This window comes from Mesorhizobium sp. 1B3 (assembly GCF_050958605.1).
Taxonomy (GTDB): domain Bacteria; phylum Pseudomonadota; class Alphaproteobacteria; order Rhizobiales; family Rhizobiaceae.
On record NZ_JBJHDO010000010.1, the window covers coordinates 169129 to 226799 of the forward strand.

Annotated in this window: 46 protein-coding genes and 1 tRNA gene (2 of these 47 only partly in view); 22 read left to right on the forward strand and 25 right to left on the reverse strand. The window is 63.4% G+C overall.

What is annotated here, in order from left to right; translation table 11 throughout:
- Positions 1-330, forward strand: the final stretch of a protein-coding gene (gene gap, locus ACCO56_RS24385; RefSeq protein WP_433643477.1) for a type I glyceraldehyde-3-phosphate dehydrogenase. The gene continues 681 nt to the left of window position 1, outside the view; only the last 330 of its 1011 coding nucleotides appear in the window; its start codon lies beyond the left edge, outside the window; it ends in the stop codon at positions 328-330.
- A gap of 296 nt (positions 331-626) precedes the next feature.
- On the opposite strand, the gene ACCO56_RS24390 is transcribed toward gap, so the two are convergent.
- The 4 genes from ACCO56_RS24390 to argH form a co-directional block, all read right to left on the reverse strand.
- Positions 627-3188 (reverse strand): TIGR02302 family protein, encoded by a 2562-nt coding sequence (locus ACCO56_RS24390; protein ID WP_433643478.1) that lies wholly within the window; start codon positions 3186-3188, stop codon positions 627-629.
- A gap of 256 nt (positions 3189-3444) precedes the next feature.
- A complete protein-coding gene (gene lysA / locus ACCO56_RS24395; protein WP_433643479.1) occupies positions 3445-4716 on the reverse strand; it encodes a diaminopimelate decarboxylase in 1272 nt (423 codons plus the stop codon).
- A 62-nt stretch (positions 4717-4778) separates the two neighbouring features.
- Positions 4779-4982, reverse strand: a complete 204-nt coding sequence (locus tag ACCO56_RS24400) for a hypothetical protein (protein ID WP_433643480.1) — start codon at positions 4980-4982, stop codon at positions 4779-4781.
- A 112-nt stretch (positions 4983-5094) separates the two neighbouring features.
- Positions 5095-6495 (reverse strand): argininosuccinate lyase, encoded by a 1401-nt coding sequence (gene argH / locus ACCO56_RS24405; protein ID WP_433643481.1) that lies wholly within the window; start codon positions 6493-6495, stop codon positions 5095-5097.
- Between the two features lie 29 nt (positions 6496-6524).
- On the opposite strand from argH, the gene tlpA reads away from it, so the two are divergent.
- Positions 6525-7205 (forward strand): thiol:disulfide interchange protein TlpA, encoded by a 681-nt coding sequence (gene tlpA / locus ACCO56_RS24410; RefSeq protein WP_433643482.1) that lies wholly within the window; start codon positions 6525-6527, stop codon positions 7203-7205.
- Positions 7206-7220: 15 nt separating this feature from the next.
- Here the strand turns inward: tlpA and ACCO56_RS24415 are convergent, their stop codons facing one another.
- The 7 genes from ACCO56_RS24415 to ACCO56_RS24445 form a co-directional block, all read right to left on the reverse strand.
- Positions 7221-8102, reverse strand: a complete 882-nt coding sequence (locus ACCO56_RS24415) for a 3-hydroxybutyryl-CoA dehydrogenase (protein WP_433643483.1) — start codon at positions 8100-8102, stop codon at positions 7221-7223.
- Between the two features lie 131 nt (positions 8103-8233).
- On the reverse strand, positions 8234-9163 hold the full coding sequence (locus ACCO56_RS24420) for an electron transfer flavoprotein subunit alpha/FixB family protein (RefSeq protein ID WP_433643485.1): 930 nt from the start codon (positions 9161-9163) through the stop codon (positions 8234-8236).
- 22 nt (positions 9164-9185) lie between these two features.
- A complete protein-coding gene (locus ACCO56_RS24425; protein WP_433643486.1) occupies positions 9186-9935 on the reverse strand; it encodes an electron transfer flavoprotein subunit beta/FixA family protein in 750 nt (249 codons plus the stop codon).
- 374 nt (positions 9936-10309) lie between these two features.
- A complete protein-coding gene (locus ACCO56_RS24430) occupies positions 10310-11080 on the reverse strand; it encodes a rhomboid family intramembrane serine protease (RefSeq protein WP_433643487.1) in 771 nt (256 codons plus the stop codon).
- A 36-nt stretch (positions 11081-11116) separates the two neighbouring features.
- A complete protein-coding gene (locus tag ACCO56_RS24435) occupies positions 11117-11698 on the reverse strand; it encodes a cob(I)yrinic acid a,c-diamide adenosyltransferase (protein WP_433643488.1) in 582 nt (193 codons plus the stop codon).
- Positions 11699-11705: 7 nt separating this feature from the next.
- Positions 11706-11897, reverse strand: a complete 192-nt coding sequence (locus tag ACCO56_RS24440) for a twin transmembrane helix small protein (protein WP_433643489.1) — start codon at positions 11895-11897, stop codon at positions 11706-11708.
- A 124-nt stretch (positions 11898-12021) separates the two neighbouring features.
- On the reverse strand, positions 12022-12855 hold the full coding sequence (locus tag ACCO56_RS24445) for an SDR family oxidoreductase (protein ID WP_433643580.1): 834 nt from the start codon (positions 12853-12855) through the stop codon (positions 12022-12024).
- A gap of 98 nt (positions 12856-12953) precedes the next feature.
- Between ACCO56_RS24445 and ACCO56_RS24450 the strand changes: the two genes are divergently transcribed.
- The gene (locus tag ACCO56_RS24450; RefSeq protein WP_433643490.1) at positions 12954-13817 is read left to right on the forward strand and encodes a YihY/virulence factor BrkB family protein; all 864 of its coding nucleotides are present in this window, start codon (positions 12954-12956) and stop codon (positions 13815-13817) included.
- Positions 13818-13851: 34 nt separating this feature from the next.
- On the opposite strand, the gene ACCO56_RS24455 is transcribed toward ACCO56_RS24450, so the two are convergent.
- Complete coding sequence (locus ACCO56_RS24455; protein ID WP_433643491.1) at positions 13852-14715, reverse strand: DMT family transporter; 864 nt, start codon at positions 14713-14715, stop codon at positions 13852-13854.
- Positions 14716-15086: 371 nt separating this feature from the next.
- The gene (gene gluQRS / locus ACCO56_RS24460; RefSeq protein WP_433643492.1) at positions 15087-15965 is read right to left on the reverse strand and encodes a tRNA glutamyl-Q(34) synthetase GluQRS; all 879 of its coding nucleotides are present in this window, start codon (positions 15963-15965) and stop codon (positions 15087-15089) included.
- Positions 15966-16058: 93 nt separating this feature from the next.
- Here gluQRS and ACCO56_RS24465 point away from each other — a divergent pair, with 93 nt between their 5' ends.
- A complete protein-coding gene (locus ACCO56_RS24465) occupies positions 16059-16703 on the forward strand; it encodes a DNA-3-methyladenine glycosylase family protein (RefSeq protein ID WP_433643493.1) in 645 nt (214 codons plus the stop codon).
- 130 nt (positions 16704-16833) lie between these two features.
- Positions 16834-17391 (forward strand): HNH endonuclease, encoded by a 558-nt coding sequence (locus ACCO56_RS24470; protein WP_433643494.1) that lies wholly within the window; start codon positions 16834-16836, stop codon positions 17389-17391.
- A gap of 66 nt (positions 17392-17457) precedes the next feature.
- Here the strand turns inward: ACCO56_RS24470 and ACCO56_RS24475 are convergent, their stop codons facing one another.
- Both ACCO56_RS24475 and ACCO56_RS24480 read right to left on the reverse strand, forming a co-directional pair.
- Positions 17458-17976: a disulfide bond formation protein B gene (locus ACCO56_RS24475; RefSeq protein ID WP_433643495.1), complete on the reverse strand. Its 519-nt coding sequence runs from the start codon at positions 17974-17976 to the stop codon at positions 17458-17460.
- Between the two features lie 17 nt (positions 17977-17993).
- Positions 17994-18581, reverse strand: a complete 588-nt coding sequence (locus tag ACCO56_RS24480) for a YqaA family protein (RefSeq protein WP_433643496.1) — start codon at positions 18579-18581, stop codon at positions 17994-17996.
- Between the two features lie 534 nt (positions 18582-19115).
- On the opposite strand from ACCO56_RS24480, the gene ACCO56_RS24485 reads away from it, so the two are divergent.
- The 5 genes from ACCO56_RS24485 to ACCO56_RS24505 all read left to right on the forward strand — a co-directional run bounded on the left by ACCO56_RS24485 (position 19116) and on the right by ACCO56_RS24505 (position 36945).
- Positions 19116-27713, forward strand: coding sequence for a DUF7507 domain-containing protein (locus ACCO56_RS24485; RefSeq protein ID WP_433643497.1), 8598 nt, complete (start codon positions 19116-19118; stop codon positions 27711-27713).
- Positions 27710-31483, forward strand: coding sequence for a TonB-dependent receptor (locus ACCO56_RS24490; RefSeq protein ID WP_433643498.1), 3774 nt, complete (start codon positions 27710-27712; stop codon positions 31481-31483). Before ACCO56_RS24485 ends, ACCO56_RS24490 begins: the two co-directional genes overlap by 4 nt.
- 595 nt (positions 31484-32078) lie before the next feature.
- The gene (locus tag ACCO56_RS24495; protein WP_433643499.1) at positions 32079-32759 is read left to right on the forward strand and encodes a helix-turn-helix domain-containing protein; all 681 of its coding nucleotides are present in this window, start codon (positions 32079-32081) and stop codon (positions 32757-32759) included.
- 662 nt (positions 32760-33421) lie between these two features.
- A tRNA-Leu gene (locus ACCO56_RS24500) sits at positions 33422-33508 on the forward strand.
- A 203-nt stretch (positions 33509-33711) separates the two neighbouring features.
- On the forward strand, positions 33712-36945 hold the full coding sequence (locus tag ACCO56_RS24505) for an autotransporter outer membrane beta-barrel domain-containing protein (RefSeq protein WP_433643500.1): 3234 nt from the start codon (positions 33712-33714) through the stop codon (positions 36943-36945).
- 179 nt (positions 36946-37124) lie between these two features.
- Here ACCO56_RS24505 and ACCO56_RS24510 read toward each other — a convergent pair whose 3' ends face one another.
- From ACCO56_RS24510 to ACCO56_RS24520, 3 genes are all read right to left on the reverse strand, one after another.
- Positions 37125-38213, reverse strand: a complete 1089-nt coding sequence (locus ACCO56_RS24510) for a helix-turn-helix transcriptional regulator (protein ID WP_433643501.1) — start codon at positions 38211-38213, stop codon at positions 37125-37127.
- A gap of 259 nt (positions 38214-38472) precedes the next feature.
- Positions 38473-39105, reverse strand: coding sequence for a hypothetical protein (locus tag ACCO56_RS24515; RefSeq protein ID WP_433643502.1), 633 nt, complete (start codon positions 39103-39105; stop codon positions 38473-38475).
- Positions 39106-39294: 189 nt separating this feature from the next.
- Positions 39295-39690 carry a hypothetical protein gene (locus tag ACCO56_RS24520; protein WP_433643503.1) on the reverse strand — a complete coding sequence of 132 codons (396 nt, stop codon included), beginning with the start codon at positions 39688-39690 and terminating at the stop codon, positions 39295-39297.
- Between the two features lie 350 nt (positions 39691-40040).
- On the opposite strand from ACCO56_RS24520, the gene ACCO56_RS24525 reads away from it, so the two are divergent.
- Positions 40041-40211: an I78 family peptidase inhibitor gene (locus ACCO56_RS24525; protein WP_433643504.1), complete on the forward strand. Its 171-nt coding sequence runs from the start codon at positions 40041-40043 to the stop codon at positions 40209-40211.
- 260 nt (positions 40212-40471) lie between these two features.
- Here ACCO56_RS24525 and ACCO56_RS24530 read toward each other — a convergent pair whose 3' ends face one another.
- The 4 genes from ACCO56_RS24530 to ACCO56_RS24545 are packed head-to-tail and all read right to left on the reverse strand — an operon-like array spanning position 40472 to position 44567.
- Positions 40472-41719, reverse strand: a complete 1248-nt coding sequence (locus ACCO56_RS24530; protein ID WP_433643505.1) for a Zn-dependent hydrolase — start codon at positions 41717-41719, stop codon at positions 40472-40474.
- A 6-nt stretch (positions 41720-41725) separates the two neighbouring features.
- Entirely contained in the window at positions 41726-42607 is an 882-nt protein-coding gene (locus ACCO56_RS24535) for an alpha/beta fold hydrolase (RefSeq protein ID WP_433643506.1), read from the reverse strand.
- Between the two features lie 10 nt (positions 42608-42617).
- Entirely contained in the window at positions 42618-43400 is a 783-nt protein-coding gene (locus ACCO56_RS24540) for an SDR family oxidoreductase (protein WP_433643507.1), read from the reverse strand.
- A gap of 33 nt (positions 43401-43433) precedes the next feature.
- On the reverse strand, positions 43434-44567 hold the full coding sequence (locus tag ACCO56_RS24545) for a pyridoxal phosphate-dependent aminotransferase (protein WP_433643508.1): 1134 nt from the start codon (positions 44565-44567) through the stop codon (positions 43434-43436).
- A gap of 223 nt (positions 44568-44790) precedes the next feature.
- Between ACCO56_RS24545 and ACCO56_RS24550 the strand changes: the two genes are divergently transcribed.
- The 7 genes from ACCO56_RS24550 (at position 44791) to ACCO56_RS24580 (ending at position 49851) form a co-directional block, all read left to right on the forward strand.
- Complete coding sequence (locus ACCO56_RS24550) at positions 44791-45882, forward strand: ABC transporter substrate-binding protein (RefSeq protein ID WP_433643509.1); 1092 nt, start codon at positions 44791-44793, stop codon at positions 45880-45882.
- Between the two features lie 34 nt (positions 45883-45916).
- Positions 45917-46759, forward strand: coding sequence for an ABC transporter ATP-binding protein (locus ACCO56_RS24555; RefSeq protein ID WP_433643510.1), 843 nt, complete (start codon positions 45917-45919; stop codon positions 46757-46759).
- A 76-nt stretch (positions 46760-46835) separates the two neighbouring features.
- Positions 46836-47594: an ABC transporter permease gene (locus tag ACCO56_RS24560; protein ID WP_433643511.1), complete on the forward strand. Its 759-nt coding sequence runs from the start codon at positions 46836-46838 to the stop codon at positions 47592-47594.
- Complete coding sequence (locus ACCO56_RS24565) at positions 47591-48316, forward strand: GntR family transcriptional regulator (protein ID WP_433643512.1); 726 nt, start codon at positions 47591-47593, stop codon at positions 48314-48316. Before ACCO56_RS24560 ends, ACCO56_RS24565 begins: the two co-directional genes overlap by 4 nt.
- Before the next feature lie 181 nt (positions 48317-48497).
- Complete coding sequence (locus ACCO56_RS24570) at positions 48498-48941, forward strand: CopD family protein (RefSeq protein ID WP_433643513.1); 444 nt, start codon at positions 48498-48500, stop codon at positions 48939-48941.
- 8 nt (positions 48942-48949) lie between these two features.
- A complete protein-coding gene (locus ACCO56_RS24575; RefSeq protein ID WP_433643514.1) occupies positions 48950-49255 on the forward strand; it encodes a DUF3817 domain-containing protein in 306 nt (101 codons plus the stop codon).
- A 5-nt stretch (positions 49256-49260) separates the two neighbouring features.
- Positions 49261-49851 carry a TetR/AcrR family transcriptional regulator gene (locus ACCO56_RS24580; RefSeq protein WP_433643515.1) on the forward strand — a complete coding sequence of 197 codons (591 nt, stop codon included), beginning with the start codon at positions 49261-49263 and terminating at the stop codon, positions 49849-49851.
- Positions 49852-50016: 165 nt separating this feature from the next.
- Here ACCO56_RS24580 and pdxY read toward each other — a convergent pair whose 3' ends face one another.
- Together pdxY and ACCO56_RS24590 are read right to left on the reverse strand one after the other, a co-directional pair.
- Complete coding sequence (gene pdxY / locus ACCO56_RS24585) at positions 50017-50841, reverse strand: pyridoxal kinase (RefSeq protein WP_433643516.1); 825 nt, start codon at positions 50839-50841, stop codon at positions 50017-50019.
- 62 nt (positions 50842-50903) lie between these two features.
- Positions 50904-51665, reverse strand: a complete 762-nt coding sequence (locus ACCO56_RS24590; RefSeq protein WP_433643517.1) for a YggS family pyridoxal phosphate-dependent enzyme — start codon at positions 51663-51665, stop codon at positions 50904-50906.
- Between the two features lie 130 nt (positions 51666-51795).
- Between ACCO56_RS24590 and ACCO56_RS24595 the strand changes: the two genes are divergently transcribed.
- Positions 51796-53277: a PLP-dependent aminotransferase family protein gene (locus tag ACCO56_RS24595; protein ID WP_433643518.1), complete on the forward strand. Its 1482-nt coding sequence runs from the start codon at positions 51796-51798 to the stop codon at positions 53275-53277.
- A gap of 24 nt (positions 53278-53301) precedes the next feature.
- Complete coding sequence (locus tag ACCO56_RS24600; protein ID WP_433643519.1) at positions 53302-53790, forward strand: L-2-amino-thiazoline-4-carboxylic acid hydrolase; 489 nt, start codon at positions 53302-53304, stop codon at positions 53788-53790.
- Positions 53791-53812: 22 nt separating this feature from the next.
- Here the strand turns inward: ACCO56_RS24600 and ACCO56_RS24605 are convergent, their stop codons facing one another.
- Positions 53813-54400 (reverse strand): TetR/AcrR family transcriptional regulator, encoded by a 588-nt coding sequence (locus ACCO56_RS24605; RefSeq protein ID WP_433643520.1) that lies wholly within the window; start codon positions 54398-54400, stop codon positions 53813-53815.
- A gap of 72 nt (positions 54401-54472) precedes the next feature.
- On the opposite strand from ACCO56_RS24605, the gene ACCO56_RS24610 reads away from it, so the two are divergent.
- Positions 54473-55978, forward strand: coding sequence for an MFS transporter (locus tag ACCO56_RS24610; RefSeq protein ID WP_433643521.1), 1506 nt, complete (start codon positions 54473-54475; stop codon positions 55976-55978).
- Between the two features lie 172 nt (positions 55979-56150).
- On the forward strand, positions 56151-57671 hold the 5' portion of the coding sequence (locus ACCO56_RS24615; protein ID WP_433643522.1) for a glycosyl hydrolase 108 family protein. Its footprint extends 168 nt past the window's final position; only the first 1521 of its 1689 coding nucleotides appear in the window; it begins with the start codon at positions 56151-56153; its stop codon lies beyond the right edge, outside the window.

Consider the following 57671-nt stretch of genomic DNA (forward strand, 5'->3'; position numbering starts at 1 on the left):
CTCGACGGCGTTTCGATCCGCGTGCCGACGCCGAACGTCTCCTGCGTCGACCTGAAGTTCGTGGCGAGCCGCAACACGAGCGCCCAGGAGATCAACGAAGCGCTGATCGCCGCCTCCAAGGGCAAGCTCAAGGGTGTTCTCGCCGTCACCCATCACCCGAACGTCTCGATCGACTTCAACCACGATCCGCATTCCTCGACCGTGGCGCTCGACCAGACCAAGGTGATGGACGGCAATTTCGTCTCGGTGCTGGCCTGGTACGACAACGAGTGGGGCTTCTCCAATCGTATGGGCGACACCGCCGTCGCTTTCGGCAAGACGTTCGCCTGATACGGTCCAGCGACCGAAGCGTCGTGCGTCTGTTTGCACGGACGAAGCCGCGCCAAGAATAAACCTCGGTCGCCGGCCTGCGGCCGAGGTTTGTTTTTCAGTCGGGATATAGCGAGCCAAAGCTTGCCTTTTCGACTTGAAGGCCCTCCTTCTCATGCACTGATGTGGGGGGACCATGAATCGTCGCAGCAGGGACAAGGGCGGCAGCCGTCGGATGTTTCGATCCGCTTGAGTCGCCCTCTTCGCCCGAGCTGCAAGGCGTTCCGCGCCCGAACGGAGGCGCGGATTTCAGTTGTCTACTGCATGTTCAGAAGCCGCTCGAGATAGCTGCGCTCAAGTTCGGGGCTCAGCGCATCGCCGAGCCGCTCGCGAATGGCATCGAGGATGCGGCGGGCGCGCTGTACGTCGATTTCGTCGGGGACCTGGACGGAGTCGCCGAGATCGGGCCCTGTCGTGGCGCGCGGCCGGCCGAGTGGATCGCGGTCGGAACTTTGCTGGCGGCCGCCCTCCTGCCCATCGCCCTGGTCGCCCTGCATGGCCTGCTGCATCTGCTGCATCATGTCCTGGGCGCCGCGGCGCAATGCTTCGAGCGCGCGGCCCTGCTCGCCCGTGGCGCGCTCGCTTTCGCCCTCTCCCAAGGCGCCCTCGGCTTCGCCCATGGCCTCTCCGGCGTCGCCGAATCCTTCGTTAGGCTGGATACCCAGGCCTTCCAGGCCTTTCATCAGGGACTCGAGGTCGCCTTTCAGCTTGCCTTGGCCTTCCTGGAGCTGCTTCAGAGCCTCGGCGAACTCCTCCGGTGTCATGCCGCCCCGGCCTTGCTGGCCCTCTTGCCCGCGCTCGCCCTCCTGTCCAGGCTGGCGCTGGCCGTCCTGGCCACGCTGCTGCTGGCCCCTCTGCATCTGGTCCATGCGGAAGGTCTCGTTCATCATCTCCTGCTGGCGACGCATGATCTGGCCGAGCTCGTCCATGCGCTGGCGCATCTCGCTGTTCTGCTGGCCGTTCTGGCCACGCTGCTGGCGTCCGGCCTGGAGATTGTTCATCATGTTCTGGAGCTGCGACAGGAGTTCCTGCGCCTTGTCGCGGCTGCCCGACTTGGCAAAATCCTCGATCTGGTCGAGCATGCGATCGATGTCGCTCTGGCGCAGTTCCTGGCCGGGCTGCGGCATTTGCTCGGCGAGGTTCGGATCACGCTGGGCGCGCTCGGCGAATTCGCGCAGGAATTCGTTCATCGCCTCGCGCAGCTCCTTCATGAGCTTGTCGATCTCCTCCTCGCTGGCCCCGTTCTCCAGCGCCTGCTTCAAGGCTTCCTGGGCCTGCTGCAGCCGCTTTTCCGCAGCGGACAGATCGCCGTCTTCGATGCCGAGCGCGATCTCCCACAGATAGTCGGCCACGCCCCGCAGATCGTCGTCGGTCGAGGCCATTTTCAGCCGCGTCATGGCGCTCACGAGCGCCAGATAATGCGACATGTTCTTGATCGTGTCTTCCGGGCGCAGCGTGATGGCATCCAGGAGCTGCAGCACCTGAGGCTTCTGGTTGGCGTCGAGCGCAAGAATACGGCGCTGCTCGACGACGGCTCGGGCGAGCGGGTTGGTGAAAGGCCGTTCCGGCAGAACGAAGCTCTTGGTTTCGCTCGACCCTTCCTGCCCGGCGGCGTCGGTGGCTTTCAGCGTGACGTTAACGGAGCCGCCGGACCAGACATGCTCGGTCAGATCGCGCGCGCTCTTTGCGGCCGGACCCTTGGCGCCCCGGCGCGGCAGAGAGAGCGGCATTTCGGGCGCCTTGTAAAGCGGCCGGGCGCCTGGCGCCTGCGGCTCGGCCAGCGCGAACTCGGCCTTGGCGGAAGCCGGGCCATAGTCGTCCTCGACCTCGTAGTTCAGCTCGAGCGCTCCGTTGACCGCGCGCTTCGGCTCACCGGCAAAGCGGATCACGGGCGGCTTGTCGGGAAGGACCGAGAAGGTCCAGCTGTCGAGCTCGCCCCCGCCCGATTTCAGGCTGAGCACGCCATCGGTATCGAGCTTCCCTGCGAATTGCTTGGCACCCCCAGTGGCGGGCTGGCTGGCGCCGGCCACAGTCTTCTCCGCGATCTCACGGCTGTTGCCGGCCGCGTCGGTGAAATCGAGAGTTTCCTCGCCGCCGCCACCGGTGACGCGAAGGACGACCTCGCTGTGTTCCGGAACGGTGAAGAGGGCGGATTTCTCGCCTGCGTCGGCAGTGAGCAGGATCGGCGCCCTGCCGGTGTAGGCCGGCGGCGTGACCCAAGCGTCGATACGCGGCGGCACCACGTCCAGCGCGGCATGCGCCCGGAATGCGTCGCCCAGCCTGCCGCCGGCCGGCCCGAAGGAAAAAGCGAAGGCGGTGACGAGCAGCAGCGCCGCCACGGCGCGCAGTCCCCACGGGTCGCGCTCGGGGACGCGGGTCCTCGGCAAATCGCCGCCGACGCCGCCCAGTCGCTCCGCCATGCGTTTCTGGTGTTCGCGCCATAGGGCATCGGCGAAGGGGCCGCCCTTGCCGCTCAACCGGTCACTTTGAGCGGAGACGGGATTATGGATAAGCGCATTCGCCTGCTCGATGCGCCGGTCGATCTCCGCCGCCGTCGGCGCCCGGAAATGACGAAGGAGATAAAGCGCGCCGAGCGCGGCCGCCCCGAAGGCGATCGTAACCGCCAGCCTGAGCGTGTCCGGCATCAGCCGGAAGAGGCCAAGCCAGGAAAGGCTGAGGAACAGGCTGGCGACGACGACGAGGGGCAGGACAAGGGGCCACAGGCGCTCCAGCACGACCGCGGCCCGCGTGACCGTTCTGGTGCGGGCGAGCCGCCCACTGAAGCTGCTGACGTCGCTGAGGCTTCTTCTTTCCGCCATCGACCCTTCCGACGGGCGGCGCGAGCATCGCGCAACCCTATCTCACAAAGCATAGCATCGATCGCGGCGAAGACGAGGCAGCCTAGCAAAAACGTGATCGAAGCTATGTTCGCGACGATATCCGCTCATAGGAGTGAACGGCTCGCCCGTTGCCCGCCAGAAGCTTGGGGGCCTGTTCCTCGAAACCGCGTCGGTTGAGAACCCCGGTCAGGCCATCCCGTCACGCAGGAGCGGATGGGATGGCCGGCTGGCGCAATCAGTCATTTAACCAGTCCGGCAGCGAATCGAGCCCGATCAGATCGTCGTAGCTCGGGCGCGGGCGGACGACATGGAAGCGGTCGCCGTCGACCAGTACCTCCGGAACCAGCAGCCTCGTGTTGTAGGTTCCCGACTGGACCGCGCCGTAGGCGCCGGCGGTGCCGACGGCAATGAGGTCGCCGGGCGAAAGCCGCGGCAGGTCGCGATCGTGGGCGAGATAGTCGCCGGTTTCGCAGACCGGGCCGACGACATCGACTGCCATGCGCGGCGCGTTCGGCACCGGCAGCGTCACCGGCTTCACCTCGTGGAAGGCGTCGTAGAGCGTCGGCCGGATCAGGTCGTTCATGGCCGCGTCGACGACGAGGAAGTTCTTCGCGTCGCCTTCCTTCAGATAGATGACCTCGGATACCAGGATACCGGCATTGCCGACGATCAGGCGGCCGGGCTCGAAGATCACCTTCAGGCCGAGCGGAGTGACGTGCTTCCTCACGATATCGGCATAGGCGTCGGGCAGGGGCGGCGGGTTGTTGTCGGAACGATAGGGGATGCCGAGCCCGCCGCCGAGATCGACATGGCGGATGTCGTGCCCGTCGGCCTTCAGAGTGCCCACCAGTTCGACGAGCAGCGCGAAGGCGTCGTCGAATGGCTGCAGCTCGGTGATCTGGCTGCCGATATGCGTGTCGATGCCGGTCACGCGCAGGCCCGGCAATTCCGCGGCGCGGCGGTAGGCCGCGCGGGCGCGCTGCCAGGCGATGCCGAACTTGTTCTCGGCCTTGCCGGTCGAGATCTTCTTGTGGGTCCTGGCATCGACGTCGGGATTGATGCGCAGCGATATGGGCGCGACCTTGCCGGCTGCGACCGCGCGGGCCGATAGCAATTCGAGCTCCGGCTCCGATTCGACGTTGAAGCAGTGGATGCCGGCGGCGAGCGCGAAATCCATCTCGCGGGCGGTCTTGCCGACGCCGGAGAACATGATTTTCGAGGCCGGGATGCCGGCCGCGAGCGCGCGCCGCAGTTCCCCTTCCGATACGACGTCAGCGCCGGCGCCGAGCCTCGCCAGGGTGCGCAGCACCGCCTGATTGGAATTGGCCTTCAACGCATAGCAGACAAGGGCATCGAGATCGGCGAAAGCCTGCGAGAAGACCTTGTAATGCCTGGTCAGCGTGGCGGTCGAATAGCAGTAGAAGGGTGTGCCGACGGCGGCGGCGATCGCCGGGATGGCAACATCCTCGGCATGGAGCACGCCGTTCCTATAGTCGAAATGATTCACGGGCGGAGCTTCCGAATGGTGAAATCGGCGAATGGAATTGTCTTACCATTCGCCACTTACGGTCAAAGCAATGGGTCGAGGACGAAAGGCCTGTCGGCGACCGGTTTTTTCGGCTCGGGCGGCAGGGGCTGGCCGGCCTTCTCGGCCTCCTCGCGAGCGCGCATGCCCGCCTCGTAGGGCGTGTCGAGCCCCGTCTTACGGCCGCAGGCGGTGACGCCGAGGACGGCGACGAGCATGAAGCCAACGAGTATCCTGTTTGCGGTCATTCGGTATCCGTCCCGATCCAATTCGCTACCCTGTCTAACGGAGAATCTCCGCCAATGCATCCAATATGGTTGCATTCCGGTGCTTGCATCCAATGTGGCTGCGGCGCGCCGGTCAGGCTTTCTTCAGCCGCTTGCGCCAGTAGCGGATCTGTTTCTTCACCTCCTGCGGCGCCGTGCCGCCGAAGGATTTTCGGCTCCTCACCGAATTCTGGACGGAGAGCACCGAATAGACGTCGGCCGTGATCTTGTCGTTCAGTTCCCGGAACTGTTCCAGCGGCAGCTTGTCGAGCCCGGTCTTGGCCGCCTCGGCCAGCGCCACGGCCCGGCCGGTCACGTGATGGGCCTCGCGGAAGGGCAGGCCCGCCTCGCGTACCAGCCAGTCGGCGAGATCGGTCGCGGTGGAATAGCCGGCGCCGGCGGCCTTCTTCATCGCCGCCTCGTTCACCGTCATGTCGGTCACCATGCCGGTCATGGCGGCGATCGCCAGCTCCAGCGTCTCGGCTGCGTCGAAGACGGCTTCCTTGTCCTCTTGCATGTCCTTCGAATAGGAAAGGGCCAAGCCCTTCATGACCGTGAGGAGGCCGATCAGGTGTCCGTTGACGCGTCCGGTCTTGGCACGGATCAGCTCGGCCGCGTCGGGATTCTTCTTTTGCGGCATGATCGAGGAGCCTGTCGAATAGCTGTCCGACAGCCGCACGAAGCCGAATTGCGGCGTCGACCAGATGACGATTTCCTCGGCCAGCCGGGAGAGGTGGGTGGCCGCAATCGCTGCGATCGACAGGAATTCCAACGCGAAGTCGCGGTCGGAGACGCTGTCCAGCGAATTGCGTGTCGGTTCGCGGAAGCCCAGCGCCTTGGCAGTCATATGGCGGTCGATCGGGAAGCCGGTGCCGGCGAGCGCGGCGGCGCCCAGCGGGCTTTCATCCATGCGCTCGATCGCGTCGCGCACTCGGGAGAGGTCGCGGCCGAACATTTCGACATAAGCCATGGCATGATGGCCGAAAGTCACTGGTTGCGCCGCCTGCAGATGGGTGAAACCCGGCATCACGGTTGCGGCATGAGCCTCAGCCTTGTCGAGGAAGGCGGCGATGAGGCCCTTCAGCGCCTCGGCCGTCTTCTGCAGCTCCTCCTTCACCCACAGCCGGAAATCGGCCGCCACCTGGTCGTTTCGCGACCGTGCGGTGTGGAGGCGTCCGGCGGCGGGCCCGATCAGCTCCGCCAGCCGCGCCTCGACATTCATGTGGATGTCCTCGAGCCTGGTGGAGAAACTGAAGGCGCCGTCCTCGATCTCTCGCAAGATCGTGTTCAGCCCGTGAGCGATTTTCTGTTGATCCTCCGCCGAAATGATGCCGGTTGCCGCGAGCATCTCGGAATGGGCGAGGGAGCCTCTGATATCCTGGGCGTAGAGTTTCCTGTCGAAGTCGATCGAGGCGTTGATCGCTTCCATTATCGCGGCCGGCCCCGAGGCAAAACGTCCGCCCCACATCTGGTTACTGGCCTTCTTGTCGTTCATCGTGATAACCCGCGCCACGGAGAAGAGAAATGTCTGACGGCAAAAAACCATTCCCGGCAACACGCCTGATCCTGCTGGCGGCGGCGGCCGGCGCCGTTGCCGGCGCGGTGGCGGTATACGTGAGCCAAACCACTTCTGGCAACAACGCGCCTCAAATCTCGACGGTGGCGGCCACGCCCGACGACGCGGCCTGCGCGGCCAAGGCCGACAAGGCCAAGACGATTGCCGCTGTCGCGGTGGGCGATGTCGCGGCCATGCTTCCAGCCAATCCCCCCCAGTCTCTGAAGAATCTCGCCTTCAACGGACCAGACGGCAATCCGATGACGCTGGGCGATCGCGCCGGCAAGACCGTGCTCGTCAATCTCTGGGCCACCTGGTGCGCGCCCTGCCGCGCCGAGATGCCTGCGCTCGATGCGCTGCAAAAGGAGATGGGCAGCGACAAATTCGAAGTGGTCGCCGTCAATGTCGATACGGGGGATGCCGAAAAGCCGAAGAAGTTCCTGTCGGAGACAGGCGTGGCGGCACTGGCGCAATATCGCGATGCGACCATGGGCATCTTCGAGGATCTGAAGAAACGCGGCCTGGCCCTCGGCCTGCCGGTGACGCTGCTCGTCGACGACCAGGGATGCCTGCTCGCCAATATGAACGGACCGGCGGAATGGGACAGCGCCGACGCGAAAAAGCTGATCGGCGCGGCGCTGGGTGAGTGACGGGTTGCCCGTGTCCTACCTCGTAGGGACCGGATGCTCGCCGCGATAGTCGTAGAAACCGCGGCCGGTCTTGCGCCCGAGCCAGCCGGCCTCGACATATTTCACCAGAAGCGGGCAGGGCCGATACTTCGAATCCGAGAGCCCGTCATGCAGCACCTGCATGATCGAGAGGCAGGTGTCGAGGCCGATGAAATCAGCGAGCTGCAACGGTCCCATCGGGTGGTTGGCGCCGAGACGCATGGCCGTGTCGATGGCTTCGACGGAACCCACGCCCTCATAGAGCGTGTAGATCGCCTCGTTGATCATGGGCAGCAGGATGCGATTGACGATGAAGGCCGGGAAATCCTCGGCGACGGTGATCGTCTTGTCCAGGCTCTGCACGAAGCCCTTGGCGGCCTCGAAGGTGACGTCCTCGGTGGCGATGCCGCGCACCAGCTCGACCAGCTTCATCACCGGCACCGGATTCATGAAGTGAATGCCGATGAAGCGCTCCGGGCGGTCGGTCTGCGCGGCGAGCCGGGTAATCGAGATCGATGACGTGTTCGTAGCCAGCAGTGCTTCGGGATTGAGCAGCGGGCAAAGCTGGGCAAATATCTTGCGCTTGACGGTCTCGTCCTCCGTGGCGGCTTCGATCACCAGATCCGCTTCCGCGAGGTCTTCCATCGAGACCGCAGCCTTGATGCGCGCCAGCGCCTGCTGGCGATGCGCTTCGTCGAGCTTGGCGGAATGGACCTGACGGGCGAGGTTGCCTGATATCGTGGCGATGCCCTTTTCGATCCGTTCGGCCGAAATGTCGTAGAGCAGGACATCATAGCCTGCCAGCGCGCTGACATGCGCGATGCCGCCACCCATCTGGCCCGCGCCGATGATCCCTACCTTCTTGATTGCCTTCGTCATGACACCCAACCCGTCTGGCTGATCAAACTTTACGCCTGACCTGCGTTATTATTGTGCACTGCGAAACTAAAAGGGTGGGGCGACTTCTGTCTACCCCACCCCGGAAATTTTGGCCCTCGCCAAGTAGAAAGTCAAAGCGCCTTTTCAAGCTCCGGCAGGATCTGGAAGAGGTCGCCGACGATGCCGTAATCGGCCACCTGGAAGATCGGCGCCTCCTCGTCCTTGTTGATGGCGACGATGACCTTCGAGTCCTTCATGCCGGCGAGATGCTGAATCGCGCCGGAGATGCCGACCGCGATGTAGAGCTCTGGCGCGACCACCTTGCCGGTCTGGCCGACCTGCCAGTCGTTCGGCGCATAGCCGGCGTCGACCGCGGCGCGGGAAGCACCGACCGCTGCGCCGAGCTTGTCGGCCACCGGCAGGATCACTTCCTCGAACTTCTCCGAGGAGCCGAGCGCGCGTCCGCCCGAGATGATGATCCGGGCCGAAGTCAGTTCCGGACGGTCGCTTTCCGACAGCCTGTTCTCGATGAAGCTCGAGACGCCCGGATTGTCGGCAGCCTTGACGGTCTCGACCGCAGCCGAACCCCCTTCGGGGGCGGCCTGGAAGGAAGCGGTGCGCACCGTGATCACCTTCTTCGGCTCGCTCGTCTGCACCGTCTGGATGGCGTTGCCGGCATAGATCGGACGCTTGAACGTGTCGGGCGAAACCACCTCGATGATTTCCGATACCTGGGCCACGTCGAGCAGCGCGGCGATGCGCGGCGCGACGTTCTTGCCCGACGAGGTGGCCGGCGCGACGATCGTGTCATAGGAGCCGGAAAGCTGCACCGCCAGCGCGGCAAGCGGCTCGGCGAGGCGCTGCTCGAGTTCGTCGGCTTCGGCCAGAAGCACTTTGCGCACGCCCTGGAGCTTGGCGGCCTGGTCGGCGGCGCCCTTGGCGCCCTTGCCGGCGATCAGCACGTCCACGTCGGAAGCGATCTTGAGGGCCGCGGTCAGCGCCTTGGCGGTCTGGTCCGACAGCGAAGCGTTGTCGTGTTCGGCGATGAGGAGAATTGCCATGTTCTGTTCCTTTCCTGCCGCCTTAGAGCACGCCGGCTTCGTTCTTGAGCTTGTCGACGAGCTCGGCCACCGTCTTGACCTTGACGCCGGCCTTGCGGCCGCCCGGCTCTTCGGTCCTCAGGACCTTGAGGCGCGGCGCCACGTCGGCACCGAAATCGGCCGGGCTCTTCTCGTCGAGCGGCTTCTTCTTGGCCTTCATGATGTTGGGCAGCGACGCGTAACGCGGCTGGTTCAGGCGCAGGTCGGTGGTGACGATCGCCGGCAGCTTGAGCGACACGGTCTGCAGGCCGCCATCGACCTCGCGCGTCACCTTGGCGGCCTCGCCGTCGAGCTCGACCTTGGAGGCGAAGGTGCCCTGCGCCCAGCCGAGAAGCGCGGCCAGCATCTGGCCGGTCTGATTGGCGTCGTCGTCGATCGCCTGCTTGCCGAGGATCACCAGGCCCGGCTGCTCGGCCTCGACCACGCCCTTCAGTACCTTGGCCACGCCGAGCGGCTCGACGACGTCGTCGACCTTCACGAGGATGGCGCGGTCGGCACCCATGGCGAGCGCGGTCCTCAGCGTCTCCTGAGCCTGCGCCGGGCCGATCGAGACCACCACGATCTCCTCGACCTTGCCGGCCTCCTTCAAGCGGATCGCCTCTTCCACCGCGATTTCGTCGAACGGGTTCATCGACATTTTCACATTGGCGAGTTCGACGCCGGAGCCGTCCGACTTCACCCGGATCTTGACGTTGTAGTCGACCACCCGCTTCACGGGGACGAGAACTTTCATGGGAATTGTCACCTCTCTGAATGAATCTGCTGCATCCCTATCAGGGAGCGATCGGAGCCGTTATACCACTGGCCCTAGATGTTGACACATCCAGGGCGCCTCACTCGCCGGCGCGGCCCATCCGGGCCGCTTGGCTTCGCGCCAACGGGCGCGGCGCGCAGTCGCGCGCTCCAACGGTCAATCTTATCGACCGTTGGTATTAGTCGAACGCCGACATGACGGAGCCGAAAAATGAAAACCATTCCGCGCGTCGCCTTGGCGGCAGGGCTCAGGAAGCAAGCCGGAAACGGTCTAGTCACCAGTAACGTAAGCGTCAATATCTGTGTTGCGGTGCAAATCGGTTGAATTCCGCTGGGGCAGGTTTCGTCTGGCCATCATTGGCGGCCCCAGCGAGGCGCGGGCCGGGATTCGATCGGCCGCACGGCGCTGTGCTCGTCGATCTCCACGGAGCGCGGCGTGACGATCTCGCGGTCGAGCAGCGGCACGTCGCGGCGACGCAACAAGAACACCAGCACGGCGCCGGCGATGATGCCGCCGACATGGGCGCTCCAGGAGATCTGGTCCTCGCCGGCCAGGAGCAGCATGCCGAACTGGAAGGCGATCCACAGCGCCAGGACGATATAGGCCGGCACGCGCAGCGGAATGCGGGCAAAGGCCAGGATCCAGATCTTCACGCGCGGATGGAGGATGAGATAGGCCGCGACGACGCCGGCGATGGCGCCCGAAGCCCCGATGAGCGGCATCTCCGAATCCGGCGCGAGCATGCCGTGCATCATCGCGCCCGCTGCGGCGCAGAGCAGATAGAAGACCAGGAAGCGCAGATGGCCGAGCGCGTCCTCCACATTGTCTCCGAACACCCACAGGAAAAGCATGTTGCCGCCGAGGTGGAAGAGGTCGCCATGCAGGAAGGAATAGGTGAGAAGCGTTGCGTAATCCGGAACATAAGAGAGTTCCGGCGGGCGCTCCGCGAAGTCATAGAGCGTGGAGGGGATGTAACCTAGCCCGATCGCCGCCCGGGTGGCGAAATTCTCGCCGCCGACGGCGGTCATGAAGTAGACGATGGCGTTGGCTGCGATCAGGCCGATCGTCACATATTGCAGCTTGATGTGTTTCAGGCTGTTGGAATCATAGAGCGGAATGAACATCTGGGACCAGATCCTTCCGCCGCGCCGGAAATCATGTCAGCGGTTCTTGCCGGGAACCCATAACACATCGGCGTTTCCATTGTCATTGACGGCGCGGGCGGCGACGAACAGAAAATCCGAGACCCGATTCATGTATTTGATGCCCTCGCGGTTGATATGCTCTGCAGGCTCCTGCGCGAGCGCCACCATCAGCCTTTCGGCTCGGCGCGCTATCGTCCGGGCAAGGTGCAGGGCGGCGGCGGCCGGCGACCCGCCGGGCAGCACGAAGGAGCGCAGCGGCTGGAGATCCGCATTGAGGCTGTCGATATCCGCCTCCACCCGGGCGACCTGCGAGCCGACGATCCGGAGCGGTTCGTAGCCGAGGGGCTTTCCCGTGTCGGGCGTGGCGAGATCGGCGCCGAGATCGAAGAGATCGTTCTGGATGCGCGCCAGCATGGCATCGATGGCGGGATGGGCCTCTCCAGTGTGGAGCCGCGCCAGACCGATTGCGGCATTCGCCTCGTCGACCGTGCCGTAGGCGTCGACGCGGACGTCCGATTTCAGGCGGCGCTCGCCCGTGCCGAGGCCGGTCGTGCCGTCGTCGCCGGTGCGCGTGTAGATCTTGTTGAGCTTGACCATGGATGACCTAGCCTCGTGTGAAATAGACGGCGAGCAGGATGAAGACGAGCGCGATGAACTGCAGGAAGACACGCGCCTGCATCAGCTTGTTGGAGGTGTTGGCCGAGCCGCCGCGCATCATGTTCACGAGGCCGCGGATGAGCACGACGACCACGGCGACCATGACGACGATGCCGATGATGTTGAAGACGGTTGCCATGACGGCTCCTGGTTTCTCGATGAAAGCATTTCCGTTTTCTTCTTCGAATCACGGAAATGCTCTATCTCCTTCTTTTTACGCAATTCCGCACGGAAAACCGGTTCCCACTTTTCCTGGAATTGCTCTAGCCCTGCCCCGCCAGCACCCGGTAGAACAGGCGGGCCGGCAGGATGCGCTTCAAGAGCACCCCGGCCTTGGCTGGCAAGGTCACCAGATAATGCGGTTTGGGCCTCGGCGATAGAAGGGCGTGGCGCAAAACCGCATGAACCGCGTCGGGCTTGAGCTTAAGCCGCGATTTCGAGCCGCCGCCGCGCAAGCGTCGCAACTGCGCCTGGTAGGCGGCGTGGTGCACGGAGTGCTTATGGTCGATGTTCTTCTCGAACCAGGCAAGGCCGTTGCTGGCGATCTTCGATTCGATCGGTCCGGGCTCGATCAGCGAGACATGCACCCCAGAACCTTCTAGTTCGGCCCGCAGACAAAGCATCAGTCCTTCCAGCGCATGCTTGGACGCCGCGTAGGCGCCGCGGAACTTCACGGGCGTGAGGCCGAGAATCGACGAGCAATGCACGAGCCGGCCGTGGCCTTGGCGGCGCATGACGGGCACAATCAGCCGGGTCAGTTCGTGCCAGCCGAAGAGATTGGCTTCGAACTGCTCGCGGAGGGCTGCCGTCGGCAGATCCTCCACGGCTCCGGCCTGGGCGTAGCCGCCATTGTTGAAGAGGGCGTCGAGCCGGCCGCCTGTGCGTGACAGCACCTCTTCGACAAGCGCTGCGATCGATTCCGGCTTGCGATAGTCGAGATAGAAAGCTTCGATCCCTTCAGCTTCGAGGCCCGCTATGTCCTCGGGCTTGCGGGCCGTGGCGAAGACGCGCCAGCCCTCGGCTTTGAGGGCGCGGGCGCAGAAGGCGCCGATGCCGGAGGATGCGCCGGTGACGATGATTGTGCGCAACTCTACCATCGGGCGCTGGCTACCCTTTCCTAATTCTGTCAATTGACGCAAACCCTTCCCATATTCGCGGCCTGTAAACAACGCGCGCTATGGTAACCGGAGTTGGAATGCGAAAGATCGTGGCCCTGCGTCGCGTGCTTTACGACGCCGTCGGGCACTTCATCGATGACGACGGCTGGGCGATGGCCTCCCATGTGGCGATCTCCTCGCTGATGGCGCTGTTCCCGTTCCTGATCTTCGCCACCACGCTCGCCAGCTTCATGGGCGCGGATGCGTTTGCCGAAACCGCCGTGCATCTCATCTTCGACACCTGGCCCGACCAGATCGCGGCTCCGATCGCCCGCGAGGTGGTCAATGTGCTCACCGTCCAGCGCACCGACCTTCTGACCTTCGGCATCGTACTCGCGGCCTATTTCGCATCCAACGGTATCGAGGCGCTGCGCACGGCGCTCAACCGCGCCTACCGCGTGACGGAGACCCGCTCCTTGATTTTCCGACGGCTGCAGAGCCTGGCCTTCGTGCTCATCGCCACTGTGGGATTCGCCGCGATCAGCGTGTTGCTCGTCTTCGCGCCGCTGCTGGCCCGTCTCGCCGAGGCGAAATTCGAATGGATCCAGCCTTACGTGGGCACTTCCACGCTTTGGCGGCTGGGCATCGCCGCGACGGTGATCGTGCTGGGCCTGGTCGTGGTGCATATGTGGCTGCCCTCTGGCAAGCGTTCCTTCGGGAGCATTGTTCCCGGCATCCTCTTCACGCTCGCCGGCTGGCTGGCCGGCTCGACTATCTTTGCCAACTACCTCGACCGCTTTTCGTCTTACGTGACGACCTATGCCGGCCTCGCCTCGATCATGATCGCGATCGTGTTCCTCTACATCGTGTCGGCGATCTTCATCCTCGGCGGCGAGCTCAACGCTGCGATCGGCCGCTACGTCGAGGCGCGCGCCCGGGTAGGGGGAGACGCAGGAGGCTGACGCGAAGTCAGGGCAAACCTGCCTGGCGTGAATGTCAGCGCCGCGTGGCGAGACCGACGCCGATCGTCGCTACCGCCATGCCGGCAATCTGGACAAGGCTCAGCTCCTCGCCGAACAGCAGCCATGCGATGACCGCCGTGACGGCCGGCACGAGATAAAAGAGCGAGGCGACCTTAGACATCTCGCCCTCCCGGATCATGATCATCAGAAGGAAGATCGCGCCGATCGACAGCACCAGGACCAGCCAGGCCATGGCGAAGATGAACTCGCCGTTCACCGTCATTGCCCGCGTCTCGAAGACGAAAGAACCGACGAGCATCAGCAGGGCGCCGCCGAGATATTGCCATAGTGTGCCGGAAACGAGATCGGCAGCACCGGCGAAGCGTTTCTGCCAGACGGTGCCCGCGCTCATGGCGATGACAGATATCAACGATGCCGCCAGCGTGGCCGGCGTGACCCCGCCGCTGAAATCGGCAAGCTTCGGCGACAGGACGATCACGATGCCGGCGAAGCCGACGGCGAGCCCAACCCAATGGCGCGGCAGGATCTTCTCCCCGAGGAAGACGCCGGCCATGACCGCGGTGATCAACGGCTGCAGCCCGACGATCAGCGCCGAGAGCCCTGCCGGCAGGCCGTGGCGAATCGCCCAGAAGACGCCGCCGAGATAGATGCCATGCATGAGCGCTCCGGCAATCATGGCGTTCGTCGCGTCACGCGGGCCGAGCGCGCGCCTGCGCATCATCGCCACGATGAGCGCAAGAAGCAGAAAGGCGAGCAGGAAACGAAGGGCGAGGAAGGTGAAGGGTTCGGCCCATGGCATGGCGTAACGCGCGCCGATGAAGCCGGTCGCCCAGAGCAGCACGAAAAGCGGGGGGATGGAGCGCGACGGAATGATCATGGCAGCGGAGGGTGGGTCGGACTGCAGTTCCGCTTAATGCGACGGAATTCCATAAGCAAAGCGAAACAATTGAATCATAGCCTCATCGCGATTGAACCATGCCGGGACGCGGTGCGCCGGTTGCCTCTCATTACGGCGTTGCGGCGGTTGCGAGGGAACGGGATGGATACTCGGATCACCTCGCTTCGCTCGGGTCCGAGTATGACGAGCTGCATTGATGTGCTTCGCCAGTCGCCAACGTTGGCGATTGACGTTCGCCCTAGAAACTTCGTCATACTCGGACCCGAGCGAAGCGAGGTGATCCGAGTATCCATTCCGTACTGTTTCCGATAGCCGCCCGACGGTGCAGAACAAGGCAGCCCTAACCACCATCAAGCAATGCCGATCATCCCGCGCACCTCGGCCGGCGTGGCGCCGGCTTCGCGCAGGACGCGAATACCGCTGTCGCGCAAGCTCTTGGAGAGCTTGCGTCCCTCGGGGCCCGGCACCAGCGCGTGGTGGAAGTAGATCGGCGCTGGCAAGCCGAACAATTCCTGGAGCAGCCGCTGGATACCGGTCGCTTGATAGAGGTCTCGCCCGCGCACGACATGGGTGACGCCCTGGAGCGCATCGTCGGCCACCACCGAGAGGTGATAGCTGGTGGGAATTTCCTTGCGGGCGACAATGACATCTCCCCAGGCTTCCACCTGTGCGTCGATCCTTTCGGTGCCGTCCAGCTTCTCGCTGGTCGCCTCACGCCAGAACAGCGGGTTGACGACGGAAGCAAGCGCCGCCTCGGTGTCGAGGCGCCAGGCGAAAGCCTCGCCGCGGTCGATGCGGCGCCGCCGCTCGCGCCGAGACATCTGCTTCTCCATGCCGGGATAGAGCGGTGCGCCGTCTGGATCGTGCGGCCAGCGCTCGCCGCGGGTCTCGGCGTCGGCGATATAGGCACGGATTTCGCTGCGACTCATGAAGGCGGGGTAAACGAGCTCTTCGGCGATCAGGCGTTCGAGCAGCTTCCCGTATTCGCCGAAATGCTCCGACTGGCGACGAACGGGCTCTTCCCATTCGAGCCCCAGCCAGGCGAGGTCGTGATAGATGCCTTCCTCGAATTCACGCCTGCAGCGCGTGATGTCGATGTCTTCAATGCGCAGCAGAAAGCGTCCGCCGTTCTCCCTCGCCAGCTTCGCGTTTAGAAGCGCCGAATAGGCGTGGCCGAGATGGAGCTCGCCATTCGGGCTCGGCGCGAAACGGAAAACGGGTACTGCCATCGGTCTCCTGCCGGAATCTGTCAGTTGCCGGGTTGAGCGGCGCGAAGCCCGATTGCTACTTTGCCGTTGAGGCCGGAACAAGGTGACGAAGGCGTGCGCAGAATCACGGTTTATGAAGACATCGCCGCGGGGCTCGACGCGCTATGCACCATCGATCCGCGGCTGGCGTCCGTGCGCGAGGCAGCCGGCGCGGTTCCGCTGCGCCTCTCCGAGCCGGGCTTTGCCAGCCTCGTGTCGATCATCGTCTCGCAACAGGTGTCGCGGGCGAGCGCCGACGCAATCCTCGGCCGCCTCACGACGCTCGTCGATCCAATGACGCCCGAGACGCTGCTCGAGGCGGGCGAACCGGCATGGCGCGCGGCAGGCCTCTCGCGCCCGAAACAGCGCGCGCTCGTCGCCCTGTCGCGGGCGATCATCGACGATGGCCTCGACCTCCACCATCTGTGCGAACTCGAGGCGGCGGACGCGATCGGCCGGATGACCGCGGTTTCGGGCGTCGGCCCCTGGACGGCGGAGGTTTACCTTCTCTTTGCCGCCGGCCATCCCGACATCTTCCCGGCCCGCGACGTGGCGCTGCAAAGCGCGGTCGGCCACGCGCTCGGCATCAACCCGCGACCGGACGAAAGAAAGCTCATAGCCATCGCCGAATCATGGAGCCCCTGGAGGGGGGTGGCGTCGCGACTTTTCTGGGCATATTATCGCAACATCAAAGGACGGGAGGTCATGCCGCCTTCGTAAATTCTGATCACATCTTTCGTTTCGCGAAGTCCCGGCTATCGGCACGGCGTTCCGGGCGCTTCACATTGCTGTCACCAACCGCTTACAATATCCACGCCGGTCGCTTCGAAGCTCAAGGAGGGAATCGGACGTGACGATTGCGGTCTCTCCCGACGGGCTTCCCGCGCTGGTCCTGAACGCGGACTACCGCCCGCTCAGCTATTACCCGCTGTCGCTCTGGTCATGGCAGGACGCGATCAAGGCCGTGTTCCTCGACCGCGTGAATATCGTGGCCGAATACGAACATGCGGTGTGCTCCCCCTCCTTCCAGATGAAGGTGCCGAGCGTCGTGAGCCTCAAGACCTATGTGAAGCCATCGCGCCACCCCGCCTTCACACGCTTCAACGTATTCCTGCGCGACCGTTTCCAATGCCAATATTGCGGCTCTTCGGACGATCTGACCTTCGACCACGTCATTCCCCGCCGCTGCGGCGGGGCGACGACCTGGGAGAACGTCGTCGCCGCCTGCTCGCCTTGTAATCTCAGGAAAGGCGGCATGCTGCCGGCGCAGGCCAAGATGTGGCCGGCGCAGAAGCCCTACCCGCCGACGGTGCACGACCTGCACAACAACGGCAAGCGCTTCCCGCCGAATTACCTGCATGAAAGCTGGATGGACTATCTCTACTGGGATGTCGAGCTGGAGCCGTGAGCGAATAGCGAGTAGCGAATAGGCGAGAGAAAGGCTTGCGCACGCACGCTCTGCTCCCCAGTTTCGCTATTTGCTGTTCCCAAACGCTCCGCGGAACGCAACAGCCGCAAGCACCACGCTCGCGATCACGTTCCAGCCGGCGAAGGAGAGACCGAGCACCCTGAGTGCCGCGGTATCGCAGGCTGGCGGCATGAAGCTGTCCAGCGCGTCCAGAACACCCTTGCCGCCCGTGTCCGCCGGGGCCGCCACGGCGCCGCAATCGGTCGGGCCGGCCCACCAGCCCCATTCGACGCCGGCATGCCGGACGCCCATGACGAGGCCCCAGGCCATCAGCAGCCCGCCGACCAGCAGCAGGCCCCGCGTGACCCAGGCAGGCCAATGAAGCGTGGAGGAGAGAATGGCGAGCGCCATGACAGGCACGCCGGCATAATAGGGGATGCGCTGCTCCAGGCAGAGCTTGCAGGGAATGTAACCACCGATGTGCTCGAAGCCGAGCGCGGCGCCGACGACAGCCGCCATTGCCACCGTGAGGAAGACCGCTGTCAGCGTCTGAAGGCGTCCGGATGGTGAAGCGATCGAAGCCATGGTGCTTTCCCGGAGAATCAAATGGCGTACCTGACGGCGACGTAAAGCAAAATCAGGGCAGCCGCGCCGCCGGCGGCGATCATGCCCAGCCGTTTCTCGATGAAATGCCGGATCGGTTCGCCATAGGTGCGCAGCAGCCAGGCGAGGAAGAAGAACCGCGCCCCGCGAGCCACGATGGCGGAGAGAATGAACACCCAGATGTTGACGTGCATGACGCCGGAGAGGATGGTCACCACCTTGATCGGCGGAAGATGGGCAACGCCCGATGTCACCAGCATCAGCAGGATGAAGCCGAAGCCGCCCGAAGTTCTCAGCGCTTCGAATTCGTCGAGCTTGCCGTAGAATTCGAGCACCGGCTTGGCGAGGCTTTCATAAGCGTAATAGCCAAGGAACCAGCCCGCGATGCCGCCGAGCACCGAGGCTACCGTGGCGACCAGCGCATAACGATAGGCGCGGTCGGGCCGCGCCAGCGCCATCGGGAGGTAAAGCACATCGGCGGGAACCAGGAAAACCGAGCTTTCGACGAAAGCGATAAAGGCCAGCCACCACTCGGCCGATTTGCGCGCCGCGAGCGACAGCGTCCAGTCGTAGAGTTTGCGAAGCATTGAGGCCCCCGGTTGCGAGCGTCTGTGTAGAAAGATTTTTGAGGCGGTACAATGGCCGTGATTGCGCAAGCCGTGATGAACGTCTGGGACGAACGTTAGAGTTAGCCCTGCAAACTCCTGGTGAACCCCATACACCTGTCGTGTCCACCGTCGACGGCGACATTCGTCCCCGGGCCGTTGGAAAAAATACAGGTACACCTGAGGATCGTGAAAAATTCATACGAAATCTGAAAGACGGGCATCCGGGACTATGCCTCTTTGCGGCCACGGTGCTGTCCGGTTTCGGACACATTCGGTGAGTTAGGGGCCCATCAGGCAACGCGGCGGAGAGCGGCCCCAGCCATCGAATGATCGATCGAGGGGGCCTTTTGCATGCGGAAGCCATTTTCGCTGCGCGATGTCGCGCGTCGTTTCATCGGGAAACGTGCTTTGGGCGCGCGTCGCCCGTCTGCCGCGTTCGGCTCAGAGCCAAGGGTCACCTCAGGAAAGAGGGCAGGGGCGCCGATATACCGGCATGGGCTCGCATCCATAGCATTGCTCGCTTCAACGCTGGCGATCGCTGAAGCCCGGGCCGCCGAAGCACCTGCACAGGCGTGGCCGTCAGCAATCTCGGGAGGGGGAAGCACCGACGGTGCCACGCGCACCTTCACCTGGGGCGTGAGCCCTTACGGCGACCCAGGCGTCACGGCGACCCAGACCATCACGTCGATTACTGCGGCGCAATCTGCCTGTGATTTCATGGCTGCAGCTCCAAGTCCGGGCTCAGGTGTGAGGTCCCAGCCGAATTACCTCACCTATTCCGAGCCGGATATTCCCACCAGCGCTTTTATGGCAGGCAACTGCGTCGCGCTCGGCAATGGTTTCGTTTCCAGCCTTGTCCTCAGCAAACCGCTGATCGCGCCGATTTTCCACTTCCACAATCTGGACTCGTCACGCTTTGCTATCACGGGCACGAGCACCACGGGTGCTTCTGTCGGCCTGCAAACGATCGTCAAGAACGATCTGTTGGATGTCAGCGGCAATACGCTCAACAACACCGTCCAGTTTCCAACCGTAGGCGGCTGTAACGACAACAACACGACCGATGGTATCGCCGGTGCCTGCGGCTCGTTCCGGGTGATCGCCGCGTCGGGTCTCATACAATCGTTAAGCCTGAACAATAATGCGCTGCCCCCGAACACCGGCAACGAGTCCTTCAACTGGGCTCTGTCCTTTCCGACGGCGCCGCTGGCCAAGCAGTTCAGCCCCACCACGATCCGAGTCGGGGAGACGAGCCAGCTCACCTTCTCGATCGCCAATCCGAACGAGTCCGCCTCGGTCACGCTCACCCCGCTCGACTTCACCGACAATTTGCCCGCCGGCTTGACGCTCGCTGCGGCCACGGCGACGAACAACGGAAGTTGCGGCAGTCCCTCCGTCACGAACGGTGCTGGCGGGGCGCTGGCGGTTGGCGCGACTTCGGTACGCGCAACGAATATCAGCGTCGCACCCGGCGCCACCTGCACGATCACCGTGAGCGTGACGGCGAGCAGCTCCGGCAATTACATCAACGACACCAGCAACATGTCGACGAGTGTGGGCAACCTCATTCCGGGCGGCAGCACGACCCTCACGGTGACCCTGGGCAGCCAGACCCCCTTCACCTGCTCGTCGAACATGTATCTGGCGCAGAACACGCCGACGCAGCTGTTCCGGTTCGACACGTCCTCGAATCCGTTCGTCGTCTCGCCGGTGGGTTCGGCTTCACCCGTCAACTACAACGCCGCCGCCTACAACCCGGTCGACAACTACATCTATGCGTTGGACACCAGCGCCAACCTGATCCGCATCGGCGCTGGCGGCGGAGTGCTGACCTTGGGGGCCGTCACGAACTTGCCGGGTACCTCGATCGCCGGTGAAATCGGTCCGGACGGCACATACTATGTGATCAACGGGGCACGGCTCTACCGGATCAATCTTACGACCAGGGTGGCGTCTTCCGTGGCGCTGTCGCGGAGCATCAACGTCCAGGACCTGGCGTGGCACGACGGGCGGCTCTACGCGGCGGAGTTCGCGGGAGCGCTGCTCGCCATCAATCCCACAAACGGGAATGTGACCGACATCGGCACTTCCACCGGTGTCTCCGGATCCTTCGGAGGGATGTTCGGCGCCACCAACGGTGTTTTTGGCAGCAACAACAGTGGCGGCTTCTACAAGTTCGACCTGACGACCGGCGTAGCGACGCTGATTTCCAATCTTCAGGGATCGAGCAGCAATGACGGCGCCAAATGCGTGACGACGCCGCTCGATTTCCCTGCCGACCTTTCCATTACCAAGGACGATGGCGTCTCAACCTACACGCCGGGCCTCGACGCAACATACACCATCGTCGTCACCAACAACGGCCCGTTCGGCGTGCAGGGTGCACACGTCAGCGATCCGCTGCCGACCGGCGTTACCACGGCAAGCTGGACCTGCGGCAGCGCCACCGGCGGTGCACAATGCAGCACGGCGAGCGGTACGGGGGCGATCGACACCACGGCCAACCTGCCGGCGGGCAGCTCCGTCACATACACGCTCAGCATGAGCGTCCCGGCCAGCCAGACCGGAAGCTTTACGAACACGGCAACCGTCACTCCGCCCGACGGAACGAGTGACTCGGACACCAGCAACAACACGGCGAGCGACACCGACACGATGGAGCTGCCGCCCGTCTCCGGGGCGTGCTCGCCGCGAGCCGTTCCGCTAGGCAGCACGTTTTCGCTTGCACCATTCGCCGTCTCCGGCTCTGTTCAGAAGACCGGCTCCTGGAACAGCGCTCCCGATCCGTGGACGACTACGGGCGGCAATTACTCGATCACCTGGAACTTTTCGCAACCGGTGCCGGCGCACTGGCTGCAAGTCGCTGTCATCGACGTGAATCCTGAGAGCCCGGCGGCGTCCCTGCGGATCACGCTGGGAGCCGGGAGCACGGCAACCGTGTCCGACTTCGCGGTGGTTCAGGGTGACCTGAGCTACAACCCCGCTACGGGAACACTGACGCGCGCCCCTACGGTATCCGGCAAGCAAGCTGCCGCTCTTCAGGCGAGAAACACGACCAACACGATCACCTCGATCACCATTACGGGCAACAACATTGTTGCCGGTGACAGCATCATGAACCGGATCTATGTCCGGCCACCGTGTCTGACGGTCTCGAAAGTGAGCGAGGAGGGGACAGGTAGCTTCCAGATCGACATGACCAATGTCGGGGCAGCGGATGGTTCCGCCGCAGCCAGTACCACGCTCACGACGACCACGGCGGGCACGGCAGTTTCTTCGCCAATGTACTTCGCGCGCGATACACGGACCGATCTCGTGTTGAGCGAAGTCGTACCGGCGGGCTGGAGCGCGCAGTCGGCAGTTTGCACCGATCAGAATGCCGGCAATACCGGCAATCCAGCGGTCATCGGCAGCTTTGCCTCGCCGACGCTTACAATTCCGGCTGCCAATGTTCGCCCGGAATCGGCAATCCAGTGCGTGTTCACGAACGAAATCGCGAATCCGGCTCTGACAATCGACAAGACCGGCACTTTCAACGACCTCGATGGTGACGGGCTGCTCGATGCCGGCGAGACGATCACCTACAGCTTCGAGGTGGAGAATACCGGCAATGTCACGCTGACCGACGTGACGGTCAACGACCCGCTGCTCACCGATGCCGGCATCTCCGTCTCGCCTGGGCCGCAGACGCTGACGCCCGGCGGAAGTGTGACCTTCACCGCCACCTATACGCCGACCCAGGCCGAGATCGATGCCGGCCGGGTGGAGAACACGGCGACCGGCACCGGCACGCCGCCGTCGGGCCCGCCGACGGAAAGCCCGCCTGACACGGTGGTCGTGCCGCCGGATCAGACGCCGGCGCTTTCGATCGAGAAGACCGGCACGCTGAACGACCTCGATGGCGATGGCCTGCTCGATCCTGGCGAGACCGTCACCTTCACCTTCAGGGTGACGAACACCGGCACCGTGACGATGACCAACGTCACCCCCAACGACCCGCTGCTCCAGGCCGCCGGCGTTTCGGTGACGCCGGGGCCGCAGACGCTGGCGCCGGGCGGCGCCGCCACCTTCACCGCGACCTACACGCCGACCCAGGCCGAGATCGATGCCGGCAAGGTGGAGAACACGGCGACCGGCACCGGCACGCCGCCCTCCGGCCCGCCCGTCGAAAGCCCGCCCGACACGGTCGTCGTGCCGCCGGATCAGACGCCGCGGCTCTTGATCGAGAAGACCGGCACGCTGAACGACAGCGACGGCGACGGGCTGATCGATCTCGGCGAGACCATCAGCTATTCGTTCCGGGTCCAGAACACCGGCACAGTGACGCTGACCAACGTCACCGTCAACGATCAGCTGCTCACCGCGGCCGGCCTGACGGTCACCCCAGGCCCGCAGACGCTGGCGCCCGGCGGGATCGCGACCTTCACGGCGACCTACACCCCGACCCAGGCCGACATCGACGCCGGCCGGGTGGAGAACACGGCGACCGGCACCGGCACACCGCCCTCCGGCCCGCCCATCGAGAGCCCGCCCGACACCGTCACCGTGCCGCCGGACCAGACACCGGGGTTGACCATCGAGAAGACCGGCACGCTCAACGATGCCGATGGCGACGGGCTCATCGACCTCGGCGAGACCATCAGCTATTCGTTCCTCGTCAAGAACACCGGCACGGTGACGCTGACCGGTGTCACAGTCGACGACCCGCTGCTCACCGCTGCCGGCCTGACCGTCACCCCCGGCCCCCAGACGCTGGCGCCGGGCGGAACCGCCACCTTCACGGCGACCTACACGCCGACCCAGGCCGACATCGACGCCGGCCGCGTCGAGAACACGGCGACCGGCACCGGCACGCCGCCCTCCGGCCCGCCGATCGAGAGCCCGCCGGACACGGTCGTGGTGCCGCCGGACCAAACATCGGGTCTGACGATCGAGAAGACCGGCACGCTCAATGATGGCGACGGTGACGGCCTCATCGATCTCGGCGAGACGATCAGCTACTCGTTCCGGGTTCAGAACACCGGCACGGTGACGCTGACCGGCGTGACGGTTAACGACCCGTTGCTGCAGAACGCCGGGGTTGCCCTGGACCAGGGCCCGCAGACGCTGGCACCGGGTGCGATCTTCACCTTCACGGCGACCTATACGCCAACGCAGGCCGACATCGATGCCGGTCGGGTCGAGAACACGGCGACCGGCACCGGCACGCCGCCCTCCGGCCCGCCGATCGAGAGCCCGCCGGACACGGTCATTGTGCCGCCGGACCAGACGCCGCGACTGACGATCGAAAAGACCGGCACGCTCAACGACAGCGACGGCGACGGTCTCATCGATCTCGGCGAGACCATCAGCTACTCGTTCCGTGTCCAGAACACCGGCACGGTGACGATGACCAATGTCACCGTCAACGACCCGCTGCTGAGCAATGCCGGCATCTCGGTCACCCCGGGACCGCAAACGCTTGCCCCTGGCGGTGTTGCGACCTTCACGGCGACTTATACGCCCACGCAGGCCGACATCGATGCCGGCAACGTGGAGAACACGGCGACCGGCACCGGCACGCCGCCCTCCGGCCCTCCGGTCGAGAGCCCGCCGGACACGGTCATCGTGCCGCCGGACCAGGCGCCGCGGCTCGCCATCGAGAAGACCGGCACGCTGAACGACATTGATGGCGACGGTCTCATCGATCTCGGCGAGACCATCAGCTACTCGTTCCGGGTTCAGAACACCGGCACGGTGACGATGACCGGCGTGACGGTTAACGACCCGTTGCTGCAGAATGCGGGGATCTCGGTCACGCCTGGGCCACAGACCTTGGCCCCGGGCGGTGTTGCGACCTTCACGGCGACCTATACGCCTGATCAGGCCGACATCGATGCCGGCAAGGTGGAGAACACGGCGACCGGCATCGGCACGCCGCCCTCCGGCCCGCCGGTCGAGAGCCCGCCGGACACCGTCGTCGTGCCGCCGGACCAGACGCCGGGGCTGACCATCGAGAAGACCGGCACGCTCAACGACAGTGATGGCGACGGTCTCATCGATCTCGGCGAGACGATCAGCTACTCCTTCGTCGCCCGCAATACCGGCAACGTCACGCTGACCAATGTGACGGTGAACGATCCGCTGCTTCAGAATGCGGGGATCGCGGTCACGCCGGGGCCGCAGACGCTGGCGCCGCGCGGCAGCATCACCTTCACGGCGATCTACACCCCTGATCAGGCCGACATCGATGCCGGCCGGGTCGAGAACACGGCGACTGGCACCGGCACGCCGCCCTCCGGCCCGCCGACGGAAAGCCCGCCGGACACCGTCGTGGTGCCGCCGGACCAGACGCCGGCCCTGACCATCGAGAAAACCGGCAGGCTCAACGATGCCGACGGCGACGGTCTCATCGATCTCGGCGAGACCATCACCTACTCGTTCCTGGTACGAAACACCGGCACGGTGACGCTGACCAATGTCACCGTCGACGATCCGCTGCTTGCCGATGCCGGCATTACGGTCAGCCCGGGTCCGCAGACGCTGGCGCCGCGCGGCAGCGTCACCTTCACGGCGACCTATACGCCTGATCAGGCGGATATCGACGCCGGTCGGGTCGAGAACACCGCGACCGGCACCGGCACGCCGCCCTCCGGCCCGCCGACGGAAAGCCCGCCGGACACCGTCGTCGTGCCGCCGGACCAAGCCTCCAGCATGACCATCGAGAAGACCGGCACGCTCAACGATGCCGACGGTGATGGTCTCATCGATCTCGGTGAGACGATCAGCTATTCCTTCCGCGTCCAGAACACCGGCGCGGTGACGCTGACCGATGTCACGGTCAATGACCCACTGCTTGCCAATGCCGGCATTACGGTCACCCCGGGACCGCAGACGCTGGCGCCCGGCGGTGTCGCGACCTTCACGGCGACCTATACGCCTGATCAGGCCGACATCGATGCCGGGCGGGTGGAGAACACCGCGACCGGCACCGGCACGCCGCCTTCCGGTCCGCCGACGGAAAGCCCGCCGGACACGGTTGTCGTGCCGCCGGATCAGGCGACTGGCCTGACGATCGAGAAGACCGGCACGCTCAATGATGGCGATGGCGACGGCCTGCTCGATGCCGGCGAGACCATCAGCTATTCGTTCCTGGTGCGGAACACCGGTGCCGTGACGATGACCAATGTCACCGTCAACGACCCGTTGCTTGCCAATGCCGGCATCAGCGTGACGCCGGGACCGCAGACGCTGGCGCCGGGCGGAACGGCGACCTTCACGGCGACCTACACGCCCACGCAGGCCGAGATCGACGCCGGCAGGGTCGAGAACACGGCGACCGGCACCGGCACGCCGCCCTCCGGCCCGCCGACCGAGAGCCCGCCGGATACGGTCGTCGTGCCGCCGGACCAGGCGACGGGCATGACGATCGAAAAGACCGCCACGCTCAACGACCGGGATGGCGACGACCTGCTCGATTTCGGGGAAACGATCACCTATTCGTTCCTGGTCGAGAACACCGGCGCCGTCACGCTGAGCGGCGTGACGGTCGACGACCCGATGCTGGCCAGGGCCGGGGTCGCGCTGGACCAGGCGCCGCAGACGCTGGCGCCGGGGGCCACCTTCACCTTCACGGCCACCTATACGCCGACCCAGGCCGACATCGATGCCGGCCGGGTGGAGAACACGGCGACCGCCACCGGCACCAATCCCGGCGGCGATCCGATCGGCAGTCCGCCCGACACGGTGGTCACACTGCCGCAGCCGGCCAGCCTTGTGCTCCAGAAGACCGGCCGGTTCGGCGACGTCGATGGAAACGGCCATGCCAGCCTCGGCGACACGCTGACCTACACCTTCACCGTCACCAATGACGGCGGCCAGACGGTCACCAATGTCTGGCCGGTCGATGCCGGACCGACCTTCAACGGTCAGCCGGCAGGGGGTGCCCTGTCGCGCTTCAGCCCGGAACCGGTCACCCTGGCCCCCGGCCAGAGCCAGGCGTTCACCGCGACCTACACGCTGACGGAACGCGACATCGAGAACGCCGCCGGGGTTTCGGATGGTGTCGCCAACAAGGCGACGGCAACCGGCCGGTCGGGTAGCGGCGGCGAGATCACCTCGCATGAAGCGACATCCGTCGTGACCATGCCGGCAGCCGTGCCGAGCGACATCACGGTGACGAAGGTTGCCAATCTGCGGTTCATCCGCCGTGGCGAGCAGGCGCCGTTCACCATCCGGGTGACCAACAACTCGGCCGCTCGTGCTGCGGGCCTCACGATCGTCGACACGATGCCGTCGGGCTTCCGCTTCGTGGAAGGCACGGCAACGATCGGCGGCGTCAAGGTGACACCGGAGATCTCGGGCCGGCAAATACGCTTCCCCGACGTTTCCGTCGACGGCAAGTCCGAGGTCGAGATCCGGCTCCGGCTGCTCGCGCTGAGCACGGCCGGACCGGGCGAGCATGTCAATCTCGCCCATGCCGAGGATCCCGCAGGCAACCGGATCTCCGACCAGGCTCGCGCCATCGTCGAGATCATCGTGGAGCCTGTCTTCGACTGCGGCGACATCATCGGCAAGGTGTTCGATGACATCAACCGCAACGGCTACCAGGACGAGGGGGAACCTGGGCTTCCCGGAGTGAGGGTCGCCACCGTCAAGGGCTGGCTGATCACCACGGACGAGCACGGCCGCTTCCATGTGGCCTGCGCCGACCTGCCGGAAGCACGCATCGGTTCGAACTTCATCATGAAGCTCGACGAGCGGACGCTGCCGACGGGCTATCGCCTGACCACCGAGAACCCGCGCGTGGTGCGGCTGACGGCCGGCAAGATGACCGAACTGAACTTCGGCGCCTCGATCGGCCGTGTCGTCCGGCTCGACCTTGCCGACCAGGCCTTCCTGCCCGGCGATGTCGAGCTCCAGGAGCGCTGGGCCGAAGGCATCGATCAGCTCATCGCCGTGTTGGCTCAGGAACAGTCCATCCTGAGGCTCACCTATCTCGACCCGGGCAGCGATGCGGAGCTGGCCGAGGCGCGCGTCAAGCACATCAAGGAGCTGATCGCGGAGAGATGGCGACAACGCAAGCGGTCCTACCCCCTGGAGATCGAGACGCGTGTGGAGGCGGGGCAATGAACATCGTCGTTGCGGGGAAGGCCACTGGCCGAACTGCGTCCGAACTGCGCCTGCTGTTCCTCACGGGGACGGCGCTTGCGGCGCTGCTGACCATCGCGCCGCCAGGCTCGGCCGAAGAGGCGGGCGCCGGCGGCAAGATCGTCGCCGACAGCGCGGTGCGCGCGCTGTCGGTCGGCGCCAACACCGAGAAGGAGACAGCGGCCGACAAGCCGGCCATCCCGTTCATGATCAGCGTCGACGGCGAGACCGTCGACAAGAGCGGGGAGCCGAAGCCCGCTTCGGCGGCCGCCGCCAAGGCCGAGCGGCTCGCGCCGGGCGAGGCCAGGCCGGCGGCGCGGCCGGTCGACCGGCAGCGCCAGACGGATCTCGACCTGTCGGCCGTCGACATCCAGGTCAAGTATGACGGCCTGGAGGCCGGCACGCTGCTCAATGTCTCGACCGTTCCGATGAAGCGCACCTACAAGGCCGGCGAGGAGGTCCGCTTTCTCGCCACGTCCAACTATCCGGCCTTCATCGAACGGGCCGAGATCCGCATCTACGACCGCAAGGGCAGGGACAAGGAGAAGGCGATCGCGACCGTGCCTGTCGCTCTCAACGGCGAGGCAGGCTGGGTCATGCCCGACACCGAGGAAGCCGACTTCGCCTACGTGTTGCGCGTCTATGACGGCAAGGGCCGCTACGACGAGACGGTTCCATTGGCACTGTCCCGCACGGACCGCGACCTGAAGCCCGATCCGCAACAGGAGAAGGCCGTGGCGCCCGGCATGGGCGAGGATCGTACGGCGATCAAGAACATCCCGGTCAGCGGCGGGGCGGTCACCGTCCACGGTCGCCATGTCCCGCCGGGCTATGCCGTCCAGGTGTTCGGGGAAGAGATCCCCATCGATCCCAAGCAGGCCTTCGTCGTGCAGCGCATACTGCCGCCGGGCGATCATGCCGTCGATGTCAAGGTCAAGGGCGCCTCGAAGACCGGCGGGCTCTCCTTCAGCCGCGACGTCAACATTCCCGACAATGACTGGTTCTATGTGGCGCTCGCCGACCTCACCATCGGCAAGCGCACAGGCGATGCCCGCATCGAGGAGGTGCGCCCCGGCGAATATGACGACGTCTATTCGAAAGGCCGATTGGCCTTCTATCTGAAGGGCAAGATCAAGGGCAAATACCTGCTGACGGCGGCGGCCGACACCGCCGAGGACGACCTCGACCAGCTGTTCCGCAATCTCGACGGCCAGGATCCGCGCCGGATCCTGCGCCGCCTCGATCCGGACGACTACTATCCCATCTATGGCGACGATTCGACCTTCCTCGAGGATGCGCCGACCAAGGGCAAGTTCTATGTGCGCCTGGAGCGCGGCGACAGCCAGGTGATGTGGGGCAATTACAAGACCCAGATCACCGGCACCGAGTTCCTGCCTTCCGATCGCGCCCTGTACGGCGCATCCGGCGTCTACCGCTCGGAGGAGACGACGTCGTTCGGCGAGCGGCGCACCGAGGTGACCGCCTATGCGGCGCAGCCCGACACGCTGCCGCAGCGCGAGGAGTTCCTCGGCACCGGCGGTTCGGCCTATTTCCTGAAGCGCCAGGATATCGTGGAAGGCTCCGAGACGGTCCGCGTCGAAACGCGCGACCCGGTGACGGGCCGGGTCGTCGAGCGGCGTGTCCTCGTCTATGGCGAGGATTATTCGTTCGATTACATGCAGGGCGTCATCATCCTGCGCCGCCCGCTGTCCTCCATGACCGGAACCAGCGATCCCGTGCGCAGCGGCGCGCTCGGCGGCGGCAGGCTCTATCTTACCGTGCAGTACGAGTTCGAGCCTGTTGCCGGCGATGTCGACGGCTATGTCTATGGCGGCCGGGCTCAGCACTGGATCAACGACAAGGTCCGTGCCGGCGTCACCGGCATGGACGATTCCACCGAGCTGGCCGACCAGAAGGCCTATGGCGCCGACGTCACCGTCAGGCATTCGGAGAACACCTTCCTCAAGGCCGAGGTCGCCCATTCCAAGGGGCGCGGCTTCGATCTCACGCAATCCTCCGACGGCGGCCTCACCTGGGGCAGCAACGAACCGCGCTATTACGGCGATCCGAATGATGACGAGGGCTCGGCCTATCGCGTCGAGGGCCAGGTCGATCTCCAGGATCTCGATGCCCGCCTCAAGGGCCGGATCGGCGGCTATTACGAACAGAAGGAGGCCGGCTTCTCGACGCCGTTCGACTTCGTCACCATCGATCAGCGCATCTTTGGCGCCCATGCTGATGTCGACCTTACCGACAAGACCGGCCTGAAGCTCACCTATGACGACTTCACCGACGATGCCGGCCAGATCCGCCGCGACGGGTCGGGCAGTGTCAGCCATCAGTTCGACGAGCACTGGAAGGTCTCCTTCGGCGTCACCTACACCGAGCTGATGTCGCCGCTGGCCATCAGCTCGGGGAAGTCGGGCTATGACGGCTCGCGGCTCGATGCCGGCCTGCGCGTCGACTACCGGATCGACGACGATCGGCTGGTCTACGGCTTTGCCCAGGGCACGCTGGAACGCTCCGGCGACATCGACCGCAACGACCGGGCCGGCGTCGGCGCCAAGGTCCAGCTCACCGACAAGATCGGCGTGGAAGGCGAGGTGTCCTACGGCACGAACGGCATCGGCGCGCTCGCCGGCGTCACCTATGATCCGAACGCCGACAGCCATTATTATCTCGGCTACAAGATCGATCCCGACCGCGCCTTCGACCTCTACGACACGCGCGACCTGTTCGGCACCGACAAGGGCACCATCGTGCTGGGCGCGCGCCGCAAGATGGGCGAGTTGCTCTCCGCCTACAGCGAGAGCAATTACGACATGTTCGGCGCGCGCAATTCGCTGACCCAGACCTATGGCGTCGTCTATACGCCCGACGCCATGTGGACCGTCGACGGCGGCCTCGAGGTCGGCCGCGTGCGCGACGACACGGTCAATCCCGGAACCAACACCCAGTATTCGGACTTCGACCGCTACGCGCCTTCCTTCGCACTGGGCTACAAGGACGAGGAACGAGGCATCAACGCCCGGGTTCGCGGCGAGGTGAGAATCGAGCGTTCCGACAATGGTACACGCGACCAGAACACCTACCTCTTCACCGCTGGACTCGGCTGGAAGACCAATCCGGACTGGCGGCTTCTCACCCATATCGACGCGGTGCTTTCCGACAGCGAAAGCACCGAGACCTTCTTTGCCAATACCGATTATGTCGAGGCATCGGTCGGCTATGCCTACCGGCCGGTCGACAATGAACGTCTCAATGCGCTCTTCAAATACACCTGGCTTTACGATCTGCCGGGCAACGATCAGCTGATCAGCGGCGCCACGGGCGACCAGTTCGCCCCGGCCCAGCGCAGCCATATCGTCTCGGCCGACTTCATCTACGACCTCTTTCCCTGGCTGTCGGTGGGCGGCAAATACGGCTTCCGCTATGGCGAGGTGCGGTATCGGACCAACAACGGGTCAGGCTCGAACTTCGAAGAGGAATGGCAGCAATCCTCGGCCCATCTCGGCATCATCCGCACCGATCTCCACCTCATCAAGAGCTGGGATCTCCTGCTGGAAGGCCGTGTCATGCATATGCCGGAGGCCGAAACCACCGACTATGGCGCGCTCGCCGCTGTCTATCGGCATCTCGGCAACAACTTCAAGGTCGGGGTGGGATACAATTTCGGGAGGTTTTCCGACGACTTGCGTGATCTCACGCTTGACGACGAGGGAGTGTTCCTGAACGCAGTCGGCAAATTCTGATGGAATATGGCCCTCCGCCTGAAGCGGGAGGGCCACGTCAATCGAATCGTACCACCGGGGGGCGGTACAGCGATGCAAGAAACAACATGGACATGCGATGGCTGTGGCCGTCGGCATGAATTGCGCAAGATCGACTCTCTCCGCTGGGTAACCAGTGCTATCGATCTCAAGGGTGAACCGTTGAAGAAAGAACGTCAGCTCGAGTTGTGTCCATCATGTCGAATTCGCCTGCTCAAATTGCAACGCCCAGAGATCTTCGGCATGGACTGAACTCTTCTATTGCCAATTAGCAACACTGCACGGGAAAGCGCGCCCGTAACCCGCGATGCGAGCAAATATGCGCTTCTCTTGTAACTTTTCGTGTTAGCGCTTTGGAGCTGCGCAAGCAGCTGGTCAGGGCTTGGAGCACTCACTTGAAATGCAAAGAACGCTTGCGGACGCTCGTCTGCTAGAGCACGTACCCGAGGATGTCGGACCGCGAAAGTTGGCGTTCCGTGGTGGCGCGGCCCAGTGGCGCCAGTCTCGGGGCTCACTCGAATTCACTTCGAGCGGGCACTGTATCGCTGTCACGTTGACAGCTTCGCCAAAATTAAGCGTGGCGTTCGAAGACGAGCCATATCGCACATTCAACGCAACGGCGGGAATGCTTGCCATCAGCCCTGCCGGAGTGGAGCGCAAGTTGAGTTGGTCAGCGCCTACGGACAGCGCCGTAGTTGGCCTATCCCGTGAAAGCATGGCCGAGCTTGCAGGGCATGAACTCGATCGCCCTGACGTCGATCTGAGGCCGATGCATTTTACTCCGGACAACACCGCCTTTGAGTTGGCCAGGCTGATAAAATCGGAACTAGGCCACCCGGACTACAAGAACGAGCTTTATCTCGATTCCCTCATCACAATGCTGGGGATTCATGTGCTTCGCAATTACTCGGGCGTGCCCAAGTTCAGCGGGCCTGTCAGAGGAGGTCTTTCAGCCATTGTCGCCAATAGAATTCGGGAGTATTTGCACGAGCATTTCAGGCGGAAGTTGTCGATTGCGGAGCTTGCGGGCATTTGCGGGCTATCGCCGGGATATTTTACGCAAGCATTTACCAAGACGTTCGGCTCCCCTCCGCATCGCTATGTGCTCGAGCGCCGGCTGGAATTTGCAGAAAAGCTGTTAGCCGAGACCGGGATGCCCGTGGCGGAGGTGGCATATCTGAGCGGCTTCTCCAGCCAAAGCCATCTCACCAACATGTTGAGGGCCCATAAGGGGAAAACACCCAGCCAGTACAGGTAGGCACCTCTGTTCTTGCGAGTTTTTCCAGCGTTACAGATATCCCAACGAACCTCTCCCTTCAGCTACGTTCTCCGAGACCCGCGAACACGCCCAAAGGCGTAGCTCGCTCTTCGGCGATTTTCATGCGAATATAGCTTTCGGGGGGAACATAGGAGCGAGCAGGTATGGCAAAGCCAACCTGGGTTTGTTCGGGGTGCGACGGAGTATTCGCTACCAGAAAGATCGACGAATGGAGAACCTTGCGCGTCGAGATATTGTCGCCAGGGGGAACTGTAAGGCTGAGCGAAAGTTTCGATCTCTGTCCGGACTGCCAAGTTCGCATCGTCAAACTTGCTGACCCGCGGAATTGGCCGAGGTCTAGGGTAGACCTGTCGGCCGAGCTTCGGCAGGTGTTGTCGCCTGATTCGTAGTTGTCTTGCGCCGATCGCGACTCGGTGGCCGTTCCCGCCAAGACGGAGCGACCGAGCAGGCCGAATGTCCGCGCCACGGGATGCCACCCGGCCGAAAATGAGCGAGGGGCGGCTTCAACCGGGTGCTTAATTGGCACGCAATCAAGAAAGCGCCGCCCGGATGTCCCTATCCCCGGCTCATCGTTGTATCCGCTGTTGACGGCGGAGGGTGTCTGCGTATAGTCCGCAGCCGTTCGGCCCGCAGAGGGCAGGGCCCCTGTGGCGGAATTGGTAGACGCGGCAGACTCAAAATCTGTTGCCTTCACGGGCGTGCTGGTTCGATCCCGGCCAGGGGCACCAATCCCAAATCGAACTCGGTGATCAGGAACGTCGTGTTCCCGGTGCCTTTGCTGGCGAGCTTCCTGCGCTTAATTGTCGTTGGCTTGTCAGGAAGCGGCTTGGTGTGGCATGAACAACGCTGGGTTGATTAAGCGGGCTGCATAGTGACGGATTCCATGACGCGCGACAAGTTGCGGGGTGAGTCCTCGCACGTGGGAAACGCTGTGCGCAGAGCGACACGCAGCACCCTTATCCTCCTTGGTGCCGTATCCGCCCTCGCCCTCGACCGCCCTGCCCATGCGCAGGTCGTCAACCATGGTGACGGCAACTTCACGGTGAGCGGAACTTTCGTACCCAACCCTCCCTATGTGGCGAGCGGTGGATCGGACTCGACGCCCGAGATCGTCGTCGACGGCACCACGGACATCAACTACACCTCGGGCGGCAACTATTTCTTCAGGATCGACGCCGACGGCTATGTCGTGACCGTGGAGGATGGCGCGGCCATCCTCAACAATGGCTACACCGCCCTATTCGTCTCCACCGTTGCGGGCAGCCGGACGGTCTACAATATCGCCGGCGAGTTGCAGTCGAACACCAGCATCGTCTCCGCATTCGCCGTCGGTAGCCCGGCCTGGGAGATCACGCTGAGCGGAACGCTGCGTAATCCGACCATAAATAGCGTTCTTCTGGGTCAGGATGGCGCCGACCGGCTGATCATGCAGGCGGGCTCCATGATCCAATCCGGCAACGGCCATATCGAGCTGCGCGGCGGGGCGGACGAACTCATCTTCAACGGCGGCACCTTCGACGGGCTTTCCCAAATCGACTTCGGAGCCGGCGACGACCTTCTCGAGCTCAACGCCTCGCCAGTTGGCGCGCCGGCGATGCTGGGCGGCGACGGCTCCGACACTGTCCGCCTGAACAATAGCGGCAGCTTCTCCCTGACGGCGCTCAAGTCCGGCTGGGAGAATCTCGAGATGGAAGGCACCGCCTGGACCCTATCCGGGTCGACGGCCAACAGCTTCTCCGGCGGAATCGGCATCGTCGGCGCCGGCACGTTGACGCTCGACATCACCGGCGGCGACCAGACCATCGAAGGTGTGATCAAGGGTGACGGCAGGCTTGTAAAGAGCGGCGAAGGCATGCTGACGCTGTCGGGCTTCAACACCTACAGGGGCGGCACGACGATCAATGGCGGCGTGATCCAGGTCTCCGACGACGCCAATCTCGGCGACGCCTCCGGTGTGTTGACCTTCGGCGGCGGGACGCTGCGGAACACGGCGGCGTTTTCAACAGCGCGCGACGTCACGCTGAATACGGGCGGAACGTTCCAGACCGATGCCGACCTGACGGCAAGCGGGGTCATTTCCGGGAGCGGCGGGATCATCAAGACCGGCGCCGGCACGCTGACGCTTACGGGCGCCAACAACTATGCCGGTGGCACAAGGGTCGATGCCGGTACGCTGGCAGGCGACGCGGCTTCGATCCGCGGCGACATCGCCAACGATGGGATCGTGGTGTTCGTCCAGGCGGCCGATGCGACATTTTCTGGCGACATCACCGGCGCCGGCGTGATGGAGAAGGACAGCGCGGGCACCCTCATTCTCGCGGGGACCTCGATGCTCGACTGGACGATCCGTGGCGGCGGCCTCGCGACGGTGGCCGAGCGTTTTGCCGGCGACATCGCGATCGGCTCGGGCGCCACCTTCAACTTCGACCAGGTTGCCGACGCCGACTATGCAGGGGTCATCTCAGGTACGGGCAGCTTTGTCAAATCCGGAACCGGGCTCCTCCGGCTTTCGGGCGACAGCTCGGCTTTTGCCGGAGCGACGATCATTCAAGGCGGCGCCCTGCTGATCGGTAACGAGGGAGTCGGGACGCTTGGCGGGTCGCTACTGGTCCAATCCGGGGGACTGCTCGGCGGAACCGGGACGCTCGGCTCGGCAGCTTCCACAATCACGATCGGCCCCGGCGGCGTGCACGCGCCGGGCAATTCGATCGGCACCCAGACGATCGCCGGCGATTATGTCAATCACGGCACGCTGCGCATCGAGGGGACGCCAGGCAAGGCCGACAAACTCGTGGTGATGGGCAGCGTCGACATCTCGGGCTCGACGCTCGATCTACTGCTTTCGCCGGTCGAGGCGGCTGCTTGGCCTATCGCCAATGGTCCCTTCACACTCATCGACAAGCAGAGCGTCGGCAGTGTTGGCGGCACTTTTGGCACGGTCAATGGCAATCTTCTCTTCCTTACCCCTACGCTCGACTATGCCGGAGGCGACGGCAATGACGTGACGCTGGAACTGAGCCGCAACGAGGTTGCGTTCGCCGCCGTCGGCCGGACGCGCAATCAGATTGCCACGGGAGAGGCTGTCGATAGACTGCCCGGCACCAACCCCGTGTGGAACGCACTCGCGCTGTCGACGGACGAAGACGAGGTCCGCGCCGCCTTCGACCTGCTTTCCGGCGAGATCCATGCCTCTGCGAGGGCCGCGCTGATCGAGGACAGTGTCCATATCCGCAACGCAGTCAGCGATCGCATCGGCGCGGCTTTCAAAGGTGTTGACGCGGCATCGGTCCCGGTCCTGGCCTATGGACCGGGCGGGCCGGCCCTTGCTCCAGCCGATACCGATCGCTTCGCTGCCTGGGGCCGTGCCTTCGGCTCCTGGGGCTTCTTCGACGACAGTAACGACGCCGCCTCGCTGGATCATTCGACCGCCGGCATCCTGGTGGGCGCCGACGGACAGGCCTTCGATAACTGGCGGCTCGGCCTCATTGCCGGCTACAGCCATTCGAGTTTCGATGCCAAAGACCGCGGCTCCTCGGGCAGCAGCGACAACTACCACCTCGGCGTCTATGGCGGCGCACAATGGGGGCAACTCGGTTTTCGTTCTGGCCTGGCTTATAGCTGGCACGACATCGAGACGGATCGCTCGATCGCCTTCCCTGGCTTCCGCGACCAACTTACGGCCGGTTACGACGCGGCCACCGCACAGGTCTTCACGGAACTCGGCTATAGGATAGATCGCGACGGCTTCGGCTTCGAGCCGTTCGCCAACCTGGCCTATGTCAATGTCCACACCGATGGCTTTCGCGAGGAAGGAGGCGACGCCGCGCTCGCAAGCCGGAGTTCCGACAGCGATACCACCTTCATCACGCTCGGCCTGCGGGCAGCGGCCGATTTCAACGTCGGCGGCATTAAGACGACGGCGCGCGGCATGCTGGGATGGCGGCATGCCTTCGGCGACGGCACACCCATAGCCCTCAACGCTTTCGCCGGAGGTGATGCCTTCGATATCGCAGGCGTGCCGATCGCCAGGGATGCTGTCGTCATCGAAGGCGGCTTCGACCTGGCCATCGCCCCCGATGCCGCCTTGGGCCTGTCCTATTCCGGGCAGATCGCAAGTGGGGCGCGCGGGCACGGTGTCAAAGCGGACTTCACGATGAAATTCTAGCCAAGTCCGTCTGCGAACTTCTCATCGCCGGTCGAGACATGGACCGCACAGCGCCTCCCCAGATAGGGTGAGATTTCTCATGATCTCTTTGCCTGGCTGTCGACGCGCAGGAAGAACGGAGCGTTGTCTTCCGGCTCCGTTGACGGCCGATTGACATCGCCGGAAGCCGTACCTCTTCTCTATCGCTCGATTGTTCGGATGCTGGCAATCGCGGCCATAAAGTCGGCCTGACGTGACATGCCTGATTTTGCAAGAATGGCTTTGACGTGAGATCGGATCGTCTCCGTGCTGACCGAGAGATGGGTCGCTACGGAAACGACATCGCTACCCGCCGCGAGTTGACGTGCAACTTTCGCCTCCGTCGGCGTGAGGTCGAACAGTCCCTGTATCGTTTCCACCGCTGGGACCCGCTGGCGGTCTATCGGCGTCACGATCAAAAATGCTGTCGCGTCATTAAAGATGTCGCGGGCTCTCCCTTCGACCGGGATGATGTGCACAATCGCCGGAGGAAGACCTTCATGCGTCGGTAGAGGAAAGGATTTGCTGGCTTGGCTGCCCAAAATGCGGTGCTGTTCGAGAATTTTGAACAAAAGAGCGTTCGCTTGGGTGTGATGGAAACGAATACGTCCGTGCGCGGCTGTCGTAATTTGCGGAGCCATGCGCTCCAAAAGCCTGTTCGCGGCGATGACGCGCCCGTCGTTTCTGAGCGTGGCCGATGGCAGGCCGCTGATTTGCAGGGCTTCCATCGCGGCGTTGATTCTTTCGAATTCAAGCCTGCTCGACATCATCGCGGCGCGGGCAAGGTGAGGACGAAGCTGGTCCAGATAGGAAATCGAGGCAGCGGTAAAGGGACCCATCGCCCTCTTCTTCTCGACGGCGACGACGATGCGCTCGCTGCTCGGGGGGGAGATCAGCGTCGCGGTTCCAAACCCGTAACCGAGAGGCTTCATTACTTCCGTGTAGATAGGCAGCGTGTCGTAGTCTTCCTGGGTAAAAATCTCCGCCTCGTTGACGAAGCCGTCATGTTCGAGAGTCATCATCCTTGCGGCACGGATGTTCCGATTGAGCCAGCCAACGCCCAGCATTTTTACGCTGAGGTCATCGAGCGAAGCGGAATGAATGGCACGCGGCGCTGTGCTGCTTGCATTGAATAGCGCCGCCCCGTGCGCGTCCGCGCCGTGCGCCATCACATCGAGGACCTTGTCCCATTGCTCAGGTACGAAGGCCGCCTCGTATATGAGATCAACCGCCTGGACGATTTCGTTCATACGGCGCCCCCCAACTCGATGTTCTCGCCCTTTGTGGAATATATCCTGCAACCGGGGATGGCATACCCCATCGATCGTCACCAATTTGGGGGATGTGGTAGCATCGAAAATCCTGGGGGGGGCGGCACCTGGAAGGTAGTCGGAGCGTGGCAGGGATAGCCGCCGCTCCAATCGTAATAACTCCCCAATTTGGCTGAGCAACGCTGATCGCCAGGCGTTGAAGGTTCCTTGGCCATGCCGAGGGCCTCGCAAGCCCGGATCAGAGTTGCTCCGCAAGCTCCTTGGCCAGCCGCCGGCGCTCGCGAGACGACGTTATCTGATGCGTTTCCACTGTCGCGGAACGCAAGAGAGACTTGCCTCCGGAGCGTTCGATCTGAAATCGCCGGGACGCACCGATCAACATGTCTTCCGAGCCGTACACGCCGATAATGGTTATCTCAAATTCCTGAACATGCTGGCCTAAGTCTGATTCCGCGAACTTCTCATCGCCGGTCGATACATGGACCGCATAATCGAGAATGGTTTCAAAGCTGCCCATGTCGACGAGTTTCCCGGGGTCGACCGGCCCCTGTCGCGTCAGGTGTTTCCAGTTTGATGGTCTTTCGGACCTCCTCACATCCTCGGCATCGGAGATATAGGCTCGATGGAGGCCACCGTGAGTCCTGAGGTCGACCACCACGCTCTGAACGAAGACCGCTCGTTCGCTCATATTTGTAACAAAGCAGCGGGCCGAAAGCTTTCGCCCTTCACCCCGGTTTATAATCAGCTTCGCGGTTCTCTGGCGCCGGTGGCTTCGCCAAAAGATGTTGAGATATATCGTCCAGATCGCCAGCGTGCCTATGCTGGCCCAGGCTGAGATCGTGTCCGCGTTACTCGATAGCCATTCACGCATCGGCGGCCTCATGCATTGCATGATGGCGAACACCACCGCCGGTCTTTCGTTCCGAACCGTCGCGAATGTCTTCTTTCGTCATGGACGGCCGCGCAGCCGCTGCCCGATCATCCCCCCGGCCGGCTGCTTGTAGCCGGGCTCCCAACCGGCTTGCGTTCGCGCGGTAGGGCTCCGGCAGCTTCTCCTTGATCAGTTCGCGTCGTCTTCATCGCGCCCGTCGTCCCTCGGACGCATGGCGTTTGCGGTACTTGCCTCGTTTTGTCTCTTCGGGTGTTCGACCTCGACCCCATGTTCACTGGTCTCGGTGGAAAAGCCTCCCGCTTCGGCATCCGCCTCCATCGGAACAGCAGCCGGGTCGAAACCAGGCGTCTTGTCCCCCTGCTTGCCGGCATCGATGTCTGCTTGGATCTGCTCCTGGGTGCGGGACGGCCTCTCACCGCCCGCAGGTCGAGCACCGCTCTGCTGCTCGCGAAGCTCTCCGACTGCTTGGCCTCCGTCTTCGCTTGCCTCGGTACGCTTCAATTCGCGATCTATCGTCTCGCGTGAGCCTTCGGCCGGGTCGTCGGGGTGTGGCGTCGTGGGCATTGGAGATATCCTTATCGATCGAGCCGAACCGAGAGCCCTGTGCAAGGTTCCCCTCTCCAATGTTCATTGTCGCTACGTTGACCGCAGTGGGCTGCTGGGCGCAGCGTTCCTCAGCCTCCAAGCGCGCCGCTGTGGGTTAGCCATGAATCGTTTCCTGTTGCCGCCGCATGCGAGCTTTGGTTTTCTGCTGCCGGGTTCGGTTGTCAAAAAGGAATTTATCCGTGATTTGCGCGCGTCTTTTGGCTGGTTTGCCAGCCGCCTTTCTTCTCCTGGGGTTGGCAGGTTGCCAGAAGGAACCGGCTTTTGCTGGATCCGAGGGCGGTGTTTGCAAACGGGAGGCCGCTGAGGCCTTGGCTGGCAGGAGCAAGGTTTCGGATGACGAAGCCATGCAATTGACAGGCGCGACCATCGTCCGCCAGATCAAGCCAGGTGATCCGGTTACAATGGATTTCCGGCAAGAACGCGTGACGATCGAAACCGACGAGAAGACAGGCAAGATCGTCCGGGCCTCCTGCGGCTAGCCCGCATGGCCTTCTCCAACTCGATACAGACGCAACCGCAAGGCTTTAGTTCGATCAGCGGTTGCGTCTCCACTGCATGCAGGTGTCACTCGTTTGGGGCTTCCGACAACTCCATTCCCGCGTCTTCGTCACAAATGCGAGGGCTTGATCTTCATCATCGTTCCGCGTGGTCAGAAGCCATGGCGTTTTTCAAGCGGCGATCGGCAGCCTGGGCGCGGTTCGGAAACCCGAATTCGGAAGGTTGCCATAGTCCGATCGGTTCAGCCTTGGTTCGCCAAATGCCAGAGGGCCGAGGCCAGAACTCTCGTCCCGGCCAGCAAATCGCCGGGCTGCACCCATTCCTCGGGATTGTGCGAGATTCCCGCTCGACAGGGAACGAATATCATCCCGGTCGGACAGACATAATGGAGTTGGCGCGCATCGTGCCCCGCCACGGAATAAACATTCATAGCAGGCACCGAACAGCGATCAGCCGCTTCAGCGATAACGCGTCGCATACTCTCGGGAAAATCGAGCGATGGTGCATGCTGAATTTGCCGTAACTCGCTCTCACAGGGGCCTTTGTGGCTCTCCACAGCCTGCCGGATCTCGGCATCGATCCTGTCGACGACGGAATTGTCGGGGTGACGCAAGTCGATGGAGAAAGACACTTCCGAAGGAACGACTGACGGAGCGTTCGGGATCACGTTCAGCATGCCCACGGTCAGCTTGACGTCCTCCGGATATGAGGCGCTCTTGTCTATTGCGCTGATCATGCGTATTGCCGCCATCAGCGCATCGCGGCGGTCTCTTCGCTCCGCCGTACCGGCATGCGCCGCCTCGCCTTTTACCCGTACGCGGTATCGGCGCGTTCCCTGAATTCCAGTCACTATGCCGACGGGCATACCTGCCTTTTCCAGAAGCGGTCCCTGTTCGATATGTGCTTCAAGAAATGCCGCGATCTTGCGGCCGAATGGCACTTGCTGGATATTGTGGTCTTGCCGCAGGACTTCCGCGGCCGCATCGCCAAGCTTGATTCCTTCAGCATCTTGGATCGCCATGACGGCTTCAAGCGAAGCGGCACCGGTGAAGAGACTGGACCCGCTCATTCCGGGGGAGAAGCGCGAGCCTTCCTCGTTCGTCCATGCAACGATTTCGATGGACCTCAAAGGCCGCTCACCGCGCCCATGAAGCGCCTCGACGGCTTCAAGCGCTGCCAGCACGCCGAAGACGCCGTCGAACTTCCCGCCCGTCGGCTGCGAGTCGATGTGCGAGCCGGTCATGACCGGTGCAAGCGCCGGGTCGCGCCCTTCATAACGCAGGAAGAGGTTCGCTACGGCGTCCGTCGATGGGGAAAGTCCGAGTTCTCGGCCCCAATCGACGAGAAGCGCGCGTGCCTCGATTTCCGCGGCTGAAAGAGCCGGTCTGTCGACACCGCCGTCTTCGCACGCACCGATACGGGCCAGTTCCATTATCCTGGACCACAGGCGGTCGCCGTCGATCGATTCAGCCAGAGATGGTGCAGCCATGCCTGTTTAGTCCGTACGCATGATCTGCGATGGATCCGCGCGCGAATCCCGGGCACCCCATCGGCCGGCTTCCACCTGAGCGATGAACTCCGCCGCCATGCGGTTGAACATCTCCGGCTCTTCGAGATTCAACGTGTGCCCGGATTTCGGCAGGACGGCAAAGCCGCAGCGCGGGATAACCCGCTTGAGGAAGATCCCCGGCTGGATGCAGTGATCGTCCTCGTCGCCGGTCATGACAAGAACCGGCACGTCGAGGGCGCGGAACTCATGCTCGAGGTCATAGAGCGAAGGCCGCTGCATCTGCACGCCGCGCATTGTGTTTGCCGCGCCAAGAGCGTCGTGGCGGCGAAGCCGGTCGGCAAAGAGGCGCCATCCGCGAGGATCCTTGTTTTGGAACTGCACTCGCGACGCACCTTCGGCGTAGACGGCACCGAACTCTTCCGATCCGCGCTCCGCAAAGTTTTTTGCCACTTGCTCGGAAATGCCCTTGAAGTAGCCTTCGAATTGCTTCTCGGCGCCGTAGCCTGTGCCTGCCGCCAGAACGGAAAGCACGCGGTCTGGATGCTGCAAGGCAACGTGAAGAGCCGCAAATCCGCCCATGGACAATCCGACGACATGAGCTCTGTCGATGCCTGCCGCATCAAGCACGGCCACGACATCATCGGCGGCGCGTTTCTGCGAATATTTCTCGACTTCGGCCGGAACGTCCGATGGCTGATAGCCACGTGCGGCGAAGGTTATGCAATGGTGGCGACGGGAAAAATAGTTGAGTTGCGGTTCCCAGCTCCAGTGACTGCCACCGAACTCGTGCACGAAGATGATCGGCGTGCCGCTTCCCGCCGTCTCGTAGAAAAGCCGTACGCCATCGTCTGTATTCGCGAAGCTCATTTTCGACGCCTCAGATGACCGAGCGGCGCGAAGCGATGCCGCCGTCGACGGTGAAGATGGTGCCGGATGTGTAGCCGGAGCGGTAGGAGGCCAGAAAAACGATCAGATCGGCAATCTCGTGCACATGCGCAGGGCGCTTGAGAGGATAGCGCTCCTGCAACTCCGTGTAGCGCCCCTCATCGCCGAGCCAATGCCTGGCCCGCTTCTTGAGCATGTTGTAGATGCGGTCGGTGTCCACCGGGCCAGGATTGACTCCCACGACGCGGATATTGTCGTCCAGCGAATGGCCGCCCATGGCTCGCGTGAATGCCATCAGGCTGGCGTTGCCCGTGGTGCCGGCGACATAATCAGGATCGAAGACCTCGCCGCCATTGCCGATATTGTTGATGATGACGCCGCCGCCTCGCGCCTTCATGCGCGGATAGATCTCACGCGTCAGATTGATATATCCCAAGACCTTCAATTCCCAACCGTCGCGCCACTTCTTCTCGTCAACGTCCCACAAGTTGCCGCTTGGAATGACGCCGGCGTTATTGACCAGGACATCTATATCCCCGACCTCCGCGGCGAGCTTGGCCGCGGCGCCCGGCAGGGAAAGGTCCATCGCATGAATGGTCACCTCGACGCCGTTCGACGAGACGATCTCGGATTTGATGGCCTCCAGGCGATCACCAGAGCGAGCCGCAAGATGTAGATGACAGCCTTCTTCGCCGAACGAACGGGCAAGACCTTCGCCGATGCCCTGAGAGGCACCGGTAATAAGCACCGTCTTCCCCTGAAGCCCGAGTTCCATCGCTTTCTCCTTCTTTATGTCGGCTGCCGGCCTTCAGAACAGTTTCACGGTCTCGTTGCGCCCACGGGCGCGTTCGACCATCTCCGGCAAGAGCTCGACGAACTCCTCGACCCACCGGGTCGGCACGCTGGTGCTGATTTTGACGAACCGGTCACCGAAGGTCGGCGTGTGATAGGCGCCTTGGCGGATCATGATTCCGCGTTCCTGGAATTGCGCCACGAGCGCTTCCGGCTTGATGCCCGCTTCGCTGCATTCCACGATCAGGAAATTGCCGTTCGAGGGAAAAACCGGCACCGAAAGGCCGGCCACTGCTTCGCAGGCATCCTTTATCAACTTCTGATTGGCGCGCTGCTGTGCGAGCACCCCGGGAAACCACTCGTCTTTGATAGAAAGGCCGGCGATCGCGGCGCGTTGGGAAAGAATGCTGGAGCCGAGATTGTTCGGAGGCGATGACGCCAGCAGCTCGACGGTGGCGGGATCGGCGACGATGGCACCAACACGCATGCCGGCCAGGCCGAGCCACTTCGAGAAGCTGTAGATGGTGATCGTACGCTCCGGATAGAGGACTGCCGCCAGATGATGGTCGTGGGCGAAATGCCGATAGGTGCAATCATGTATCAGATAGGCATCGGCCTTTCGCGCGATATCGGCGATCGCCGCGATTTCGTCGGCCGTGCAGGCCGTGCCCAACGGGTTGTTGGGGTCGACGAGATAGATGATACGGGTCTTGTCGGTTACCGCCCCGGCCAGGCGCTCCGGCGACAACCGATAGCCATGCTCGGACCCGTATATCGGGATCTGCTTGACCGTCGCGCCGGCCGCGCGGGCGAATGCCATCGGCCAATTCCAGGTCGGATCCGTCGTGATGAACTCGTCGCCCGGTCGCAGGAAAGTATGGCACGCGTGATAGAGCGAGGCCACCGCACCATCGGACACCAGGGCGCTCATCCCCGCGAGCCCGAGATCGCCGACGATGCCGGAGCGTAGCTCCTCGAGGCCGGCGGGAGGAGCATAGATATGGAACTCCTCGTTGCGAACGCAACGCTCCATTGCCTCCACAACGGCGGGATGCGCCTTGGCGTGATTGGTGTTCTGCCCCATCCAGCGAAGCTCAGGCATGCTGACGAGCCTGTCGAAATGGGCGTTTCGGACTTCGAACGGTCTCATGAGAGCTTGATCCTTGGTATGCAATGCGTGACATATTTCGCCAATGCGCTCAAAGGCAAGCACGAAATTTAGGCAAATGCCAGCTTAAAAAAGTGCCATAAGCAAGTTATTGCATGCCAAAACCAAAAATATGCATAATATCTCTTGCAACATGAGCCAATCGCAGGAATCATCCCCGCAGGTGCCGCATGAAGTCGGTGCAATCAGAGAAGGGGAATGTCCAATGCCTGTTTCACGTCGTGACTTGATGAAATGTCTTGGAGGAATCGCAGCGGGAGCCATCGCGCTTCCCTTGGCAATGCCTGCGATATCGCGGGCCGCTTCCAAGGTGACTTTCACCACCTCCTGGGTACCCGAGGGCCCCAATCTTTTCGCCTATGTCGCGCGGGACAAGGGATTCTGGAAGAACGTCGGCCTCGACGTGAGCGTCGCCCGAGGCTCGGGATCGGGCGCGGCGGCTCAGGCGGTCAGCGCCGGGACTTTCGACTTCGGCATGGCAGCCACTCCGACCGTCATCGTCCAGGCAGCCAAGAAGCTTCCGATCACGTGTATCGGTCAGATCAACTACGATGCGTTGATGGGGGTGGGCGTGCTCGCGGATTCACCCATCACATCGCCCAAGCAGCTCGAGGGCAAGAAAGTGGGGGCCAGCGTCACCTCGGGTGAGTATCCGTTCCTGCCGCTCTACGCCGAGAAAGCCGGTTTCGACCTCGACAAGGTCGAGATCGTACAGATTGACGGAAAGGTCCGCGAACGCTCCCTCATGGAAAAGCAGGTCGATGCCGCTTCCGCCTTCGCGACGAGTACCATTCCATCGCTCGTCCCGCTCGGAACGGACGTGCGGTTCATGCTGTTCAGCAGCGCCGGCATCCAGTTCTATGGGCAATCCCTGACGACTCAGCCTGGGCGACTGGAGAAGGATCCGCAGCTTTGCGAGGCCTTCGTACAAGGGGCGATGGAGGCCATCCGCTTCACGATGACGGACTTCGACGAAGCAGTCGACATCTTCCTCAATGCCAATAGTGAAGTCGCCATTTCCTCGACTGGCGAGGAGTATGCCCGCGTGGGGCTCGGCCTCACGAACCTGACCAATCTGGTGCCCGAAGTAAAGGAGCACGGGTTGGGCTATGCCGATCCCGCAAAGGTCGAGACCATGCTGGATCTCGTACTCAAATATGCGGTCGGCGATGGTGCCACCCGGCCCGATGGCGAGGCGCTGTTCACCAACGGGTTCGCCGGCAAGATCAAGCTGAGCGAACAGGAACTGGCGACAGCAGAGAAGAGCGCCGAGGCGTACCGTAAATATGTCAACTGAAGCCGGCGAGGCGCAAGAAAGGGAGACGACGCGCATGATGGCCAGCAAGCCATTGGAGACGTTTCAAGCGGATGCGCCTCTCGTGGCGGTCCGAGATGTCAAGAAGACGTATTTCACGCGTCAGGCATCGATCCAGGCCATAGGATCAGCTTCCCTTGACATCGGCCGCGGCGAATTCGTTTCGCTCCTCGGTCCAAGCGGTTGCGGCAAGAGCACCCTCCTGATGATGATCGCCGGACTGGAGCAACCCACCACCGGCACGATCTCTCTTGACGGCTCCGAGGTCCTGAAGCCGCGCAACGATATCGGCATCATCTTTCAGGACGCGACGCTCCTGCCATGGAAAAGTGCGCTGGAAAATGTCCTCTTCCCCATACGGATCCTCAAGCGCCCAGTTGCGCAATACAGGGAAAAGGCGCGAGAACTGCTCAACATGGTCGGGCTCTCCGACTTCGAGAACAAGAAGCCGGGTGAACTCTCCGGCGGCATGCGCCAGCGCGTGGCGATCTGCAGGGCCCTTATCCACGATCCCGATATTCTGTTGATGGACGAACCCTTCAGCGCTCTGGACGCGATCACGCGTGACCAGATGAATGTCGCCCTTTCGGAGATATTGGAGACGTATCGAAAGACGGTCGTCTTCGTGACCCATTCCATACGCGAGGCGGCCTTCCTGTCGGACCGGGTGGTGGTGATGGGGGGGCGGCCGTCCTCCATTCTGCTGGACATGAAGATGCCCTTTCCTCGCCCCCGGCGGTTCGAAATAGCGGAGACGCCGGAATTCGCACAAGTCTGCCGCCGATTGCGCCTGACGATCGAAGAGGGGCACGCCGCTCCTTCGCGGCAAGTCGCCGCGCCTTTCAAGGTCATAGAGTGAGAAAACGATGTCCACATCCAGCGTCAGAGCCGAAGCCGGAGAAATCATCGCCAATCCCACGGCAAGCGGCGACGGCATGGCAGGGCTGCGCAGCATCGTTCTGCCGGTAGGCCTCGCGCTGCTCGTCGTTTTGGGGTGGCAGGCCTATGTGAGCCTTGGCGACATACCGGCGGTGATACTCCCATCACCCGTGTCGATCGTCGAATACATCTTCAAGCGCCACGAGATACTGCTCACTCACGCCATTCCAACAACGCTGGAATCAGCGGCGGGCTTCTTGCTGGCGACCGTCATCGGCGTGATTCTTGCCATCGTCATTACCTATTCCCGTATCGCGCGCGAGGCCTTGTATCCGAACCTCGTCTTTTTCCAACTCATTCCAAAGATCGCACTGGCGCCCCTGTTCATCATCTGGCTGGGCATCGGATCGCAGTCGCGCATAGCTTTCTCCATCTTCATCGCCTTTTTCCCCGTCGTCATCGCAACGACGGCCGGACTGCTTAGCGTCGACAAGAGCATGGTGCGTCTGTGCCGCGGCCTGACCGCGACGGAATGGCAGATTTTCACCAGCGTCCGCTTCCCCGCCGCGCTTCCATATATCTTCAGCGGCATGAAAATTGCCGTCACATTGGCGATAATCGGCGTGATCATCGGCGAATTCATCACCGCACAAGCCGGCTTGGGGTACCTTATAATCTTCTCCACTGCGCGCGCAGACACGCAGGTCTCCATGGCCGCCATTGTTGTGCTTTGTATATGTGGCCTGCTTCTATATGGCCTGGTGGCGCTGGGTGAAATGCTGGCGAACCGGTTCTACGCTACGGAAAGTCGATGAAATACAATATTGAAAAGCGGGACGCGGAAACGGCAACCGCGACCCGGGAATTTGAATCGCTCTCTGCCGAGGTCGTTCAACGTCTCGAGATAGAAATCCTGAAAGGGCAGCGCCGCCCCGGAGATCGCCTCGATGAGCGGCAACTGGCCGAACAATATGGAGTTTCCCGCACCCCCGTGCGAGAGGCCTTGCAACGTCTGGCAGCCAGCGGTCTCGTCGTTTCGCGCGGACGGCAGGGTCTGCAGGTCGCGCAGCTATCGCTTGCCGATCTTCTCGATGCATTCAGCGTCGTGGCCGAACTCGAGGGCCTCGCATCCGCGCAAGCGGCACGTCGCATGCAGCCGGCTCAGCGCAAGCAACTTGAGCTGGCTCATGAAGATTGCGTGCGAGCGAGCGAATCGGGCGATGCAGAGTTCTTTTACGAAGCCAACATCAAGTTCCACGAAACTATTGCCGAGGCCAGCCATAACAGAATCCTGCAGGAAGAGTTGCGCCGGCTGACGCTTAAGATATCACCTTACCGGCGCACCATCACCTACCAGCCGGGAAGAACGGTGTCTTCCATCCCCGAGCATCGAGAGGTGATGGAAGCGATATTCAGTGGCGACGCGGAAAGGGCGCGCGCCACGATGCGCAAGCACGTTACCCTCCTTGGCGAAGGCCTGCCCGATTTGCTGCATTTTCTGCGGATGGCGGGCGATCAGAGCGATTGGGTAGGATGATCCGGAGAGGACAGATGCGACCGGCCAACGAGGGCTGTTGCATCCGACTCCGGGACGTGGCTCCAACCAGGTATCGTCGCGCAAACGGAAGCTGAACAGCCGGAGCCAGCCCACGCCCAAGCCTGCTTGCAAAAGGTATTCGCCGCAGATAAAAAAAGAATGGTCTTTTTGATTCTGTTCGATGCACGAATTCCTGACGCCCCTCTACCTCTGGATCAAGGCTGCTCACGTCTTTTCCGCGATGCTGTGGCTGGGAGGGCAATGCCTGCTGCTGACGGTCCTCGCAGCGCATGCCGAGGCCCTTGGCCGGAATGAAGATGGCGGCCATTTCGCAGAGGTCGAGCGGCGGTGCCTCGGGATCGTCGTCAATCCGGCCATGCTCGCGACCCTTGTGTTCGGCATGACCTTGTTCCTGTTGCAAGGACCAGCATTGCTCCGGGAGAGCTGGTTCCAGTTCAAGCTCCCAGCTGTGGTCGCCCTGACTGCCTTGCACGGGATGATCGCGGCGACGCATGGTGCGATGCGCCGCGACGGGAAGCCGCCCGCGCGGGGCCGCATCGGCCGCCTCCAGGTGGCCGGCCTCGCTCTGACTGCAGCAATCGTCTCGCTCGCCGTCGTCAAATGAGGAACGGAATGTCCGGATCGTCCGAACCCCGCCTGTCCCAGCTCCTGCGCCTGGCCGCCATCGCGGAAGGCACGACCTTGCTGCTCCTTGTCCTGGTCGGCGTCCCCCTCAAGCACATGCTGGGTATCGGTGAAGTCACCCGTTGGCTCGGGCCGATCCACGGCTTCGCTTTTCTGTTCTACATCTGGGCCGTCATCAACGAATTGGCGAAGACGGACCTGCCCAGAGGCTGGATCTGGCCGGCGATCGGCTTCAGCTTCGTGCCGGGTGGCACGTTCTGGTTCTATCGCCATTCGCTGGTGCCGCGAGGCTAAGAGACATGGCATACGAGAAGGGCTTGCGGTCGCGCGAGGAAATCGTTTCGGCTGCTTCCAGGATCGTCTTCGAGCGCGGTTACGCCGCCTCGTCCTTCGCCGATATCGCGGGCAGGCTCGGCGTCACCATGGGCAAGATCACCCATCACTTCCCAAGCAAGGCGGCTCTGTTCGAGGCCATTCTCGAACAGGCCGTCGAGCGGTTCCGGGCCGAGACCTTGCCGATCATGAGTGATCCCGGCCTTGCCCCGGCGGCGCGCCTGGCGCTGGTCTTCGAACGGTTGGAGAAATTCTACTTTCATCAAGGCGAGCCCATCGGCTGTCCGGTCGGTCACACCGCGATGGACCCGGTCACGACGTCCCCCGCGATGCGAAGCAAGGCCACGTCGCTGGTGAGCGACATGGAGGCATCGATGGCACGCAATCTCATGGAGATGGGCTGGCCTGAAGGAGAGGCACAGCGCCGCGCCGCGATCGTGACGGCAGCCTGGCAGGGCGCGGTCATGCTTTCGCGCGCAGGCGGCGGCATCGCCTACTTTCGAACCATGCTCGCGCATCTCCGCGGATTGCTGGCCGAGGCTCCCCGGCCGAGGTGAGCTGGACCTGGGCCGGCAGTGCGCCCTGCCGTAGCGACGCTCAGCCGGTGCGTTTTCCGCCGCCCAGCAGGTCCGCGAGGCGCCCGAAGCTCCTCTCCCAGCCGGCGCTGGCCTTGATGCAGACGCGCAATCGCGCTCCAACGTCGGTCTTATCGGCCATTGGCATTACGCCCAAGGCCAGGGTGTGAGCTGCATCTCCTCGCCATCCTTCGTGCGCTCGAGAATGCGGAAGACCTGGACCGTTGCCCGCCGGCAGGCTTCTGCCGCGGGAAGCCCCTTTGCCAGCCCGGCGACGAACAGAGCTGTGAACAGATCCCCCGTGCCGCAGGGGCGGATCGGCAGGCGATCCGTAGCCGTGCGGGAGAGCCCGTGCGGTTCGCAAAGAATGGTCTCCACCTTGCCCACAGGGGTGTCTTCGAGCGTGCATCCGGTGGCTATGACGCTGCGCCGGCTGCCATCGGCAAGCGCGGCTGCCGCGACGCGCAGGTCGGGGGCCGAACGTGCCGCGAGGCCCGACAGGAGCTCGAGCTCGAACTGGTTGGGTGTTATCGCCGACGCCATCGGAACGAGCGTGTCGCGAAACGCTTCGAGCAGCCCGTCGGCCACGAAGATGCCGACATCGTCGTCGCCGACGACGGGATCGCAGACATAGAGGAGCGAGGGGTTGGATTTTCGCGCGCGGGCGACGAAGGCGGCGACGACCTCGGCGTTCGCGACGGATCCGAGATAGCCGGTCAGAAGAATAGAAGCCTTCTCGACCAGGCCGCGCTCCTCGACGCCGAGCAACAGGTCGTTGACCAGTTGCGGCTCCAGGACTCTGCCGCGCGTCGTCGGGTAGTGCGGGTGATTGGACAGGAGCGTGGTGGGCACCGCCGCGACGGCAAGTCCTTCGGCCTGCATGGGAAAGACCGCCGCGCTGTTGCCGACATGGCCGTGCACCACCTGACTCTGGATCGAGATCACCAAGCGGGTTTGGTTGGTTTCGCCCACGCTTCGCCTTGTTTGCCGCGGATTTTCGTCGGAAAACCGTGGAACATTTTTCCGAGCCCTGGTCAGCATGCGGCTTCTTTCTTCACGGCGCCCGGCCAATAGTAGGAATCGGGAAGCGGGCGCGCGCCGAACACTGCCTGGCCGACCCGGACCACCGTGGCGCCTTCCTCGATCGCGGTTTCGAAATCGCCCGACATGCCCATCGAAAGCTCGGCGAGCGCATCGCCTTGCGGCGCCTCCTGCAATGCCCTGTCGCGGATGGAACGCAGCAGACGAAAGCAGCGGCGAACCTCGTCGGTGTCCGCGGTGAAGCGCGCCAACGTCATGAAACCGCGCGGACGAAGGCTGTCGAAGGCTGTCAGCTCCCTCAGGAATTGCGCGACCTCGCCTTCGGCAAGGCCGTACTTGCTCGCCTCGTTGGAGGTGTTGACCTGAACGAGCACGTCGAGGCCGCGCCCCAGATGCTGCAGGCGCTTCTCCAGGGCGGTCGCCAGCGACAGGCGGTCGAGGGACTGTACCTCGTCGGCAAAGCGCAGCACGTCCTTCACCTTGTTGCTCTGGAGATGGCCGATCATGCTCCAGCGGACAGGCTCGCCGGCAAGCGCTTCCGCCTTGCGGCGCCCTTCCTGCACCTTGTTCTCGCCGAGGATCTCCTGGCCGGCCGCGATCGCCTCGCGCACACGTTCGGCGGCCACTGTCTTGGTCACCAGAACCAGCCGCACCGTGTCGGCGGCGCGCCCTGAGCGCAGCGCGGCGTCGCGGATGCGCTTGCGCACCGTCTCGAGGTTGGCAGCGACGCTGCCGTGTTGATAGCGGTCCGTCATCTTCTCAGTCCCTGGAGTTCTGCGAACATGGCGCCTTGCGGGCACCGACCCCGTGTAGGTGCCCGGCCTTGCGATAGCGCGATATCCGGCCTATCCAGAAGATCCAGTTTTGAGAAATTGGATAGGCCGGATGAGAGTCGATATAGCGATCGAATTGAGGAGCGAGGGCGCCCAGCCAGTGTTCCTCGACCTTTCCGCCTCGATCATCCGTGAGATCGAGCGGGGCAGGCTGAGGCCCGGCGATGCGCTTCCCGGCACGCGTGCGCTCGCCAGGAGCCTGAAGCTCAACCGCAATACGGTCGATGCCGCTTATCACGAACTGACGATGCAGGGCTGGCTGGTGGCCGAGCCATCGCGCGGCACTTTCGTGGCGCGCGACCTGCCGGAGTTCGGGAAACTGGGGCCGTCGCCTCGCTCCCGTTCGGAAGAGCGCCGGAACGAGCCGCCCCCGCCCGCGACGCTTCATCTCTCCGACGGCGCGCCGGATTCGCGGCTGGCGCCGCGCACCGAGCTTGCGCGCGCTTTCCGCCGCGCCCTCGATAGCCCGATCTTCCTTACCTCGGCCCAGGACGATCCGCGCGGCAGCCCAATGCTCAGACGCGCGCTCGCCTCCTATCTCGTGGCCGAGCGTGGCCTCGCCGCCACGCCGGAAGACGTTCTGGTGACGCGCGGCAGCCAGATGGCGCTGTTTCTTGCGGTGAACGCCTTGCTCGGCAGGGGAGACGTCGTCGCGGTGGAGACGCCCGGCTATCCGCTCGCCTGGGCGGCCTTCCGGGCGGCTGGGGTGGAGATCGTCGGGGTGCCGGTCGATGCCAACGGCCTCGACGTCGAGCGCCTCGCCGATCTCGCAGCGCGCAAACCGGCCCTCAAGGCGGTCTATCTCACGCCGCATCATCAATATCCGACCACGGTGACGCTCGGCGCGGCGCGGCGGCTCAAGCTTCTGGAGATCGCCCGCCGTCACGGCCTTGTCGTCATCGAGGACGACTACGATCACGAATATCGGTTCGAAGGGCGCCCGGTCCTGCCGATCGCGGCGCGGGCGACGGCGGGCGACGCGGTCGTCTATGTCGGCTCGCTTTCCAAGCTGCTCGCGCCGGGTGTTCGCGTCGGCTACGCGGTGGCGGGGCCAGCCCTGCTGGGGCGCATGGCGGAGCGCCGGGAGGCCATCGACCGACAGGGCGACCTGCCGCTCGAACAGGCATTGGCCGGACTGATCGAGGACGGCACGCTTCGCCGTCATGCTCGCAAGGCCCGGCGGATCTACCAGGCGCGTCGGAATCATTTCGGCGCGGTGTTGGCGCAGACTTTCGGCGACGCGGTCTCCTTCAACCTGCCGGCGGGCGGCCTGGCCGTGTGGCTGCGCGTTACCGACGGCATCAGCGCCAGCGAATGGGCAGGCAACGCGGCGGCGCTCGGCCTCTCCGTCATGCCGGGCGCGAGGTTCTCGCTCGAGCCCGCCATGGCGCCGGAGGCCTTCCGTCTCGGCTTCGCCACTTTGGACGAGGCGGAGCTGGCGCGCGCCATGCGGTTGCTGGCGCAAGCAAAACCTGCGGCGCGCGAAGGCGGGATTGGCCGACATGGCCGAACTGTGGCAGATTTGCGAGGATAATCCTTTGCTAGCGAGTGCGCCGCCATGGAAACCAAGCCCGTCGATCTGCCCGTTCTGCTCAAACGTCGCCTGCAGGCGCAGGTGATCGGGCCCATCCATGCGGAGATGGTCGCGGCGATCGGCAAGGAGAAGGCCGACGCCATCCTCGACGCCGCCATCCGCAAGGCGGCGGTCGCCGAGGGCAGGGCCTTCGCAGCCAAGGCGCCGGAGGGACGCACCTCCATGGCCCACTTCATAAAGCTCTACGAATTGTGGACGGCTGGCGCCGCTCTCGAAATCGAGGTGCTGGAGGCGACCGACGAAACGTTCGACTTCAACGTGACGCGCTGCAGATATGCCGAGGCCTACAAGGAGATGGGCCTCGGCCATATCGGCCATCTCATGTCGTGCAACCGCGACGGCACTTTCTGCCAGGGCTACGACCCCAATATCGAGCTCGAGCGCGAACACACGATCATGGCCGGTGCCCCTTGCTGTACGTTCCGCTACTCGTACAAGCAGCCGAAGACTTGACTGGCGGCCGCCCCATCTCCGCTCATTCCGAGATGGATTTCCCTTGGTTGCCAGGCAACAAGCCGAGAATGTCGTCATAGACCGATCGCCATTCCTCGTCGCTCAGATCGAGCAGACGAAAGCTTCTGAGGAAGAACACTCCTTCGGACGCGATGAAGGCAAGGCGGGCGTTGCGTCCCTCTTCGGTCGTCGGGTCCACCCCCTTGAGTTGCTCGCGATACCATATGCGCGACGCTGCGAGCTGGTCTGAATTCTGGAGGAGCGTGGCCAGCATCACGGCGGAGCGCGAGCCTTCCTCCTCGTCGGATTGCCGGCCCGCTTCGATATAGGCGCGCACATGCGCGAAAGGACTGCGGTCCTCGCCTTGCAGCGTTGCGATGTCGCGGTCGAAAGTCTCGCACCAGCGATCGAGCATCGCGGTGAGCAGCCCTTCCTTCGTGCCGAAGCAATATTGCACGCCGCCCTTGGTGATGCCGGCCGCCTTGGCTACGGCGTCGATCGTCAAGCCCGCCGCGCCGGTTTCGGCAACGACGGCCTCGGCGGCGTCCAGCACCTTGTCGCGATCGATCGTTCTGGGGCGTCCCAGCGCGCTCTTGTCTTTTCTTTCCATACGTATGTATTTATATTCCTTCTCGTTCGCAGACAAGCGGTCTGCGTTCTCGTGCCCAGGATCTTTCATTCCATGACTTCAAGCAATCGCTGGCTTGTGCTCGCCATCGTCTCCAGTGCTCTGTTCCTCATCGTCGTCGACATCACAGTGCTCTACACGGCGCTGCCGCGCCTTACCCACGATCTCCAGGCAACCGCCTCGGAAAAACTCTGGATCGTCAATGCCTACCCGCTCGTGGTGGCGGGGTTGCTGCCTGGATTTGGCACGCTGGGCGACCGGCTCGGCCACAAGCGGCTTTTCCTGGCGGGGCTTGTCGTGTTCGGGCTGGCCTCCCTCATCGCCGCCTATTCGCCGTCCCCTGCGGTGTTGATCGGTGCACGCGTATTGCTCGCCGCCGGGGCCGCGCTGATGATGCCGGCGACGCTGTCGATCATCCGCCTGACCTTCACCGACGAAGGCGAGCGCGCCTTCGCCATCGGTATCTGGGCGGCGGTGGCCTCCGGCGGAGCCGCCTTCGGCCCTGTGCTGGGCGGACTGCTGCTCGAATATTACTGGTGGGGCTCCGTCTTCCTGATCAATGTTCCCGTGGTGATGGTCGCTTTTGTTGCCGGCCTCGTCATGCTGCCCAACCGTCGGGGTTCGTCCGAACGCGGTTGGGACCTGATCGGTTCGGTCCAGGCCATGATCGGCTTGGTAGGCATCGCCTACGCGATCAAGGAGATGGGAAAGAGGCTTCCATCCTGGGAGGCGGCACTGGTCGCACTGATCGTCGGCGTAGCGGCGATGGCTCTGTTCGTCCGGCGCCAGCGGCGGAGCGCCGCGCCATTGATCGATTTCGGCCTGTTCCGCAATTCGCGGTTCTCGTCCGGCGTCGCGGCCGCCACGGCCGCTTCCGCGGCACTTGTCGGCTTCGAACTCGTGTTCAGCCAGCGGTTGCAGCTGGTGCTCGGCCTCTCGCCTCTCCAGGCCGGCCTCCTCATCCTGCCGATACCGCTCGCCTCGTTCTTCGCCGGTCCCATTGCCGGCTTGCTCCTGCCGCGCCTTGGAGCAGGACGAGTCATGTCGTCGGCGCTCGCGATGGCCGGGCTCGGCCTGACGGCATTTCTCGCCACCTATCATGCGGCCTCCTTCGTTTGGGTGTCGGCCCTCGCAATGATGGGCTTCGGCATCGGCGGCGCGATGTCGGCGGCTTCCACCGCCGTGATGACCAGTGCGCCGGAGGACAGGGCGGGCATGGCGGCGTCCGTCGAGGAGGTTTCCTACGAACTCGGCGGCGCGATCGGCATCGCCGTGCTGGGCAGCATCATGTCGGCGATCTATACGGCCGCGCTCGTCATGCCAGACGGGCTCGGCATTCCGGCTGCCGCTCGAGACAGCCTCGACGAGGCCCTGTTGGCGGCCGAGGCTCTCGCCCCGGATGCCGCGAGCGCTGTGACCGCGCTGGCGCGCGCTGCCTTCGATCGCGCTTTCGAAGGCGTGATCGTTGCGGCGGCAGCGCTGCTGTTCGCCGGTGCCGCGGCTATCGCCTTCGTCGACCGGACTCGGCCGCATACAAGAGCAGTAAGATCGGGATATTGAGCGAGTTTTTTTATTGTAAATACCGTATGTGAACCTCACGTTGTATCCGGTAGATGTACATGTGTAAAACTTGAGATGTATCTCCGAGCCGCGCTGTATTTATTTTGGTAAAATTGAGTCTGTGTCTTCACAGGCGTATATTTATTGTTCTGTGTTGGTTCGGGAGGCTGCAATGTCAATCCCGCATGAGAGGCGCTCGGATTTCAGCGCTCTCCACCCCATGGTAAGAAAGGCTGTCGAAGCCACGCACAAGCAACTGGTGGCGGAAGGACATCCCTTCGAGGTCTATGAAACCTACAGGACTCCCAAGCGCCAGACATTTCTGTTCGCGCAGGGCAGGACCAGGCCGGGCAAGATCATCACCAAGGCCGGGCCCTGGAGCTCATACCACCAATATGGGCTGGCGGCCGATTTCGTCCTGAAGATCAATGGAAACTGGAGCTGGGACGACAAAGGAGCCAGGGCAAAATCGTGGCGTCGCCTGCACGAGATCGGCCGGCAGAACGGCCTCGAGCCGCTGAGTTTCGAGCTGCCGCATCTGCAGATGGCTGGGCTTCAGGTTTCACAGTTGCGCAAAGGCATATACCCGTCTGGCGGCGACGCCACATGGGCCGAGAACCTGCGCGCCACAATCATCGATTGGGCAAATGGCGGGCCGCCGCCTCCACAGGTCATGGACCGGCCGCCGCTTCCCGACCAGGCGGATGATGCCCTCGCGACCGAGGGCGCCGTGTTCATGACGGAGGGCGTGCAGATGGATCTCGACGACGACGAACTGAATCGGCCGGCGACCCCCGCCGGTGTTTCGGCGGGAGCCGCCAAGGCCAGCCATTTCTCACGGATTCAGCCGATCGTGGACAAGTGGGAAGGCGGCTACGTGGATCACCCCGAGGATCCAGGCGGGGCGACCAATATGGGCATTACGCTGGCGACGCTGTCGCGCTGGCGCGGCAGGCCGGTGAGCAAGGCGGAAGTCAAGGCGCTGGCGCGCGCCGAAGCCTGGCAGATCATGAAGACCAACTATTACGACATCATACGGGGCGACGACCTGCCTTTGCCCATTTCCCTCGCCGTCCATAATGCCGCTGTGCTGCACGGCCCTGACCGGAGCGGGCGCTTCCTTCAGGCGGCCATCGCCAAGCAGGGGATCGACATCGAGATCGATGGAGCCATCGGATCCGAGACGTTGAAGGCATTGGCCCAGGCGGACAAGCGCCGGCTGGTGGCGGACTTCTTCGCCGCCCAGGAACAGTTCCTTCGCGGCCTCAAACATTTTCCGACATTCGGTAAAGGATGGATCAATCGCCTGGAAGACATCCGGCGGGCGACGAACGCGATGTTCGCCGAGTCTCCCGTCATCGTCGCGGATGCGCCGCAGGTACTCGAGGAGGTCGTCATGTCCAGTGAAGCGCCGCAACCGCTACCCACGGCGAATATCAATGAGCCGGGCTTGAGCAACGAGGAGATGAGGCGGCTCATCCATATGCTTGGCAAGATCCTGTTCGGCGGCAACGGTACCGTGCCCGAGGTGTTCGCCGATCGTCCGGCCGAAATCGTGAACCACGGCAAGCAGATCAACCACCTGCCCGTCCCAGTCCCGGCAAAGCCGCCGTTGACCACGGTCAACGCGGCCCTGGGGGAAACCGTTGGCAGGATGCTCGATGGCCGCAAGACGGCGATCGGGGTCATCGGC

What these genes read in the sequence shown, in the direction of transcription:
- ACCO56_RS24390 (WP_433643478.1), bottom strand. Translation starts at nt 3,188, where the DNA reads ATGGCGGAAAGAAGAAGCCTCAGCGACGTCAGCAGCTTCAGTGGGCGG.
- ACCO56_RS24400 (WP_433643480.1), bottom strand. Translation starts at nt 4,982, where the DNA reads ATGACCGCAAACAGGATACTCGTTGGCTTCATGCTCGTCGCCGTCCTC.
- argH (WP_433643481.1), bottom strand. Translation starts at nt 6,495, where the DNA reads ATGAACGACAAGAAGGCCAGTAACCAGATGTGGGGCGGACGTTTTGCC.
- tlpA (WP_433643482.1), top strand. Translation starts at nt 6,525, where the DNA reads ATGTCTGACGGCAAAAAACCATTCCCGGCAACACGCCTGATCCTGCTG.
- ACCO56_RS24415 (WP_433643483.1), bottom strand. Translation starts at nt 8,102, where the DNA reads ATGACGAAGGCAATCAAGAAGGTAGGGATCATCGGCGCGGGCCAGATG.
- ACCO56_RS24420 (WP_433643485.1), bottom strand. Translation starts at nt 9,163, where the DNA reads ATGGCAATTCTCCTCATCGCCGAACACGACAACGCTTCGCTGTCGGAC.
- ACCO56_RS24425 (WP_433643486.1), bottom strand. Translation starts at nt 9,935, where the DNA reads ATGAAAGTTCTCGTCCCCGTGAAGCGGGTGGTCGACTACAACGTCAAG.
- ACCO56_RS24430 (WP_433643487.1), bottom strand. Translation starts at nt 11,080, where the DNA reads ATGTTCATTCCGCTCTATGATTCCAACAGCCTGAAACACATCAAGCTG.
- ACCO56_RS24435 (WP_433643488.1), bottom strand. Translation starts at nt 11,698, where the DNA reads ATGGTCAAGCTCAACAAGATCTACACGCGCACCGGCGACGACGGCACG.
- ACCO56_RS24440 (WP_433643489.1), bottom strand. Translation starts at nt 11,897, where the DNA reads ATGGCAACCGTCTTCAACATCATCGGCATCGTCGTCATGGTCGCCGTG.
- ACCO56_RS24445 (WP_433643580.1), bottom strand. Translation starts at nt 12,855, where the DNA reads ATGGTAGAGTTGCGCACAATCATCGTCACCGGCGCATCCTCCGGCATC.
- ACCO56_RS24450 (WP_433643490.1), top strand. Translation starts at nt 12,954, where the DNA reads ATGCGAAAGATCGTGGCCCTGCGTCGCGTGCTTTACGACGCCGTCGGG.
- ACCO56_RS24455 (WP_433643491.1), bottom strand. Translation starts at nt 14,715, where the DNA reads ATGATCATTCCGTCGCGCTCCATCCCCCCGCTTTTCGTGCTGCTCTGG.
- gluQRS (WP_433643492.1), bottom strand. Translation starts at nt 15,965, where the DNA reads ATGGCAGTACCCGTTTTCCGTTTCGCGCCGAGCCCGAATGGCGAGCTC.
- ACCO56_RS24475 (WP_433643495.1), bottom strand. Translation starts at nt 17,976, where the DNA reads ATGGCTTCGATCGCTTCACCATCCGGACGCCTTCAGACGCTGACAGCG.
- ACCO56_RS24480 (WP_433643496.1), bottom strand. Translation starts at nt 18,581, where the DNA reads ATGCTTCGCAAACTCTACGACTGGACGCTGTCGCTCGCGGCGCGCAAA.
- ACCO56_RS24490 (WP_433643498.1), top strand. Translation starts at nt 27,710, where the DNA reads ATGAACATCGTCGTTGCGGGGAAGGCCACTGGCCGAACTGCGTCCGAA.
- ACCO56_RS24510 (WP_433643501.1), bottom strand. Translation starts at nt 38,213, where the DNA reads ATGAACGAAATCGTCCAGGCGGTTGATCTCATATACGAGGCGGCCTTC.
- ACCO56_RS24515 (WP_433643502.1), bottom strand. Translation starts at nt 39,105, where the DNA reads ATGCGTGAATGGCTATCGAGTAACGCGGACACGATCTCAGCCTGGGCC.
- ACCO56_RS24520 (WP_433643503.1), bottom strand. Translation starts at nt 39,690, where the DNA reads ATGCCCACGACGCCACACCCCGACGACCCGGCCGAAGGCTCACGCGAG.
- ACCO56_RS24530 (WP_433643505.1), bottom strand. Translation starts at nt 41,719, where the DNA reads ATGGCTGCACCATCTCTGGCTGAATCGATCGACGGCGACCGCCTGTGG.
- ACCO56_RS24535 (WP_433643506.1), bottom strand. Translation starts at nt 42,607, where the DNA reads ATGAGCTTCGCGAATACAGACGATGGCGTACGGCTTTTCTACGAGACG.
- ACCO56_RS24540 (WP_433643507.1), bottom strand. Translation starts at nt 43,400, where the DNA reads ATGGAACTCGGGCTTCAGGGGAAGACGGTGCTTATTACCGGTGCCTCT.
- ACCO56_RS24545 (WP_433643508.1), bottom strand. Translation starts at nt 44,567, where the DNA reads ATGAGACCGTTCGAAGTCCGAAACGCCCATTTCGACAGGCTCGTCAGC.
- ACCO56_RS24550 (WP_433643509.1), top strand. Translation starts at nt 44,791, where the DNA reads ATGCCTGTTTCACGTCGTGACTTGATGAAATGTCTTGGAGGAATCGCA.
- ACCO56_RS24555 (WP_433643510.1), top strand. Translation starts at nt 45,917, where the DNA reads ATGATGGCCAGCAAGCCATTGGAGACGTTTCAAGCGGATGCGCCTCTC.
- ACCO56_RS24560 (WP_433643511.1), top strand. Translation starts at nt 46,836, where the DNA reads ATGGCAGGGCTGCGCAGCATCGTTCTGCCGGTAGGCCTCGCGCTGCTC.
- ACCO56_RS24565 (WP_433643512.1), top strand. Translation starts at nt 47,591, where the DNA reads ATGAAATACAATATTGAAAAGCGGGACGCGGAAACGGCAACCGCGACC.
- ACCO56_RS24570 (WP_433643513.1), top strand. Translation starts at nt 48,498, where the DNA reads ATGCACGAATTCCTGACGCCCCTCTACCTCTGGATCAAGGCTGCTCAC.
- ACCO56_RS24575 (WP_433643514.1), top strand. Translation starts at nt 48,950, where the DNA reads ATGTCCGGATCGTCCGAACCCCGCCTGTCCCAGCTCCTGCGCCTGGCC.
- ACCO56_RS24580 (WP_433643515.1), top strand. Translation starts at nt 49,261, where the DNA reads ATGGCATACGAGAAGGGCTTGCGGTCGCGCGAGGAAATCGTTTCGGCT.
- ACCO56_RS24590 (WP_433643517.1), bottom strand. Translation starts at nt 51,665, where the DNA reads ATGACGGACCGCTATCAACACGGCAGCGTCGCTGCCAACCTCGAGACG.
- ACCO56_RS24595 (WP_433643518.1), top strand. Translation starts at nt 51,796, where the DNA reads ATGAGAGTCGATATAGCGATCGAATTGAGGAGCGAGGGCGCCCAGCCA.
- ACCO56_RS24600 (WP_433643519.1), top strand. Translation starts at nt 53,302, where the DNA reads ATGGAAACCAAGCCCGTCGATCTGCCCGTTCTGCTCAAACGTCGCCTG.
- ACCO56_RS24605 (WP_433643520.1), bottom strand. Translation starts at nt 54,400, where the DNA reads ATGGAAAGAAAAGACAAGAGCGCGCTGGGACGCCCCAGAACGATCGAT.
- ACCO56_RS24610 (WP_433643521.1), top strand. Translation starts at nt 54,473, where the DNA reads ATGACTTCAAGCAATCGCTGGCTTGTGCTCGCCATCGTCTCCAGTGCT.